A 57,671-nucleotide genomic window follows, 5' to 3' on the forward strand; every position below is an offset into this window, starting at 1 on the left:
TTAGCCAGATGCAAAATCGTTTTTCTTCTGCAAACCAACGCCTTATCACTCGAAATTCCTGCGTTCCCCGCTGGGCTTTTAGGTCAAGCACTTCTGAGCGATTGGTGCGACGCGTGATGTCTTTAAGCTTCACTCCGGCAAGCTTAGGCAGCACACGGCCCTTGCCATTTCTAGCTTCAACTATTCTTGGGTTGAGTGACTTTTTCCCCCGAAAAATATAGAAACCTTGATGCCGTTCCACATTGGCAAAATATTCGAAATCAGGATAGCCCGCATCAGCCAGAAGCAGTGTATTTTTCATTCTAAAGGCCATGGGGAGATAGGTTCTTTCTGAAGCGGTATCAGCACTTATCGCCATTGCTGTGGGATTAAATGTGCGCAATGACATGCTCATATGGCACTCTATCGCGGCGGGATTACGCTTAAAGCGGCTTGGGTACACGTCAGCTAACGCCTTGTGAACATGAAAAGAACTGCCGTCCTGAAGCAAAATATCATCAAAGCCTGACAACGTCTTCGGAAGCGAAGCGCATTGTTGGCGTGCAAACTGAGCGATAGCCAGCTGAACCAGTTGCTTCATAAAATCAGCAAAGGCGGCTTTTCGGAGCTGATTATGAAAAGGTTTGTAAGCCACATTATCATTTTCTGTCAGACACATACCATTAAACTGACGATGTAAGTCAGCAATGGCATGGCAGTTACCTTTGCTCAACGCAGAGACCAAACTCGGCACCAGTAGTTCAGGAAGAACAGCGCGATTTCGCTGTATAAACCCAGTGCGCTTAGCCATTTTTTGAAGGATGTCTGCATTGAAGAATTGCATAAACTGCTTTTTTAAGGTGATAATTGTCATCGGCTTTATTTATTGGTCATGTTGATTTGTTTGGCGACAATTATCAGATCATAAATAAGGCCTTTTTTCTATCTAAAATATAGGTTTATTGCTAAAGATCCTGTCTATGAATACGCTCTATGTGATACACCATGACTTATTAGTATCTGCCTTGTCGAACCGTTCAGTTGCTTTTGCTCAGCGATCTCGCTATTTGAAGGGGAACAACCATGGCTACTAGCGACACCTTAATCAAAAACCGCTGGACGCATTCTGAGTGTTCACTTATTAATGCGGATTGGTATAACTGCATCGATATTTGAAAATCGTGGGTTATTTGGCTCTATTAGCATTCTAATATGGGCATATATTGAAGTGTCATTATGGGTTTTACTATTAATAATCAGCCGCTTAAGCGTTATTACCCCCATCTAAACCTCTTGGCACCAATTTTGCTTTATTTGGGTTAAGTTCAAAAATCTGACACTGCGAGTAGGCTATGATGAAAATGAAAATCGGTTCGATGAATTTACTAAACGGCAAGCGTGTGTTCGTCAGTGTAATGGCATGGGGAGTCGTAACCTGTGCAGCTTTGCTTTTTGCCCCCAAAGATATTTTGGCGAGTCTCGCTTTAGCAAATATTGTGAGTGATTATGGTCAGTTTATTGGCTTAGGTTTAATCATAGGTGTTGCCTATTTTCTCAGTCAATTATTTGCTTTTGTGGTAGATGAGGCCATTGTTAATTTACGCCAGAAACGCACAGTTGAAACGATTGAAGCTAAGGTTAAATTATTAGACCCAGCTGAAAGAGCCTTATTGCGAGAGTTTTTCTTGCAAGGGCAGACTATTCTGACGCTGCCGCAAAATGAGCTAGCAGTGAGAAATTTAGTCAATACGAATATTCTGGAAACACTCGGTAATGAGCGTCATTACGCAATTCAGGGGCCGACAGCAGATTATAAAATTTCGATGCAGGCACGCGTTTATCTCAATCGTGATGTATTGCGTTTACCTGCTGGAGAACCCAGTGCAGAAGAGATGAGTTATCTTATTAAAACGAGGCCGCAATTTGTGAATGGTCTTGTGCAAGCAAGAAAGCATGCAGCATAAAGCACACAGCAATAAAAAAATGGGGGCTATAAAGCCCCCTAATTATATCATTCGCAAGGAAGTGTTGAACAATTAGCAGTAAAATATTAGCAGTAAAATAACTTAGCCGATTAAGCGACTTACTTAACTGGAGCAGACTTCACAACAAACATCCACATTAGATAAGACATGATTCCGAATGTGCAAAAAATGACAATCATAGAAAGTAATCCTATTGCGTTTCCAAACATTAAATCTAACCAAAATGCCATGACTCTTATCCTCTGAATGTGAAATCATGTTTATCATAAAGTTAAAAAGTGATAACAATAATGATCTCGATCAACCTTCGTCTCCTCAGTATTAGCATTTCGTTAATTTTGCTAAATAGCTCACAAAAACAACCATAGAATATAGAATAGGTGATGCGAATGACTTTTGAGCAATCAGTTGATTTTTACATAAAAGAATCATCAAAGGGCTTGCCATTGTCAAAAGCAAAGGTATAATCGCCAACACTCAATTGTGACAATAACAATTGAATTTTGATTAGTGATGTCGTAAGTTCTGCAAAGATATTTATTTAGATGATTTTGCACAGCTTATAAAGCTCACAAGACTTTGCCTGAGTGATGAAATTGGTATACATGGGGGATTCAAAATCCCCTGCTTCACGGCGTGTCGGTTCGAGTCCGACCTCAGGTACCATTATTTGAAAGCCCTGTTCTTAATTGAACGGGGCTTTTTTATGCTTATAAATCAATGGTAAATATAAAAGTTTGTTATTTTCAGTCGCGAGAAAATAAAATAATCCTGTACTGATAACCACAATAAAGAATTAATCACAGCCAGAAAGCTCACTTCAAAAGCTTACCGTTTAAATAAATATTATTTTCCATTTCAGTAGCATTCTGGATCCCTTCACCAGCAAAGCAGGTTCGTAGTGACTGCTTGGCGTATTTTATGGCTTCTTCAGTAGCAGATTCGCTTTGTACAACGATCCTGGTTATCACGCTATCAAGTGTTCCGTTCATTGTTGGTGTCATAAAGTTATTTTGTTGAAAATTAAACTGGTGCTCAACTCTGAAGTCCTCGATGTTCACTCCTTGTTTCTGGAAGTACATTTTGTTCGCTGTAAGTTGGCTCATTAGGCAGAAAGAAGTACCGATCGTAAAGTAGTCCCGTGATGTAGGTGCTTTATCTTTACCTTCGTAGCCACGGCTGTCATCGGAGTAAAGATCCCATGTTGCATAGTTTTCAGTTAAAGATTTTGCTCTAACCCTATGCATATATGGCCTGTCGGTATCATGGGCTGATTCTGCAATTGCAATCTCAGGGAACACCAACGGATTTGGAAGGTGGTGCATATCCAATGCAAGATCTTGTTCTACTTCCATTGTCTGAAATGTGAGATCTGCAGTGACATTTGTAATCGGAAAGCCATTATCCAGAGAAACCGGAGTTTCAACCTTACCATAACTAGGTTTGAGGCCCGCCCAATCATCAGCATTGACTATTATGTCAGAATCAATGACGGTTTTATTGGCTAAGCCTTCGCCCACTGCCCAGGCGTTCAGTGCCATTTGTTTTAGCTCTTTGATCTTTTCCGGAGACTCATCGCTTGTGATTAGAATGTTTGAAATCACTTTGTCTGTATGACCAGACCAAGTGCTTGTCATTGTATCCTGCCATCTGAAGAATATTTTTGACTCTACTTTTACATCTTCAACGTCGAGGTCTAGTACCTGAATTGCTCTTTCAAGTTGAGTTAGCAAGCTTGAGGCCGAACCAACCGCATAGTAAGTGAGTGGGTTTGGTGCCGTTTGATCATGATCAGCCCCACCTTCGTCGCTAACAAGTTGCCATGGACTAAACGCATTTTCACCTTCAACCTTTACCATGCCTTTTTTAAGAAAAGGCGCTTTAGGATTTAAGATATTTTGAGTCGAAGTAATGATGTTTTCTGAAATAGCACCATTTTCAGCCACCGCTTTAACTGGGGTAAAGGTTGTCGGACGCGTATAATTATCTAGTCTGGTTTCGACTTGATATATTTTTTCGGTTTGACTCTCGTTGTTTGGCGCAGAAACTGCGTAACCAGAAGTCAATATTGCGATTAAGGTTGCGAGTGTGCTTAATTGGGTTTTCATTGTTGATACCTCATATATAACGAATTTTAGAAACGAGTATTGATAACGTCTGAGGTATATATTCGGATGTTTAGCGGGATCGGTGAAGTGACTCTATTCGGTTATTCTGGCACTTTTTTCGGTTCTAGTGAGTGATGCTGAAGAAATGTTGAATTTCTCCCGTATTTGTTTACGAAAAGCCGTTGGGCTCATGTCCGTTTCGCGTTTAAAAAAACGGCCAAAGTAAGATGCGTCTTCAAAGTTTAAACGATAACCGACTTCTGCAGCCGATAGATCACTGTGGCTCAGTAGTCGTTTAGCTTCCAAAATGATTTTATTACGGATGATTTGCCCCGGAGCATATCCGGTAGCGGCTTTAATTGTATCAATCAGGTGATTGGGACTCACTCCAATTCTTTGAGCATAGTCCTTGACAGAATGTTCACTGATGTAGTGCTCCGATACTAGCTGTTCAAATTGTCGCAATAGTGATGATGTTTGCTCTAAGTGTTTACCCATATGTTCAGCACAGTACAATCGATGTAGCTTCATAAGTAGTATGTGAAGATAAGATCGGACGATTGACAGGCTAGGGTTAACCTCATCATAAAGTTCTTCCTCTATCCCTTCTAACATAGTTGTTAGTTTAATCTGGTTTTCTCCATTAACTGAAAGGCAGGGGTCACTTGCTACATTGTGGAAGAAAGCAAAGTCATGGGCACGGATAATATTTGAGTTCGGGAATGCTAAAAACTCTTCAGGGATCAGTAGTGCATATCCTTTTAATGGTTTGGAGAGTTGCCAAAAATGAACCTGTCCTTTGGAGAGGAAATAGAAAGATGAGTGATGAATAGGATAAGACTCAAAGTCTATAATGTGTTCCCCTTCTCCATCGATGATATAGAGTATCTCGTAGAAGTCGTGGTGGTGAGGATAAGTTGCATAACCGGACTCATTCATCAACTCAAACTTTGTTAAGGTAAAGGGCATCTGAGAGTCAAATATCAAAAGTGGTTTACCATTCTTATACTGAACACTTTCAAGTGCATCAGTATATAAATGAGATGATATTGGGGGCATGCTATTCATAAGTGACAAATCTCGTTAGTTGCCTCAAAATATTATAACTTTTATTACTTAATTATCCATTTTACAGTGTTAATTTAATATCTGTACTAGGGCCTGTTTGGTTGTGATTGTTGTGTTCTTCTAATACATTTTTTCGTGATGGTAAAAAGAGTAACTCATTGATACTCAATGCCCAGACTTTTAAAACGTTTTGTGGTCATCATTATAAGTACACAATGATTGTTATTTGCTAAATTACAGATGTTTAGGTAGATTTTTAGTTCGAAATCGTCCTCAAGTTGATTAATCTTCAAACCCTAATTATGCAGATGGTTTTTTGGTTGATAAAATATTGATTCTTCGAATTTGATGCATAAAAAAACCAGCTACAAATGCAGCTGGTTTTTAAGTTAATTTGGAAAATCCAAATTATGTATTACTGATGATTAGTGCTTACGACGACGTAATGCAGCTAATGGTAGTAATAGTGCTGTTAACCAGCCCATAGAACCACCAGAAGATTTCTCTTTTTCTTTTTCTGTTACCGTTACGATCATTGAGCCTTTTTCACTCTCTAAACGGGTATCAGAAGCAGTCACTGAGAACTTGATAATGTTGTATCCTGCAGGTGCTGTAAAGCTAATTTCAGAACCACCATTTTCAAAAGTAACAGCGGTGCCGCTAGTTTGAACCCAATTGTATGTTAGGGTATCTCCATCAGCGTCAGTACCGTTTGCTTTAACAGTAATGGTACTACCTTCCTCGCCAGATACGTTGGTCGGCGCGACTATTGGCATGGTGTTGTTTATCGTTACTGAAACAGTTGCTGGTTCTGAACGATTACCCATAGTATCTAGTACAACAACTTGAGCTTCCATGGTTTCACTGGTTTGATCAATGACAGCCATGTCACTTAGGCTAACTTCACCTTTGGCATTAATTGCTAACATGCTTGAATTAGAGCTAACCACGATAAACTCAGAGACTGGGCTTGTTAACATGTCTGGATCGGTTGCCACGATTTGACCTAGAACAGTTCCTGGTGCAGCGCTTTTATCGACAGTCAGCATCAAGTCTTCAACAGTTGGGGCGACGTTACCTTCATCTGTAGTGTTTGCTACTACTGACATAGAACCATTATCAGAAAGTAGCATGTAGCCTAGTGAATTGCTGCCCACTTCGGTAACTAGCATTGCGCTTTCGCCAGGTTTTAGTTCGGTAACAGCTTCGCCTTCAGCGTCGACAATACCCGCATAAGCATCAGGTGCATCTAAGGTTAGTGTCCCTTCTGCTTCATCACCTAAACCTGTAGGCGTTGGTGCATAATCAGCTTCTTCGACACGGAAACGAACTTTAACCTTGTTACCTAAATCTGCAGCAGTTAATCCAACATCTTCAAAACACACCATAGTGGTTAGGAAGTTATTGCCTGTAACATGATATGCAGGTTCTAACGTACCGTTACCCGAGCCGAAAGGTACAACGAATCCATATAGTGAGCGAGGGTATGCATCATTAAACCATTGAAGGTTTACTGTTGTTGCAGTGTAATCCCATGTACCATCGTTGTCTAAGTCGTAGTCAACGTTATAACTTGCTACAAGGCCATGCACCATAGGGTCGCGCATTTGGAAGGTGTTCCATATTGCGATCTCTTCATCACACGATGCACTACCAGAAAGCTCACTAGACGCATTAATTAAGTCATGGCGAATTGCCATATTCTTAGGGCTAGTTGCCGTTAACGGAGCACTGAATGGATCTGTTATAGAAGTAGCACCCACGTTAGTCAGTGTTCTTACAATACCGTCAGCTGTCACTTCAGTTGAAACTGACGCAGCGGCAGCTGCTTTAGGCAAAATGTGATAAACGACGTGTAACGCTTGCTCATCGCCATCCATAAACTTAATTGCACCATCGTACTCAGACAAGGTCAATGCAGTTGAAGCATCTTCTGCTTCGCCATCAAGTTCATATGATGATGTTAATGTCCATTCTGGTAACTTAGTTGGATCGATTGTTACTGTTACGTCAAATGTTTTGGTTTGGCCAGCAGGAATTTTGATGCTTGCAGGCATATCAAAAGATACAGCCTCTGAATCTATGTCATTCTGGAAGCGTTGCTCTGCCATTAACGTGTATGTTTTAGCTTCAGCCGAGAAGTTTTTCACAGAAATGGTTTTTGTCATTGATGTTGTTTCACTTAATGAAACAAGACCAAACGCTAAAGCTGCCTGCATTGTGTCTTTGTCGTATGCAACGACGGGTAAGTTGATTGATTTTTCAATGTCAACCAGACCAGCACCGATATAACTGATTGGGGCTAATTCAGCATCTGGGTTTAACCCTAAAGGCTCAACAGTCACATTCAAGTTTGCCGCGTTCATCATAGTAGCTTTAATTTCAAGCGCGCTACGATTTGGCAATGCCTCTTTAACAATACTCATAGCACCAGCCGTAATCGGGCTAGAGAATGATGTACCGCTGATTGGCGTTAACCCGTCACCTAAACCTGGGTGAGCGGTCATGATTGAGGTACCTGGCGCAGTAATTTCAGGCTTTAATGTGCCAGCAATTGAAGGACCACGTGATGTGAAGTCAGCTATAGCACCAGCAGTTGTCACTTCAACAGATGCAATAGAGAATGTAACAGCACCTTTTGCGATTTCAGCTTTTAGTGCAACACCTTCTTCTTGAGAAATCATCACAGATGGAATCGTCACAAGAGGATCAGAACCACCCATTACTGAAGCTGCACCAGCATTATTTGCAATGATGACAAATGCAGCGCCTTTAGTTTGAGCGTTAAGTACTTTTGTTGTGAAGTTACAAGCTCCACGGTCAATAATAGGGATTTGACCTGTAAAATCTATATCATCGGCAAAAGCCACACAACCATTTGTATTAGTCGTAGGCACAACCAATGTTGATGTAGAGCTATCAAACGAATAGGTGTTAGTGGTGTTAAAACCTGCGGCAACCGCAGTTAGTTCTAAACCTGCAGCTGAAGCTGTAATTTTGCCAACAGGTGTTGTTGGGTGAGTCATTGCTCCAACAGATAACGCATTCGCAGAGGTACTAGGTCCGCCAACTACAAATGGGGTCGCACCGTCGTTACCTGCTGAAATAACAAGGTTAACGCCAAGCTCAACCATTTCATCAATCAGTTCTTGAACCGCACCTTCTTTAGAATCACCAAAGTCGCCACCTAATGACATATTGACGGTATTAACACGGTCAGAAATGTCACCATCACCATTTGGATCCATGGCAGCTTCTAACGCGTAAAGCTGAGCAAGACCCGAGCAACCTGAATCACACACTGAGTAAACGTATAATTCTACATCTGGTGCAACTCCAACAACAGAGTGGCTTACATGAGTACCGTGGTTGGTACTGACATCAATTGGGTTTGGATCATTATTGACAAAGTCATAACCGCCAGCGACTTTACCTTGTGGCCAGTTTGGCATTTCAGCTTTTGCGGCTACAGCTGCTTCATAGTCGGCAATAACACCTGTGCCGCCCAATGCTGCATGAGTGTAATCTACGCCAGTATCTAAAACTGCAACTTTTTGACCTTTACCTGAAGCAATACCCGCTTCGATTACTGCGGTTGCGCCAATATAATCAGCACTATCAGCTACATGTAACTCGTAATCATAGATAGGCAGAATATCAGCGACGTCTGAATTTTTTAATAAGGATAATAATTGCTTTTTATCGGCTTTAACTAAAATGGAATTAACCAGTTTTGATGTTTGGCCAACCACTTCAATGTCAGCATCTAAACTGTTAATGACGCTTAGTACACGTGATTGAGACTCTTGAACAGATGCAAATGCTTGTGTTGATGAAACTTTTGATAAACGAGATTGCTCTGATACTGACTGAGTGTTCAGTTTGATCATCCAAGCCGATACGGTTGATTGCTTTTCTGATTTAGTGGCTTTTAAACCGGCATATTCATCGAGAGATTGGTTAGTAGTGTTGTATTTATTAGCAGGCTCTGCAAAGCAAGCGCCAGATATAAGTGCGGCCGAGATGGCTAGGGCTAGTTTAGTCTTCACAACTTCTTCCTTGTTATTAAACATCACTCAATGAGTGGGTATCGCGGTAACACGATGATTATTAAGTGATGTAATGGATAATGCTTAATGTTTATGTGCTGCACTCTTTGATGCATCAGCAGCATTTGTAGCACACTTAATTAACAAAAGTCACACTATAACTTAATAAAAAGGTAATTAAATGTTAACGGTAGGCATGTTGTAAAAGGTTGAGGTGGAGTGAGGGCTGGTTAAGGTTTAACCGCTCTAATGATAGGGTTTTGGAGGCTAATCAGTGTTTCGGTTGATTGGATCTCATCAATCGATTGGATGCGATTAATCAGTACATGCTGTAACCCGTCGATAGATTGGCACATGACCTTGACAAAAACCGAGTAATTTCCGGTGGTGTAATAGGCTTCTACTACTTCTTCTAATGCATTGAGTTTTGCTATGGCGGCAGGGTAGTCACCAGCACTTTTTAAATTAATGCCAATAAAACAGCACACATCATAGCCAAGTGCTTTTGGGTTAACGGTAATTTGTGCACCGGTAATAATGCCAGCTTGTTTCATTTTTTCAACACGGACATGGATAGTGCCTGCGCTCACACTAAAGCGTTTTGCCAGTTCAGCAAATGGCGTACGTGCATCTTCCATCAGTGCCGTAAGGATCTGGTTATCTAAATCGTCGCGTTGAAATGAGCTATCCACAGTATTGAGCCTGCCACACCATTAATTGGCCATAAATCTACGTCTTTCATTGCATAATAGCCAGTAAAATTAGTAGTGATATTAACAATGTTTAATTTTGATGTTGTTAGACTACTGAGCTGCTGTGGGATCGATAAATTCAGCTGGCGATTCGAAATGTATTTGCTGCTCGGTATACGGATGGGTAATGGTTAATGCCGCTGCATGAAGCAGTAATCTTGGTGACTGGCTTTTAGCGAGTGCGTCAGCATAAAAGCCATCTCCCAATATAGGGTGACCTAATGCCATCATATGAACCCGTAATTGGTGTGAACGGCCGGTAATAGGGGTCAATTTCACTAATGTAGATTTAGCGGCATAACTGACGACTTCAACGAGAGTGGTAGAGGGTTTACCAACCTTATGGTCCACTTTTTGTTTAGGACGATTTGGCCAATCACAAATCAACGGCAAATCAACTTGAGTGACACTTTTACTCACATGGCCTGCCACCCGTGCATAATAGGTTTTAGCGGTTTCACGATCCCGGAATTGTCTTTTAAGTTCGCGTTCTGCACTGCGACGCAGCGCAACAACAATGATTCCGGATGTAGCCATGTCGAGACGATGAACAATTTGTGCGTTAGGGTGCGCCGCTAACACGCGAGAATAAACACTGTCATGATAAATCGCTTCTCTACCCGGTACCGACAACAACCCAGACGGTTTATCGATGACGATAATGTCTTTATCTTCATGGAGTATGTTTAGCCAAGGCGTGGTGGGCGGGTTATAAATAAAGTCAGCCATGATGGGTCTCGTCAATGCGCAGTGGGTGGTGAGTCATAAATAAAGTCAGTTATTATGGCGCTCGCCAGTCAATTCGCGGCAACGATACCGTTTGACCTCAATATACGCAAGTATTGCTTAACCATAAAAAGTGCCTAAGAAAAGGCGTGGCCGTTAACGTGCATTATGGTGAATGTCCATACGACAAACGCCAGTGGGATATGCACTAATGCGTAAAAGCATTGGTCAAGACGTTGCATGCCTTTTGACAATAAAATGAGGTATAAATGTGCGCCGATGGCAACAGGGAAGAGTAAAAACAGTGGATATAAAGCAAAGGGGCTCGCATCGGTAAAAATCGCGTGGCTTAATATAGCCCAAATAACCATAAATCCTGTGGTCATAGGAGGAAGGGCGACGCGATATTGCTCTGGATATGGAAACATCCTGTGTCCTTAAGTTAGCCTTTAATTTCTTTACGACTTTGAATCACTTTGCGGTGCACAATTGAGTAATGACGTAACCCAGCAGGACCGTGAGATACAATAACAGATAATAGAATAATAAAGATGACTAATTCAGATTTGCACTGACTTATTTGAATAAAGAAACCTAACAAGATGATTTTTAATAAGGTTAATATGCCCTTTAGCTGGATAAGCCAACGCCAGTCGCGAATAATTTCCCAACTCATTAGCAACACCCCTGAACAAATAGCGGCGAGCCAATAGTTAAACCACAGTGATAAATCCAGATCAAACATGATGCCACCGCCACTGCCGACGACACCCACAATATGGATAGCTCTGAGCGTTGTTTTACTGATCCGTTCAATCCAAAATCGTCCTTCAGAGACGGGCGTATTGTTATTGTTTTTCATGGGTTATTTTCATGGTTTAAAATACTTCAATAATAACAAGCTGCGCTAATATAAACAGTGATACACGCGCCAGTTTTGCAGTTTACTTGTGATGATATCCTTGATTAATTAAGCGTTACTATTGGTTTAGCGCAGGCCAAATAGCCGCATAATGTTGAGCCAATACTCGATAACGTCTCAATGTCAGTTTGATCACAATTTGGTGTTTATCCAATGTGATATTGGCGACAACACTCCTGAATTCACATACAATTAACGTCTATCTTGATTAAGCTTCAGGCTTAATTATGCCATCGACGAACGGTAAATTTGGATACTTATGAGAATTGGATTTTTTAGCGCGAAGCCTTACGACATTGTTCATTTTAATCGTACTAATAAGCAGTTTAATGTTGATATCGAATACTTTGATTACCGACTTTGCATGCAAAACGTCAAGTTGGCCGAAGGTTACGAAGTAGTCTGTGCATTCGTTAATGACTCGCTATGTGAAGAAGTGTTAGTGGAATTAGCCAAAGGCGGAACAAAAATTATTGCCATGCGTTGCGCGGGGTTTAACAATGTCGATTTAATTGCCGCTGAGCGTTTAGGTATGCAAGTTGTTAATGTGCCAGCTTATTCCCCGGAGTCAGTTGCAGAGCATTCGGTCGCATTAATGTTGACCTTAAATCGCAAAATTCATAAAGCTTATCAACGTACGCGTGATGCTAATTTTGCCTTGTCGGGTTTAGTGGGCTTTAACATGTTTGGCAAAACGGTTGGCGTCATTGGCACCGGAAAAATTGGCGTGGCGACCATTAAAATCCTACTCGGTTTTGGCTGTAAGGTCATTGCATACGATCCTTATCCAAATCAAGCCGTCATTGACCTTGGGATTGAGTATGTCGATTTAGACACACTATACCCTCAATGCGACATCATTAGTTTGCATTGCCCACTGACAAAAGATAATCATCACTTACTGAATCAAACCACGTTTAATAAAATGAAACCTGGTGTTATGGTCATTAATACCAGTCGTGGTGGCTTACTCAATGCATTCGATGCGATGGAAGCGCTTAAACACGGTCATATAGGCTCGCTCGGGCTTGATGTTTATGAAAATGAAAAAGGGCTTTTCTTCGAAGATAAATCAAGTGAGATTATTCAGGATGATGTCTTCCGCCGTTTATCTGCCTGTCACAATGTTATTTTTACCGGCCACCAAGCTTTTTTAACCGACGAAGCACTGAATGCTATCGCTTCTACTACACTGACTAACGTGACCAAACTGATGTTAGGTCAGGTGTGTGGCAACGAGTTGTTTTAAAAAAACGAAGTCAGTAACGGCAAGCCGCTTTTTGATAAGTCACAATGGAAGAATATGATTACAAAAACTGAAGTACACGACATTGCAACGCCAACAGGCGTAATGCGTACCACCTTGTATCGTCCCGATATCAAAGGTCAATTCGCAACGATAATTTTTTACTCAGAAATATTCCAACAAACTGCGCCTATTGCACGCTCAGCAGCGATGCTTGCAGGTCATGGCTTTGTTGTTTTAGTACCAGAAGTGTTTCATGAGTTAAATCCGATTGGCACAGTATTGGCTTATGATGAAGCGGGTAAAGATAAAGGCAATGCAGACAAATGGGCCAAACCATTAGAGCATCATGACAGTGACACCTGTGCCTTAGTTGATTTTGCTCGGGCACAGTCATTTTGCAGTGATAAAGTAGGCGCGATGGGTGTGTGTATTGGTGGTCACTTAGCTTACCGCACCGCACTTAATCCTGATATTAGTGGTGCATTTTGTTTATACCCAACCGACATTCATTCAAACACATTACCTTGCCAAGAAGGTAATGACTCACTGAGTCGCACTGGTGATATAAAAGGCGAGTTAGTGATGGTGTTTGGTAAGCAAGACCCGCATGTGAGTAAAGAAGGGCGAAAGCTTATTTACCAAAAGCTTGAACAGGTAAATGCAAACTTTACCTGGCTAGAGGTGAATGCCCAGCATGCCTTTATGCGTGATGAAGGCGAGCGTTACGATGCCGCATTAGCGTTACAAATGTACTTGCAAGCCGTGGCATTTTTTCATCGCGTACTGAATTAATAGGCTTAACGGGTATCATTAAAAGGCGCATTAGCGCCTTTTATCATTTATGCCGGTCAACCTACTGCGATGGGTTATTTACGCTTTGGGATTACCCGTCTTGTTGGTGACGTTTTTTTCGCAGATTGTTCATTCGCGAGCTTAACCACGCCTTTTTGCAGCAATAGACTGTTTGGGTAAGTCATCACATCACCCGACTCGCGCTTAATCAGAATGTGAAACAGTGATATTTCAACGATCACACCCGACATATCTTCATCTTTTTCAACAATTCGAATGCGATCGCCAATACGATACGGAAAGGCAAAAAATATCAACACGCCGGCAGTGATGTTGCTAAGAATCGACCATTGTGCAAATAACGCCACACCTAATACCGCAAAAGCCGACGACACAAACAGTGATACGTCTTGATAGCCTAAACCTAGCGATACCGTCATGAATGACACTGTAACGAAAAACATAAAATAAGAAATTAACCGAGTCACTAAGCGACTTCGGACTTCATTGACTTGTTTTTTATCGGCTTGCAGCCTGATCCATTTACTGACCTGGCGTTGAGCAAAAAAGAATATTGCCAGATATAAAATACACATCAACAACTGGTTAAACATGGTGGTTTCCTGTTTGATTAATCCAACAATCTAAATCACGCCGTTTGGCATTAAAACCACAATGGGCTCGGACTAGCTACCCATAGTTGGGGTACAATACGGTTTTGTTGTTGGCTGAACATAAAGCCAAACCTCCCCCGCAGAGTGAAGTATGTCCGAGTATAAAGTATTGCATGTCGACAGTGATAGTTTTGGTGATTTTTGTGTGCTCGATGATGGTGATTATAGAGTGCTATCATTTGGCGATAATGACGAGCAAAGCAAAATGGACAAAGCGGAGCCTCATGTACCACAACACACTTATGTGCAAGCCATGTTGTCGGTATTGTTATTTACTCAGCCCAAAAGTGTGATTATTTTAGGTTTAGGCGGCGGAGCTCTCGTGCACTCGCTTCGGCATGTCGACGCGGCGATTAAAATTACCGCTGTCGAATTACGCGAGCGAGTCATTGATGTGGCAAAACGCTTTTTTCAGTTACCGTTGAGTAAAAAGCTTACGTTGATCCATCAAGACGCTAATCTCTTTTTAGCGCAAGCCGAACATAAAAAAGTCGATGTGATTTTTGCCGATATATACAGTAATAAAGGCGTAGATAAGCAGCAGTTAACAGATGTGTTTATTGGCCAAACTAAGCAGTTGTTAAAAGCCGATGGCTTTTTAGTGCTTAATTGTTGGAAAGAGCACAGCCGTGATACTCAATTACGCGACACGCTTTATCACCATTTTACTCACGTTTATGCCTGCTTAACCGGCGGTGGTAACTGGGTTGTTTATGCGACTAATGGCAGTAATCACTTTGGCATGGCTAACAATAAGCAAGCATTACAAAACTTATCGCAAAAGCTTGATACTAATATCAGTCGGGTATTAACCCGGTTTGGTGCCTGGGAATAGTCTTAACGAATTAATCTAATGCTTAGGTGCATCATCGTAAATGATAATTATGCATTCGTTTTTACCGATGAAGAAAAAGGTTCAATATAAAAAACCGATTAAGGCGATAGTTTTTATCCGTTATACTTAATTCATCTCCATCGCTATTATGATTCACATCAGATGACGAGCACATGTTCATCATCTCCGACACCATAAGGTATCGGGTTAACGTAAATCTTAATTCCAATGGAGCATGACATGACACAATCTATCATCAACAGCACAATCAAGCCATTCAAAGCAACTGCATTTCATAATGGTGCATTCGTTGAAGTGACCGAGCAAGACTTATTAGGTAAGTGGTCTGTAGTCTTTTTCTACCCAGCTGACTTCACGTTCGTATGTCCTACAGAGTTAGGCGACATGGCTGACCATTACGAAAAGTTACAAGCTATGGGAGTAGAAGTTTACTCAGTATCAACTGACACTCACTTTACTCACAAAGCGTGGCATTCAAGTTCAGACACTATCGGTAAAATTACCTACCCAATGATTGGTGACCCAACGGGCACAATTACTCGCAACTTTGGTGTGATGATTGAAGAAGACGGTTTAGCACTTCGTGGTACTTTTGTTATCAACCCAGAAGGCCAAGTAAAAGTAGCTGAAATTCATGACCTAGGTATTGGCCGTAGCGCTTCTGAACTCGTTCGTAAAATTCAAGCTGCACAATATGTAGCAACTCACGATGGCGAAGTATGTCCAGCTAAATGGCAGCCAGGTGAAGAAACATTAGCACCTTCAATTGACCTAGTCGGTAAAATCTAACCACTAAGTTCACCCTTAGGTTAGTAATATCATCTCCAGTTGGTCGGTGCTCCCCCGGCGCCGACTAACACTCTCCACTTTTTCGAACTTTCCCCATTTTTAGGAGTTGTTATGTTAGATGCGAATGTAAAAAATCAACTGAAAACCTATCTGCAAAACCTCAAGCGCCCAGTTGAACTTGTCGTATCTGCAGATGACTCAAAAAAAGCAAACGAACTAATCAGTTTAGCCAAAGATATTGTCGATTCATCTGATTTAGTCTCAGTGACGTATCAGCAAGGTAAGCGCACACCAAGCATGAGTGTGATTAACCCACAAAACGCAAGCAACATTAGCTTTGCTGGTTTACCAATGGGTCATGAATTTACTTCACTTGTGTTGGCGTTATTACACAGCGGCGGACATCCGATTAAGCTGGATGCCGATATCATTGAACAGATCCGCCAATTACCTGGTGAGTTCCACTTTGAAACCTATATTTCGTTAAGTTGCCAAACTTGTCCTGAAGTGATTCAGGCATTGAACATGATGGCAGCAATTAACCCCAATATTACCAACGTGATGATTGACGGTGCACTTTTCCAACAGGAAGTGAGCGATCGCAATATCATGTCAGTACCCTCAGTCTTTTTAAACGGCGAAGCTTTCTCTGTGGGCGCCATTAGCGTTGTTGAAGTACTGAATAAATTAGACAAAAATGCAGCAGGCAGACAAGCAGCGCAATTAAATCAAAAATCAGCATTCGATATGCTAATTGTCGGTGGTGGCCCAGCAGGCGCTGCAGCAGCTATATACTCTGCTCGTAAAGGCTTAATCACCGGCATTGTGGCCGATAAGTTTGGCGGCCAAGTGGCTGAAACGGTTGGTATTGAAAACTTTATTTCTGTGTCTAAAACAGAAGGCCCTAAATTGGTTGCCAATTTAGAAGCTCACGTTAAAGATTATGACGTCGATATTATGCAAAACCAGCGCGCATTGAGCCTAGCCAAAAACGGCCTGTTTGATGTCACGTTAGAAAGCGGCGCAACCTTAAGCAGCAAAACGATAATATTAGCCACAGGTGCACGTTGGAGAGAAATGAACGTCCCTGGTGAGCAAGAGTATCGCGGTAAAGGCGTAGCGTATTGCCCACATTGTGACGGCCCATTATTTAAAGGCAAACGTGTCGCGGTTATCGGCGGCGGTAACTCAGGCATTGAAGCCGCTATCGATTTAGCCAATATTGTTGAGCATGTTACCGTACTTGAGTTTGACAGTAAGTTACGTGCCGATGAAGTGCTGCAGCGTAAAGCTAAATCTATGGGCAATATCACCATTATTACTCAAGCTCAAACCACAGAAGTCAAAGGCGATGGTACCCGCGTAACCAGTTTGATCTACACAGATCGTGCAACAGGTGAGAGCAACACAGTTACATTAGCTGGTATCTTTGTGCAAATTGGCTTGGTGCCAAACACAGAGTGGTTAAAAGGTGTGGTTGATATGACACCTCGCGGCGAAATTATTGTTGATGAGCGTGGCCAAACTTCAATCCCGGGTGTATTTGCTGCAGGTGATGTAACCAATACCCCCTTTAAGCAAATCATTATTGCGATGGGCAGCGGCGCAACAGCATCTCTTGGCGCGTTTGATTACTTAATCAGACACTCAGAAGAAACAGAAGTAAAAGCAGCGTAATCAATACGTTTCCTTTACAGTATAAAAAAGAGTCAGCTTAGCTGGCTCTTTTTGTTTGTACCATTGATGATACTTATCGATATCACGGACACCATAGCCATTGTGTCGGATAAAAAACAAGCAAAAAAGATAACTGCATTAGATAAACTTCAAGTATATTCAAGCTAGGCCGATACTGAGTTACGAGTCTGATTTTGAAGTAATAATCAATTTCATTATTGGTAAATTAATAACCATAAAAAGTATTGCTATCGTTAAGCTTATAAATACCGTTGCGCATTGTCCGATGTGCACGATATCTCGTCAGGGATTAAACCCGGTGACACTCTTCGCAATAGTGCTATTGGCGTTGTTTAATTGGCAGCGTCAAGTCTAATTTCCGTATATTGAAGAACGCTTTGGGGGCGAAATATGAGTTGGTTTAGTAACATGTCAATTTTTAAAAAAGTAGGGCTGATATTTGTTTTGTCAGTGATTATTTTTGCTGTCAACCTGGCGATCAGTACGGTTGCGATTAACAAAAATCGTGACACCTTGTCGTTCATGGAAACTAAAGTCGCGCAGCGAGTGGAGCTGGCAAATCAAAACGTGATTTATGTGCAGCGTTTAGATGAGTTATACACGCAGGCGGTGTCTTTTGCTGATGAAGACCTACTCGAAAACGCCAATAAAACGTTTACATCTCTTAAAAATAATCTGACTAATTTGTCTACTTCCGACACGCAAGCGTCGGTGATGTTGGGACAATTATCTCAACAGTTAAATGAATACAACAACATGACGTTGTCTTTAGCCCAAGGCATGCTCGATGGCACCATCGATATGGCCGACGTCGGGCAAATCAGTCAGAAAAAAGCCAAAGTGTTTGAATCGTTAACTAAGGGTATCAATACTTACAAAGCCGACAAAGTTGATGAGTTTAGTTTGACCATAAAAGAAGCTAGCGATCGCTCAGAACAAAGTTTGTACCTTACCTTAAGCATTGGTCTTGCCTTACTGGTGTTAATGGCCTTAGCAACACATTCAATCGCTAAAGCCATTAGTGGCTCTGCTGGTGATGTGGCTAAATCATTAGGTGAACTCGCCGACGGGAAAGGTAATTTACGTCACCAATTAACCGTTGTGGGTACCGATGAACTGGGTCAAGTGTCGAGTAATTTTAATCGTTTTTTACGTTTATTGGCCGAATCGATTGAGCGCGTTGTTAATGTCACCAGTCCACTGTTAGACAGTGCCTCATCACTAAAAGAGCGCATGACGGTTGCGACTAAGGCGACTAAAAAACAAAGTCAGGATGCTAAAACGGTTCATATGTCGATGGAAGAGATGCGCCATTCGGTCAATGATATTTCCCACAGCGCCCAGCAAGCCGCAGAAGCCGCTCAAGTTGCAGAACAAGAAGCAACAGAAGGTTTGGCTGTTGTGCAGCGTACCGTGAGAATTTCTCAAGAGTTAAACTCAGGCATTGAGTTGGCATCTAATTCAATCAACGAGTTAGCAAAAGACACTGAAAGTGTCGGGTCTATCTTAAATGTGATTACTTCTATTGCAGAGCAAACTAACTTATTGGCTTTAAACGCTGCTATTGAAGCGGCACGTGCAGGTGAACACGGTCGTGGTTTTGCTGTTGTAGCCGATGAAGTGCGCGCATTGGCATCTAAAACCGCTGATGCAACCAAAGAAATTCGCGGAGTGTTAGATAAGCTCAAAGTCGCGGCGGAGTCGTCTGTGAGTACCATGAATGTGGCCATCACTAAGTCGTCTGAGAACGAACGTTTTGCTAAAGATACCGGTGAAGCGCTGAGTTCCATTCAGTCCAAAATTGTCAGCATCAACAGCATGAATACGCATATTGCCTCTGCAACAGAGCAGCAGTCCCTTGTGGCCGCGCAAGTGGCAAACAATGTGGTTGAAATGAATGCCTCATTTGAGCAAACCTTAGGGATTTTGGCAGAAGTGCAGGGGATTTCTCAAGGGCTAGACGGATTTGCTAACGAGCTTAATAACGCGACATCGCAATTTAAGTTATAAATGTAAGTTGTAAAGGTCAACTATTCATTAATCATCGCAAAGTAAGCCGCAACATCAACGCAGAGCAAACGCTCTGCGTTTTTATTTGTGTTATGCAAGCCTCTAATTGAGCACTATCACAGCAATTGTGTGTAATTGCGCTAATGTAAGCGTCACTTTTTTCTGAAATAGCGTATTATCACGGCAAAAATTGCCTCAAGACGATGTTTGATTTACTTTAATCGTCTTGAATGAATTGATGTTAGTTATTCAGCGTTATTTTGCTTATTTTTCACTGTAATGTGAGCTGTTTGGAAAAGGATTATCATGCCAAGCTTGATTAGAATCGTATTAATTAATACTCACCTGCCAGGTGTGGTCGAATTGCTATTAAAAGGCCATACCAACATTTGTGGTACCAACGCGTCTGGTAAAACAACCCTACAGCGCCTAGTGCCAGTGTTTTATGGTGAATACCCAAGTCGCGTAGTGCCGTCAACCCGTGACAGTTTTGAACGTTGGTATTTACCGCACGATTCTAGCTACATTATTTATGAATACCAAAAAGATGACGGCTTGCTGTATCAAGCAGTATTAGCGTCAGCTGGCGACGGTAAAGGGGTTAATTACCGCTTTATTGCACGTGCTTTTGAGCTTGAGGATTACATTAAATCCCGCAATGGCGACACTATCATTTGCCATTCGATGGCCGAACTTGGTCGTGAAGTTAAACGTGAAGGCATCGCGCACACTAACTTACTCAATACTCGCGAATTCCGCGCTATTATTCAAAACGATCGCAGTTTACTCAATACGGGCAGTAACCGAAACGAGTTACGTACTTATGCACGTCAGTTCTCGCTATGCGATGGCGAACACAGCCTACGCCATATTGAAAAACTGGCTAAAGCCGTGCATTCAAAAGAAGGTAAAATGGAAACGGTCAAATCAATGATCGCCGCCATTTTAGAAGAAGATGGGGTAAACCCACCCACTTCACGCCTAAATCCTCAGCGCGTTGAAACCTGGATCCGTGAGAGCCAGTTAGTGCAAGGCTTTGAGCAAATCCGCCCAGAATACGACAAACTTGAACAAGAGTTTAACCAATTACTGAGCGCTGAATTGCGTTTAGCCAGCTTATCTCGCGGCTACCGTGGTGATGAAACTCTAGAAGCCGAGCGTCAAGACCGTAATCAAACCTTAGGTAAAGAACTCAATCTTAAACTGCGTTTACTCGACGATGAGTGGAAAGATGTCCGTGATGAGCTCAACCAGGAGTTGTCGGCTGCAAAAGGCGATGTCGGCAAATTTGAATATGAGTTAGATGCGATTGAAGATCGGCATGCCGCTTTTTTAGATGCCGACATTGAGCAGGCTAAAGCCGATTTAGACAATCTGCCTAATTGGCGTAGCGACGTTGAAAATCTTAACGAGCGCCACAAATTACAAACTGAAAAACACCAAGACATTGAAGCGGCTTTTAATGCGCGTCGCAGTAAAATTGCCGAGCAGCTTCATCGTGAACTGGAGTCGTTACACACCGAACAAGACACTCAACGTGAAGCGCGTGATAAGCAACGTGAGCTGGCCAATGACGATTTAGGCAAACTTGAGCAACAATGGCGTGAGCAAACTGACGCCGGTAAAGCCAAATTTAGTGAGCACGAATATCAACTTAAATTGCAAGCTGCTGAGCTTAAGCATCAAGTAGATGGCGTGACGTACACCGAAGATGAAAAAATGCGTTTGGCTATATTTGATGAACGCATCAGCCTCGCCGACGAAGAGCAAGAAACCTGTAATGCCAAGGTTGAGCGTTTAACTACCGAGGAGCGTAAGCAGCGAGCCAAACGTGACCAAGCCAACGAAGCACTGCGCATTGCCAGCATTCGTGTGAGCGAGCGCGAAAATGCCAAAGAAGAATTGCATCACATGCTGTTCCCACAGTCGCATACGCTGTTGGAGTTTTTACGCAAAGAAGCCCAAGGTTGGGAGCAATCATTTGGTAAAGTGATCGCGCCAGAGTTATTGCATCGCAGTGATTTACACCCAAGTTTAACCAAAGACAATAGCGACAGTTTATTTGGCGTCCACCTAGATCTTAACGCCATTGACGTGCCTGAATACGCCGCAACAGAGCAAGATTTGCGTATCCGTTTTGCTAAAGCCGAAGAAGCACTGCAAAGCGCCCAAGAAATACATGCTGAAGCTGAAGATCAGCTAGTGGTGATGAACAGCGCACTGGATGCCATTACCCGTGAGCTAACATTTGCCCGTACCGCCTATAAAAATAGCCGTGAAGATTTACGCCGACTCTTTGATGAAAAGCGCAGCGAGCAACAAAAGATCAATCAAGCCGTCGCCGATCGCAAAACCGAATCAGGTAAGCGTTTGGTACAACTTGATAATGAGTTAAAGCAGTTGCATAACCAACATCTTGAATGGTTAGCCGAGCAAAAAGAACAGGCGCTTGAAGCGCGCATGGACAAAAATGCTTACTGGCAAGAAGTCGTAGGTGCTATCGACAATCAGTTAGGGCAAATTAAAGCCAATATTGAACAGCGTCGCGCAAATGCCAAAACAGAGCAAAAAGCCTGTGAAACCTGGTACAAAAATGAGCTGAAATCTCGCGGGGTCGACGAAGGCACTATTTTAGCGCTTAAAAAGCAAATTCGTGAGCTTGAAGCGCAAATAAGCCAGGCAGAACAACGTCGTAGCGACGTGTTACGTTATGACGATTGGTACCAACATACCTGGTTAGTACGTAAGCCAAAGCTGCAAGCACAGCTCGCTGATGTGAAACGTGCTGCGCTCGAGCTTGAGCAACAATTAACGGCTAAAACCGCGGAAATTAAACAACGCCGCAACAGCTTAGAAACCGAACGTAAAGCCTGTGATGCCGCCCAGGTTGAAGCATCTGAAAACCTCACTAAACTGCGCGCAGTAATGCGTAAGTTGGCAGAATTGAAGTTGCCGGCCAATAACGACGAAGCCATGGGTAGCATTGGTGAGCGTTTACGCCAAGGCGAAGATTTATTGCTAAAGCGTGATTATTTAATGGGCTCAGTAAAGCAATATGTTGAGCACTTTGACTCTGTGATTGCCAGCAAATCGGGCTCAAGTTTGGCCGAGTTCTGGGAGCGCGCGCGTGACGAGTCTAGCTTTGTTAATGACAAAGGTATTCGCCTACTCGATTACCGTAAATTAGTGCCACAGCTAGAGCAGTTACTCAATGTGATGGTGCCGCAATCGTTAATGGCGATTCGCGAGCAAGGGCGTATTTTTGGTATCGATTTAACCGCATTTTACGACGTATTAACCGACATCGACCGCCGCATTGCCAGCCAAAGTGCCCGCATTACCCGTGAAGTGGGTGAAGAGTTGTTCCTCGATGGTGTATCGGAATCGGCAGTACGGATTCGCTCACGCATCAGTGAACTCGAGTTCTGGCCTGAACTTGAAGTGTTTGTAAAAGCCTTTAAAGCCTGGAAAGCCGACGGTTTTAGCCAGCTACCAGACGAGCATTACACTAACTCAATGCGCCGCGCCCTAGACATTATTGGCCGCGCCGCACTAACCGGTGGCATTGCTAAGTTACTGGAGATTGAATTGCGCTTAAAAGAAGGCAATAGCGATCTGATAATCCGTACCGACCGCCAGTTAAATGAATCATCTAGCCACGGTATGGCATACCTGATTTTATGTAAATTCTTGCTGGCCTTTACCCGTTTATTACGCGGTAAAGCCAATGTGACCATTCATTGGCCTATTGATGAGCTAGGCACCTTGCATCACACCAACGTGAAGAAGATTTTTGATGCCTGTGAAAACAATAACATCAGTGTGTTAGGGGCATTCCCAAATCCAGAATCTGAAGTGCTTAACTTATTTGCTAACCGTTACATTATTAACAAGCAAACTAAAAAACTGCAGGTGGTTAAACCTAAAACTAACCCACTTGCTGAGCGACTTTCGCAACGAAATGCTGACACTGCTCATTCTGAAATCACTCACCCCACAACGGCTAAGGAGCACAGTTAATGTCTGACTCAAATGAAACAACCTTAGTGGGAACCAGTGCGTTAATCGAACAGTTATTGCGTGGCGAGTTTATTTGCCGAGTGACTAACGAAGACGGTTGGCGCGCGCTAAAAAACAACAGCACCCGCGAGCGGATAGAAACGTACTTAAATCAAATTAACCGCACCCTGGCCAGCGCAGGCGAAGGTGAAGTGTTCTTTTGTGGTTATTTACAGCTCGGCGATGCTGAGCGCAAAGTGATTTCATCGCAGTTTAAAGATATTTGCGCGGCGTTGATCCCACTGGTGGAATGGTTGGTGTTAGTGCAAGAGGCTAGCGGCCAGGATGCGCCATTAAGTGAAGGTGCGCCGATACGATTAACCGACTTACAAGCACGTATAGAAGACACGCCTGCCTTTAGAGAGCAGCTAACCAAACTTAGCCAGTATCGCTTATTTGGCTCTAGCAGCAGTAATGTCGACGGCCAAATTAAGTTAGTGTTTAAGCGCTTAGTCGAATTGGGTTACCTAGCAAAACCCAATAGCGAGAAACAGATTTATATTGCCACCGGTAAGCTTGATTACTTATACGAAGTGATCCGCTTTATTGACGAAACTGAGGGATTAAGCCTTGAGGCGCAAGCTGAAACCGCGACCCAAAGGGAGTTAATATGAGCAGCAACTTACACCAAGCTGGGGTAAAGCTGCTCAAACAACTCGGGCGGCATGCCGATGTGATCATGGATGCGTATTTAGCCGGCTCGGTTAACGACACAGCCCATGATGCTGGGGTGATTGAAAAACTCAAAAAAAGCGGCATTTTGTGGCGCCCAGAGCCAGACCAAGAGCTGCGCTTAAAGCGCTCAGTGCGGGCGTTGCTTGAAGAAGCCTTAAGCGATGAGCGTAACCGCCAAATTGACTCTAACGTCGGCTCATCTTTAGCGACCATTAAAACCCTGGCCGACCATTATAAAGAAGCGCGCCACAATGTTGATTACAGCGCTGCAGAAGCCTATTTAGCCGACTTAAACGAACACGTTTACAGTTTCACCGACAGCTTACGCTATTCGATTAGGGTGTTGTGGGGACGCATTAACAACGAGTTTGGTTATGTCGGGACAATTAGTGCCAAAATTCGTGAAAACGAACTGGCGCAAAGCCAGGTGTCTGACTTGCTTAATGGCCTTGAAATGTTCCAGTTTAGTGAGCTGGGTGAAATTGCCGGTGACATCCGTGAGTTGCGCCGTTTATTAATGACCAGCTTGCAAGAAACCCTAAGCCAGTGTACTCAAGAACTGAGTATTGTTCAGGGCAGATTGTATGAATTACTCGGTCGCTTTAGACAAATCCAAGGGCGTACTCGGTTGCTCAAAGGCTGGTTGCTGCACACCGACATGCACCCAGACTATCAAGTCGATAACCATGTTGGCCATAAAGCGATTCCGAATTTATTTAACTGTGCCCAGGCTCTATTAGCACCAGCCAGTGTCGATGTGAGTAATCCACATCATGAGCTGGAGTTAATGAGTTTAGTCGCGCAAGTTAAAGCCATTAGCCGTGATGCATTACCGCACATTGCACGTGAGCAAAATGTCACCTTTGAAATGGGCGACAGTGAAGATTTTGATATCCCAGAAAATCCACTCAAAATTGCCGTGGATGAATATTTCTGTGAGGTTATCGATTCAGGTTTACGTCAATCTGCATTGAGTTATTTAACCGAAAAGCAATTAACCTGGGATGCTGAAAGTTGGCTTTATCAAGTGATTGGTGGTTATGAAGGCTTGGCCGATGAACATAAAAATTACTTTGAGTTAGAACCGATAGGTAAACCCGATCCAGTGTATAACGGTAATTTTATCATTCATGATGTTGAGTTATGGCTAGCCTAAGCCAGAGTCAATTACAGTTAATGGCCCGCGCGGCAAAACAACTTTTACCGCGCGTAACATTTAATGCTGGTTGGAAAAAACTGTATCAGTTATGGCAAATTGGCGAGCCCGATGGTGCTGAAAAATACCTGTATTTAACCCATAAAGATTATGCTTTACTGCGTGAAATGGCGCAGAATAACTCAGGCCTAGATATTCTCGCACTCGATTTTGACGTGCCGCGACAGCAAATGTCGCAGCTCAGTGCGAATGAAAAATACGCTAATATCAGCCCAGATGCCGATTATGTGTTAATAAAACTCGCGCCTAACATCGTTCAATCTCTGTTCTCTACATCCGCAGTAGACTCTGTCGTCGAGGTGTTGACGGTATTAGGTAGCTCATTGCGATTAAAGGTCGACGCCGCAGTTGCACTGTGTCAGCAACTTAAGATTACGCAGCTCATTGTGGTCGAAAATCTCGACAGTTTTGATAATCTATTTGCTTATTCATTCACGCCAGAGTTACAGCCAATCATCGACAATTGCATGGTGTTGTACCGTGGCAGCCACGATTATTCTCCTGCTGGTCGTAAGCATTTTTTACATTTGATCGCCGCACTGAAGTTGGATGTCATTGCTTTTACCGACCTTGATCCCGCAGGGTTGATGATTGCCAATACCCTTGAACATTGCCACAGCATGATCGTGCCGCAATGGGTGCTTGAGGCACCCGATAAACTACTCGCTATCAGTCAAATTAACTCAGTCAGTGATTTTGATAAGCAGCATAAACAATCGGCTTATTTAAACAATATTTTGTCGCAAGGTACTGTAGCTTCAGTGGTATTCACACCTCAATGGGTATCATTAATCCAGTGGTTGAGCCGTAACCGAGTCAGCATTAAACAACAGCATATGTTGGCAAAGTCATTGTCGCTGAGCTTACTAAAAATCCATTCATAATATCTAATGTCTTAACCTGCTATCGGACAAAAATGCTCAATGATTTTTGTACAGAGTGCTCTTGTATTGTACGAAATATGTTCACAATGATTATTTGATACGGTTTTCTTTCTTGTATCCTCACTGGTTACACCATTAGCAACTCATTATTTATTATGTAATCGATTGTTATTGTTGTCTTTTATATTTATAAGCAGTTAAGCGCTCATTAAGTGGTCACTTTTGTTGATAAGGTGATTGAAATATATTGCGCGATGTCTCAGTATTTCAGCGCTCGAAAAGAATAAGCACCAGGATTGGTATAACAATAATCAGCAACAGAAGTTGCCATTTCGAATGGGAAATTAGTACATGACAAAATCACTTTCAGCACGGATCTTTATTGGTCTATTTTTTGGCGTGCTTCTCGGCAGTATTGTGCAATTTGCACTCGCCGACAACGCCTTTTTTGGTGGGACACTTGTTACATTTGCAAGTGGTATCGGCACCATGTTCGTTAATATGATCATGATGTTAGTTGTACCATTAGTGTTTGTGAGTATTGTTTGCGGCGTGTGTGAGTTACAAGATTTAAAAAGCTTTGGCCGTTTAGGTGGCAAAACCTTTGGTTTTTACATTATTAACACCGTAGTCGCTATTCTTGCGGCATTTACAGTGGCAATGATATTTGAGCCAGGCAAGGGCGTTGATATGTCTAGCAGCGGCTCGGTCGATATTACCGCAACAGAACTGCCTGATTTAATGTCACTTATTGTGAGCATTGTGCCTAACAATCCTTTTTCAGCGTTTACCTCTGGCAACATGTTGCAAGTAATTTTTATGGCGCTGCTAATGGGTGGTGTAATGAAATCAATGGGCACATCAGTCGCCGGCGCAGTAAAAGGTTTTCAAACCGCCAATAAAATAATGATGCGCTTAATTGGATTGGTGATGAGTCTTGCGCCATACGGTGTATTCGCCTTGATGTTTAAACTAGGCGCTACCTTAGAACCTGAAATTTTTGTCAGTGTGGTTGAATACCTAGTATTGATTTTAGCGCTATTACTGATTTGGATTTTCATCGTATACCCTATTGCTGTTAGCGTGTTTACGCCAGTGTCGGCGAAAACGTTCCGTGATAAAACCCAAGAGCAAATCCTGTTTTCGCTTTCAACAGCTAGCTCTAATGCCACCATTCCGGTAACGATGCGCACCTTAACCGACAAACTTGGCGTAAGTCAGGCTGTGGCGGGATTTGGTGTGCCGTTAGGGGCAACAATGAACATGGGTGGGGTATCAATTTATATTACTATCGCTATTTTCTTTGTCGCCAATGCGTTTGGTATGCCAATCAGTAACGACCAAATCCCTTCTCTATTATTTAGCGTATTTTTGCTTTCTGTTGGCGCTGGTGGCGTACCTGGCGGTGGCATGGTGATGATTGGTGTGTTGATTTATCAAATGGGCTTACCGGTTGAAGCGTTTGTGATTGTGGCCGCCCTTGACCGTATTATTGATATGGTACTGACATCATGTAACGTCGTGGGCGACACCGCTGTCCTCACCATTGTCGATCAGACAGAAAAGAAGTACCAAGTGAGTCAAGACAGCGTCGTCGTAGCGAAAGAATAAGTTTAGCGAGTGAGTCATACATAAACGGCCTGCATTGCAGGCCGTTTTTGTTATGACTATTAGAAGTATTATCTATGCTGCATTTTGTTTTCAATATTAGACATAATTTTGAATGTGGTATTTTCTAAATCATCTAAACCACGATGGGCGACTAATTCATATGATCGATTAATTAATCGGTAAGCCTGCGGGTAGTTAAATTCGACGACCTCAAGCTCAGCTAAATCGTTAAGAGTCTGGCTTTGACCTATTGGATAACCCATCATTTGATGATACTCAATGGCTTTTTTAAACTGCTCTCTGGCGTCGTTATTACGCCCAATTCGTTGATTGATAGTACCCGCTAAGTGATAAATATAACCTAATGTGAGCCAATCTTTAACTTTAGCAGCATTGGTTTTGGCGAGGTTGAGCACCCCTAAAGCTTGCTCAATTTTGTTCGTTTCGATGTAACTTTGGGCTAATAATAATCTTAGTTGGGCTAATTCTCGGTATTCGTTCTGATGCTCAGCAATACCCATTGCAGCTGTTAATGTGCTGTTGAGCTGTTCAAATTGTTGCTGTTGTAATTGGATATTGCCTAAGAGGCGGCTTGCAAGCAGGTTATTAGGTGCGTCTTGAATGACCTCAGATAAAAGCTGCTCGGCACCGAGTAAATCACCTTGTTGGCTCAATGTTATGGCCTGCACTAATTGTGTAGAATGCAATTGAGAGTGGTAGTCGTTAACTGACTGTTTGTGTTTAGGGTTTAGTTGATGAGTGATAGCTTTCGCTGCTGACGCCAATGCTTGATTTATGCTGTCAGCGCTAATACTGGTGCTGTCACTTTGGCTTTGGCTATGTAATGTGTAACTGAGCTGATACTGATTGTTGAGCATACTCACACTGGATTCGATGACTAATACCGCACCCGATATCGCCATGATTTTGTTAATGTCAGAAGGGCTAACGTTATCGGTTTGAGCGAGCCGCGAAGTGATATTAATGACATCTTCAGCTTGCAGTAAAGGGTAGCTCACACCCAGTGTTAGCTGGTGAATAAGTACATCCATAGCGGCATAGGCATTCCATTGAGTATCGCCATCTGTGGGTGGGGTAACAATCTTCACCGGAAGAACCAATACCGTACCAGATGCCAGTGGCTTGGGCTTTATGTTGGACAAGTAAACATAAGCACCAATACCAATCAGCAGCAAAATTATTACGGCACTAAAGTATTTATATGTATTTGAGGTCGGTGCCTGTGGCATTGCGATAGTCCTTTATCAATATCGAATGATTAACTTAGTGGTTAATTAAGTTATTGTAAAGAAAACCTGTTTTTATCGTTTGTGTTGTTATGGATTAGGAGGTTTTGTGTTGAAGGGCGTGTCGAATACTTTATTTAAATACAGCGTAAAAATAAAAAACCGCCTTTTGGCGGTTTTTTGAAGAGTGATTAGTTAGTCAATTGATGGCTCTTCACTGTAATCAATACCATGATAGCTCAAACAGGTATCGACTTCATTCGCGCTACCTAAAATCACCGCAACACGTTGATGAATTTCAGTTGGTTGAATATCCAAAATAGTCTCGTAACCTGTTGAGGCTTTACCGCCAGCTTGCTCAACAAGCAATGCCATTGGGTTGGCTTCGTACATTAGGCGTAATTTGAATGGTTTAGCTGGGTTTTTGTTGTCTGTTGGATAGGTAAAAATACCGCCGCGACACAAAACTCGATGCACGTCACCCACCATAGCGGCAATCCAACGCATGTTAAAAGATTGCTCACGCGGGCCAATTTTACCCAGTAGCAAGTCGGCAATGTAGGTTTGCATTGGTGCTTCCCAAAAACGCTGGTTTGACATATTAATGGCAAACTCGGCTGTATCTGGGGTTATTTGCACGTTATCGTCGGTCAGTAAAAACTCTTGGCTGTCTGGATCAAGAGTATAAAACTGCGTACCTTGGCCTGTGGTAAGCGCCATCATCGTTGATGGGCCGTAAAGCACGTAACCTGCTGCAACTTGTTTGCGCCCAGCTTGTAAAAAGCTTTGTTCGCTAAACTCACCAGCAGGTGCTGGTAACACAGAAAAAATAGTGCCAACAAGTGAATTAATGTCGATATTAGATGAGCCATCTAATGGATCAAAACTCACTAGGTATTTACCTTGAGCGTTAGCCTCTACAACATAATCTTCTTCTTCAGAGGCAATGCCGCGCACTGTCGTGTCAGCCTTTAAGGCATCTTTAAGCATGTCGTTAGTGATGACATCCAGTTTTTTCTGGGTTTCACCTTGAACATTTTCTTGTTCTGTTGCGCCTAGTACACCCGCTAACGCGCCGTGACGAACTGCACCGCTAATGGCGATTGAGGTTTCCGCTAAGGTAAATAGTAATTGCGTTAAAGATGCATTTACCGCTTGAGCGCTGAGGGTTTGGGCCAAAGTCTGCATTATTTTTCCTATGAGATTTTGCGAGGTTAAGGTCTATGTTTTAAATTTAATTCTTATGAGCAAATCATACCCCACAATGACGCTAATTTCAGCGATTGTTATCTGAGGTTTTGGTTTTACAGTAATTTCAGGCAGAATGTTGGCTGATTGATTGCCCCCAAGGATTAATAATAATGACAACCACATGGAAGCAGCATGCTTTAGTGGCAATGACTGCCGCACCATTACTCTTTACTAATCAAATTTCTCAAGCAGCGCAAGGCAGTACAATGATCCCATTAACTACCGCACCGTTAACCGCAATAAAAGGTAATAACACGCCACTGACTATAGAACGTATCCATGCCTCACCAGCTTTGGCTGGATCGAGTCCGCGCGGACTTGCTTTGTCACCTGATGGTAAGCGAGTGACCTATTTATCGAGTCGTGCCGATAACCAACATTTTTACGATTTATGGCAAATGAACATTGCGACAGGCCAGCGCAGCATATTGATCAATGCCGATCAATTAGCGGGTGGCGAACTGTCTGATGAAGAAAAAGCCCGCCGTGAACGTCAGCGTATTTACGGTGAAGGGATCATGGAATACTTTTGGTCTGAAAACAGCCAAAGTATTTTAATTCCAGCCGCTGGGCAATTGTATTTATATGATGTGGCTAGCAATAAAGTCATAGAGCTAAACACCGGTGATGGCTTTGCAACAGATGCGCGCTTGTCGCCTAAAGGCCGTTATGTGTCGTTTGTACGCGATCAAAACCTTTATGTGTTAGCGCTAGACACTCAAAAAGTTGTCGCATTAACCACCGATGGCAAAGGTGCGATCAAAAATGCCATGGCGGAGTTTGTCGCCCAGGAAGAAATGGACCGCATGACGGGCTATTGGTGGGCTCCCGATGAGTCCGCAATCGCGTTTACGCGCATTGATGAATCAGGTGTTGAGTTAGTCACCCGTAATGAAATATATGCCGACGGCATTAAATTAACTGAGCAACGCTATCCTTATGCAGGCAAAGCGAACGTTGAAATTGCCCTTGGTGTGGTGACTTTACAGGATAAGAGCATCAACTGGATTGATTTAGGCAAGCAAAAAGACATGTATTTACCGCGTGTTGATTGGCTACCTGATAGCAAGCATGTGTCTTTTCAGTGGCAAAGTCGTGATCAACAAACACTAGACTTACGCATTGCTGCATTAAGTCAGCCTGACCAGGCTAACACCGTGATTGAAGAGCGCAGTAAAGCCTGGGTAAATCTGAATAATGACCTGCACTTTTTAAAGCAGCAGTCGGCATTTATTTGGGGCTCAGAGCGAGACGGGTTTAATCATCTGTATTTGTTCGACTTACAAGGTAAGCTGCTTAAGCAATTAACCCAAGGTGACTGGGCCGTTGATGCACTTGAGTTTGTCGATGAAGCCAGTGGCTGGGTGTATTTTAGTGGTCGTAAAGACAGTGTCGTCGAGCGTCACTTATACCGGGTTAATTTGCAAAAGGGCGCTGATTCAATCGAGCGAATTAGCCAAACGGCTGGAATACATGCTGCGGTATTTGCCGATAAGAGTCCGGTTTATTTAGATTACTTTAATAGCCTCCAGCAACCGCCACAGATCAGCTTACACAATGACTCGGGTAAATTATTAGCCTGGGTTGAGCAAAACGAGATTAATCAAAATCATCCTTTATATGATTTGGCTGGCTTATGGCAAATGCCTGAGTTTGGCCAATTAAAGGCAGAAGATGGTCAGCCATTAATGTACCGTTTATTTAAACCTGTACCGTTTGATGCTAATAAAAAGTATCCAGTTGTAGTACGTGTTTATGGTGGACCGCACGCACAGTTGGTGGTGAACAGCTGGAGTGAGGCGGATTATTTTACCCAGTACTTATTACAACAAGGTTATGCGGTATTCCAATTAGATAACCGTGGCTCGGCCCATCGTGGTACTGAGTTTGAGTATGTAATTTATCAAAATATGGGGGATGCCGAGGTAAACGATCAAAAAGTGGGTGTGGATTACTTACGTAGCCTGCCATTTATTGATGGCGAAAATGTGGCAATTTATGGTCACAGTTACGGCGGCTATATGGCATTAATGAGCCAATTTAAGGCGCCAGATTATTTTAAAGCAGCCATTTCAGGGGCTCCTGTAACTGATTGGCGTTTATACGATACCCATTATACCGAGCGTTATATGGGGGATCCTGAAACCAATAAACAAGGTTATGATGCCAGCAGTATTTTGCCATACGTCAAAAATTATCAGTCAGGCCTGTTGATGTATCACGGCATGGCTGATGATAACGTATTGTTTGAAAACAGCACGCGAGTATACAAAACATTGCAAGATGAAGGTAAATTATTCCAGATGATGGATTACCCAGGGTCTAAGCATTCCATGCGCGGTGAGAAAGTGCGTAATCACTTATATAAATCGTTAGCTGCATTTTTAGACCAGCAATTGAAATAACATAAATTAATCGCTAAAAGCGGGCATAAAAAAACCAGGTTAATCACCTGGTTTTTTATTGGGTAACCTTAAAGGATTAGCCTTCTAAGTCACCACAAAAACGATAGCCTTCACCGTGAATAGTCGCGATGATTTCTGGCGTATCGGCTAAGCTTTCAAAGTGCTTACGGATACGACGGATTGTCACGTCAACAGTGCGGTCATGCGGCTTTAATTCGCGGCCAGTCATTTTTAATAATAAATCAGCACGCGTTAAAATCTTACCTGGGTTTTCAACAAAGTGAAGCATCGCACGGAATTCGCTGCGTGGTAGCTTATAAGACTCACCTTGTGGATTCACTAAAGAACGGCTGTTAATTTCTAAGCTCCAGCCGTTGAAACGGTAATATTCAACAGAACCTTTTTCTTCAGTTTCTGCAGCAGCACTATTAACGCGAGTTAATAGGTTACGAGCACGAATCGTTAATTCACGTGGGTTGAAAGGCTTGGTGATGTAGTCATCGGCACCAATTTCAAGACCAAGGATTTTATCTACTTCGTTATCACGGCCGGTTAAGAAAATAAGACCAATGTTATTTATTTCACGTAATTCGCGAGCAAGTAATAACCCGTTTTTGCCTGGCAAGTTAATATCCATAACCACTAGGTTAATTTTATTGTCTTGCATGGCTTTGTGCATTTCTGCGCCGTCGTTAGCTTCGGTAACGACATAGCCTTCAGCTTCAAAAATACTGCGTAATGTATTACGGGTTACTGCTTCGTCTTCAACAATCAGAATGTGTGGGTTTTGCATGATATTTACCTAATTTTATAAAATTCGATTCTAGCGATAGGCTAGTAAGTTGTAATCGCGCATTAATTAACGCTGATACTCCAGTATTTTTTTGGTGTTTATCTATGTCTGCCCTGAATAAAACACTCTTATAAACTCGTAAGATGTAACGCTATGTATGGTTACTGAGTTGTCTTGCGTATATTAACGCTCATTACGCAATGCAATATGCAGCTGCATAATAAGTAAAAAATTTGCCAGAAGGCTTACTACTATGAATACGATTTATAGAGATAGTTCCATATGTTGCAAACTTATTTATACGTATTACTGTTTATCCCTTTGCTTTATCAAATGTAGAACATAAAACGTTCGGGTGTAAACTAAGCACACAAAATTGTGATTAATTACCAATAAATGCGTTTTAAACGCCATCCCTCGATACATTTAGCAAGCGATGTTATTGGTTTCACTACAGTGCTTTACTAGTAGGTGACGTTATTGTACTCGTTTTAGGCATTTGTTAACAAATTAAATGTTAAAAAATTAATATAACAGTCAAGTATATGAAAGATTAATGTTGTTAATGCCATAATATTTAAGGATAAATAAATATTATACTTGTGACTGATATCACAAACCTTTAAGAATTCATAAGGCTTTGCTAAACTGATTTTGGTTTAATTGACGAATTAATATTATGGAAAATGTTATAGATACACTGTGGCATCACTATCAAAGTACACATTTTTTGTTCACTCAACGCCTTTCTCATGATTTCCCGTTTGCTATTATTACCGCCCACAACCCCAGTGGCTTATTACTCTCCCCGAGCCAAAATCGTTTACTAGATCGTCAGCTCCAATCCAAAATTCAACAATACAACAGTCCATACCGAGCACTCATTGGTGCAGCACCTGATTTGTCGCATATGGAAAAAAGTTGGGCTATTTTTATTGATAAAGAACAGGCGCTTGAATTGGGTAGAGAATTTAATCAACATGCCATTTATTATGTTAATCAAGGATTATTATCACTTATTGCTTGCATTGATCCGCTGATGCCTGAAGTCGATATGGGAGCTTTTAATCAGCGTTTACGCTTAGTAAATGAGTTGCCTGATATTAGTTCGCACCTGTAGTGTTTAGCTGTTAAGAGTATAAAACTGTGGATCACTTGATTTTTTAGATCTTTATTTAAGACAATAAAGTTTAATTGTCTCTTTATTTTGCCTTTAAAGGTTGTTTGGTCCATGAAAATGGCTATTTTTCATCATTATGAACAATCTAAAATGATGTTTTTGAGATTGCGAAAATAAGTATCCTTGAGCGTCATCTTTGCCACAAAGATGAATAAAATAAAAATAGCGTATTTTTACAACGATTGTTGATTGACTTGTTAGTGGGTTTGTTGCTATTTTTCAAGTCCCTCCTTCGGGAGGCACAGAAGAGGAGCGTTAACTAGGTAGTAAGTTTGAGGATGCCAATCCGATGACAACTTATGATGGAGATTAGCGCCGAGGTATCAAATTGTGTGGCACACATTGATATCGGTCGTATAGGCTGAATCCTAACGATTGTCACCTGTTTTTTGGTGGAGAGCTTCTGGTGATGATTGCTGTTTCCCTTCTTTAAGGGTGCGTTATCTTAGCACCAGGCTCTTCGAACGTAGTGTGTTCGGAGTGTATATCATGTTAGTCAATTACTTCTTATTTTGTCGTCTTTCGCCAACCGCGGAGGCATTCGTATGAGCACTGTTTCTCAAGATATTCGTCCAGAATTAGTCGTCGCCAAATTTGGCGGTACCTCTGTTGCTGATTATGCATCGATGAGTCGTTGTGCTGACATTGTGTTAGCCAATCCTGCCACCCGTTTAGTGGTGGTCAGTGCGTCAAGTGGCGTAACCAATTTACTGGTCGAGTTAACTCAAGCAAATGTGAATGACGAGCGCCGCTTAGCGTTGTTAAAGCAAATTGCACAAATTCAATATGCCATTTTAGATGAGTTAGGGCGCCCGCAAGATGTGGCCGCGAGCATCGATAAAATTCTGAGCCGCATGTCGGTATTAAGTGAGTCGTTAGAACTTGATCGCAGCAAGGCGATTATGGACGAATTGCTCTCTACTGGTGAGCAATGTTCATCGATTTTGTTTTCTGCGGTAATTCGTGAAAAGGGCACCGCATCGGATCATTTTGATGTGCGCCAGGTGCTTCGCACCGATAGTCATTTTGGCCGTGCAGAACCTCATATTGAAGCCATAGCCTCGTTGTCTGGTGACTTGTTAAAGCCGTTGCTGGCGAATTATGTGATAGTCACTCAAGGGTTTATTGGTGCAGATCAAGATGGGCGCACAACCACTTTAGGCCGTGGCGGTAGTGACTATTCTGCAGCACTACTTGCTGAAGCATTAAGTGCCACAGCGGTAGAGATTTGGACTGACGTTGCCGGTATTTACACTACCGACCCAAGATTGGCGCCTAATGCACGCCCCATTCCAGAGATCAGCTTTAATGAAGCGGCTGAAATGGCAACTTTTGGCGCTAAAGTATTGCACCCAGCGACCATTTTACCCGCGGTAAGACAAAAGATTCAGGTGTTTGTAGGTTCCAGCAAAGCGCCTGAAATGGGCGGGACATGGATCCGTCATCAAGTTGAAGACACGCCCGTTTTTCGCGCGGTGGCATTACGTCGCGACCAAACGCTATTAAACCTTCATAGCCTGCAAATGCTCCACGCACAGGGGTTTTTAGCGGAAACCTTTGCAACACTTGCACGTCATAAAATCTCGGTAGATTTAATTACAACCTCAGAAGTGAACGTGTCGTTAACGCTGGATAAAACCGGTTCAGACTCGAGTGGCCAAGGCTTATTGAGCGAGCCATTACTGCAAGAGCTATCGCAGCATTGTCGTGTCCGTGTTGAGGATAATTTAGCGCTTATTGCCATTATTGGTAATCGCATTGCCTCTACAGCAGGTATTTGCAGTCGCGTCTTTAAAGTGCTTGAAAACCACAATGTGCGGATGATTTGCCAAGGTGCGAGCCCACATAATTTATGTGTATTGGTATCTGAATCTGAAGCGGCGCAAGTGGTTAATGCTTTACATCAAAATCTGTTTGAGTCGTAATTGATGAGTAAGGTAATACAGTCGAATATACAAGTTGGGGAGCTTGCCACAGGGCAAGCGCTCACCATACCGCTTTATGATTTTATAGGTGCTAAAGCGTCTGCGCCGAGAGTTTACATTCAGGCCAATGTTCACGGCGCTGAAGTACAAGGTAATGCAGTGATTTATCAGCTGATGACCTTACTTGAAGACTATGACGTACTAGGGGATATCAAGCTGGCACCTCTGGCTAATCCGCTGGGCATAAATCAAAAAAGTGGTGAGTTTACTTTAGGCCGGTTCGACCCCATTACTGGGGTGAATTGGAATCGTGAATATTTTGACCATAAAGTCGATTTAACTACCTGGTATGCAAAGCATCAACACTTGAGTAATGCCGCATTATTCGATGCCTATCGAGTGATGTTAGTTGAGTCGTGTCAAGCAAGGCTTAACCAGCCTTTTGGGATAACGACAGGCCATAGGCTAGCCGTAAGCTTACAATCTATGGCACATCAGGCTGACATTGTGCTGGACTTACATACTGGGCCTAAGTCTTGTAAGCATTTATATTGTCCTGAATATGACATTGATGCTGCACGTTTTTTCTCTATTCCCTACACCTTAGTTATTCCCAATAGTTTTGGTGGTGCGATGGATGAATCGGCATTTTGTCCTTGGTGGCAGTTAACCGATTTTGCCGCTCAGCAAGGGCGTGACTTTACGGTACCCGTGTCAGCGTTTACGCTAGAATTGGCTAGCCAGGAGCGTATTGATTTATCTGATGCATTGGAAGACGCTAAAGGTATTTTGGCGTATTTAAGTCATCGAGGAGTGATCCGTGAAAAAGTCGAGCCAGCTCAAATGGCGCGCTTTGGCTGCTACTTAAAAGACTATAAAAAGTTTCATGCACCTAAAGCGGGATTAATTGAATATTGCGCAGTGGTTGGCCAGCCACTTAATGCCGGACAACCATTAGTGAATATATTGCGTATGGATTTGTATGGCACCGATGACGCGCATCAAGTGATTAGTTTGCCAATGGATTGTGTGCCCATTTTGCATTTTGCTTCTGCATCTGTGCATCAAGGCACTGAGTTGTATAAAGTGATGACTAATGTGTTTAGGTTATAAACGAAAATAATAAAAACGCCTGCATTTTGCAGGCGTTTTTGTCTGTGACGGAATGAAGATGCACGAGAGGCCTTGAGCTTAACTGCCAAGGATTTGCAGTGGAATAGACAGCATGTCGTCACCAGAACTTGCAAAATACCAAATGATACCCACCAAGCTTGCTACCGTTAACAGATACCACACTGTTGAGAATATTTGTCCGTAACGGTCGAGCGGCAGCAGATGGCTTTGATGCCTGCCACGCCATTCAAATACAATTTCAACGCTACCAATCAGCAGTAAAAAGCCTAATAGAGCAAGGCCTAGGCTATAGCTGATAAATACCCCTACAGCGGCGCCTAAAATACAGGCTATTAGGCCGACCAGGCTGTTCATTGAAAAGCTAATACTCTTTAAAATATGACCGCCATCGAGTGGTAAAATTGGCAATAAGTTAAATAAGTTCAGCAATGCGTTAAAACTGGCGAGTCCGGCAAAAAATACATTACCGGTGATCCAGTACAGGCCTAAACTAATGACGGATAAAATCAGTCCAAAAGTCGGCCCCATAATCGAGATATACACATCTTGCCAACGAGTATTAATACGCTCATCGCTTAAGGCCAATCCGCCGACAAACGGAATAAGGTAAATGCCTTTTGTTTTCATACCAAAGTGTTTCATGGCCCTAATATGGCCATATTCATGAAACACTAAACAGCCGATAAGTGCCAATGCAAATTCTAGTGAGAATAACCAAGAGTAAGCTGCCACACTGGCACCAGCAAACAACACTTTAATCACTTTAGCACTTTTGAGGAGTTTGAATCCCAAAGATGCTAAGCCGACTACACTGAGCTTTTGCGTTTTAGCGACCGGAACTTCGGGCGTTTGTTTTTCAATGTCACTGACGCTGCGCTTGCCTTGAGTGATTTGTTCTTCATCAACCAGTAAGCAATAGTCGAGCTGAAAGGGTTGCCAGTTAACATCAATCTCTAATCGAACCTGAATTGCTTTTGTTTGCGATGTGACGCTTGTTGGCGCATCAATAATATCGTCTTCATTAAGCGGTACAGTATGTTGTTGAGCAAGTTCAAACGAGTGAATGTGAAAAGCTTGATCGCTCGCGCTCGCTGACTTTTGTGATACCAGTTGATTATCCCAATATAACTGCTGCCAGCCTGCAATAGAGCCTTCTAGGCGTAAGCGTTTACCAAGACATTCAATATTAAGTAATTCCATTAAGGATTCTCAGAGCTTATAGACGGTGAGTATGCGGGCATTTTGCCAGAGCGCTGTTTGATGCTCAATGGGCAAGGTGATTTTATTGGCTAATAAAGCTGTTCTAATTCAGCAACAGTGGCAATACCTTGTTCAATTGTGGTGAAAACGATTTTTGCACTGCAACAGTGTCCTTGAAACTGACCGAATTGGCGCACCAAAGGCAGCATTTGTAACACGCTAATGGGGAGAGGTTGTTTTACGAGGTGTGGCAGTTGTGCCACACTCGTGTCGACTGAGGTGTGTTCAGGTTGTGGCTTTGCGATAAGATAAACGTCACCGCTACTGTCAATTAATGTGTCTTGTACGCAAACAGTATATTGATTGGCGCAAATAAAACTTAACCAATCTTGATGATTTGCTAGATACATTAGCTCATCATCTTGATCAAACTTTAAAAATGCTGGCCAATGTATTTGTTGCATAATGTGGCGGTCTCATTATTGAGTGTTGTTCAGGTTAGCGGTTACTGTAATCGTAGGACACTTCTTGATTCACGTTTTTGACAATACATGGGCCATGCTCGCGTTGAGTGCGATTAAATGCATTACCGATGTGGATTTCGACGTTAGTAAAAATGTGCTTTTCAGCTTTGATAAAGTAATGATCAAAATAGCCCTCAACTTCGTTCTGATGTTGAGTGAACTCCACTTCTTCTTTAATTCGCTCAGCTGCCATCTGATTTTTTTGATCGAGCATCATTTTAACTTGTTCAATCATGCCAGCATCGCTTTGCCATTCAGTTTTAGGAGGCAATTTACGCAATCGAGCTTCGAGTTCTAATCCCGCGACTACCATGCCTTTAATGCTATCATCTAAATCTTTAAGTTGTTGTTTTAATTCACCTTGATTCATAGCGCAATAGATTTCTGTTTTGGTGCCAGCCGTTGCGCCAAAAGCAATGGCTCTAATGCCTTTTGCTGCAGTTGCGATACCTCCAATGAGGTCACCTCGTCTTGACTGGGCATCGCTCACCGTAATGCTATCGCCAGAGGTAGTATTGCTATGAAGTAATTGTTTGGTAATTAAAATATTGCCTTGGGCTTCAAGTCGCGAGTATTGCACAAATTGAGCGCAAATTTGTCCGCTTGCTTTTATGCTAGTGCTGAGCTCTTGGTCTTTAATTAAACGACCTATGACACCTTTGCTGATAATCACATCGCCGTGAGCTTCAATACTGGCTGAATCAACAAACCCCATAACAGTCACATCGCCACTGGCTTTGACTTCCATGCCTTCATGTACATCGCCGGTAATGAGAATACTGCCTTTAAAATTGACGTGCCCATAGCGTACGTCTACATCTTTAATTTGCAGCATGTCGTCTACTTGCATGCCTTTGCGGTTTTCAACGGGTTGGCCTGACAAGGTTGCAATGAGCTTATTAGGATCTTTCGGGTGCAAGCTGGTGCCGGTACCAGGTTCCATGGGTTTATCTTTACCAGGAATTTGCTGCAGTATATCTCCGTGAACGTTAAAACCCGGCGTGCCAATTGTTGCAGGAACTTTTACCATTAACAGGTCATTGGGTTTCACGGTGATTAATGCACCTAAATTGCGCATATCGACTGAGCCGTCTTCACGCTCTTGTGGTTGCAACAAGCGCTCACGCGCTAACGCCACCTTTCTGGTGATAACCGCATTTTCACCATTTATGGCTGCTTTTCCACAAGCAATGACTCCTTCACAACTTTCGCCAGGAGGCAAAATCGATAAGCGCTGCATTAATGCCATGATTTTTGGCTTACTTAAGCCCATTTTGATTTTTTGGCTTTTGAGCATATTGAGGATATCTGGCAGGGTCATGTCTTTACCGCCCCATGCCGAGGTGATTTTCATGCTGGCATGCATTTTATCGTCACTAACGGTGATGTTGACGGACCCGTCTTTACGCTCGGCAATCGCAAAAAATAATTCATGATCACCCGGTTTTTGACCACATAACGCGTTGACTTCGGTTATGGCTTTAATAATTGCAGGTTCAATAGGAAACAACATGGCAAAGCTGGGCTGGGTGAGTAAAGTATGAATGTCTTCTGCCGACAACGGGCCATGAGTATTGGGAACTACACGGAGTTCTGCTTTTGATTTATCTGCGCTTAGCGCTATGACTGAGGGCTCTAACATAACATCCTTTGTTTTGTTTTTATTTTTATTATGGTTTAAAACGAAGGCAATAGATTAACAGTGAAAATGACCTAAAAGTGTGCGCCATTTTGCCTTTGAATCAATTTAGCTGATATTGAAGTCCATTTCCAGCAGTAAACCTGCATTAACGCTGATGAAAATACAGTTTGTACTTATTATTTTCTGCTAATACATTCACACTGCCAAAATAGGTAGCGATAGTGTCTGAATATGGCAAGTGTCGATTAGCCACTATTTGCCAAACACCTTTAGGCGCTAAGCTGCTTGCGCTATGTTTAACAAATTGCGTGGCGATGTCAGTCGTGCTGGTTAACCCATCATGAAATGGTGGGTTAGAGATGATGCCATTAAACTGGCCATTGATTTGATTAAATCCATCAGACGGATACACATTCGCCTGCATATTGTTTGCCGCAAGAGTGAGCCGGCAAGACTCGAGTGCCATGGCATTGATATCAATACATTCAATGTTTAACAGTGGATTTGCTTTGAGTAATGCCGCGCTTATCACCCCGGCACCACAGCCAAAGTCTAATACTCTACCTTGTAGAGCGTCGGGCAAATGCGACAGTAATAACTCGGTGCCTTGATCAAGTCGTTTTTCACTAAATACCCCCACAAGATTGCAAATTTGCAGTTGCCCTTGCGGCGTATCAAGGGCGTATTGGCTAACCCAATCAGTCATTGAGAGTGGCGGTGACATTTGGGTTAAATAACAGGTGTAGAGCAAGCAATGACGCGCATTATCTTGCTTTATTGGGGTGGAGAAGTATTCAGGGGTTAATTTAGCGATAGATTTAATTCCCCCTTTGTTTTCGCCCACAATCACCAATAAACCGTCTATGGCTAAGTGTTGAGCTGCGAGTTGCAACAAGTAACCCATTAATGGCTTGGCTTTAGGAAAATAGATAATAACGCTATCGTACTTTTCTGTTGTTAGGGCATCAGGGAGTTGATGGCCAAAATAACATTCTAGTGTACTGTTGGCGTAAGGTAACAGTGTTTGGTGGTGGTTAAAATCGAATGCTAATGCGGTGACATGGCTTGCAGACTCTAGGCATTGGCTCGCAAAAGTATCAGCTTCATAATTGAGTATTAATACTTTATGTTGCTGAAATAGTTCACTGTTGCGGATTAATGCTTGAGACGGATTTGTTAGCACTTGAATTACTCATGGTAAAGATTAAATGATTAACAGCCCTTTGCTTGTGTAGCAAAAGGCCGTTTCGAACGATTATGGTTTCGCTGCTGACTCGGGTAGCAAACTAAACACTTTATTGGCAATGTCGATATTGTCTTGGTGGCCACCAAAAAGTCTTGCGCCAGGGCCTGCCGAAAATACTTGTACGTCAACGGCGGTATGCCCGCCGCTTGTCCAGCCTGTGTTTGAACGCACATCGATTAACTTACGCAATGCAATTGTCAGAGGTTCGTTGCCTTGCATGCGTGCATTTTCTAGGGCGGTGTATTCAGTGTCCGAAGGTGTAAAACCAATCAAGGTGGCAATAACGGCTTGCCATTGTTCATCGGCGATAGCACGAGTCGCAATATCATCTGGGCTAGCTTGAACGTTATGCAGCACAGCTGGATTCCATTCGTATTTGTCATTTGCCCCGACAGATAGGCCACCGGTATTATGGTCGGCTGTAATAACCACTAGTGTGTCTTTATTTTCACGCACAAACTGCTCAACCACTTCGATTGCCGCGGCAAACTCGTCCATTTCACCCATTGCGGTTGCAATGTCGTTACTGTGGCCAGCCCAATCAATTAAGCTGCCTTCAACTAATAACACAAACCCTTGTTGGTTTTGTGATAACAAGTCGATGGCTTTTTGGGTCATTTTACTGAGTTTATGGCCCTGTTTGTCGTTAATCGCCCAAGGTAATTGCACATCTGCAAATAATCCTAACACTTTGGGTGATGTTACAGCGTCGAGTTGTGAAAACTCGTTCAGATGTTGGTAACCTTTGGCAGTGAATTGCGCTAATAATGAGGGTGGAAAATACTGTTGGCCACCGCCTAAAATCACGTCAGCGTCTGTGTCCAGGTAGGCTTGTGCTATGTCGATGTAGTTACTGCGACTTTCGTTATGAGCCAAAAATGCAGCCGGCGTTGCGTGGTTAACTTGTGAGGTCACCGCCACGCCAGTAGCTAAGCCAAGGGTTTTGGCTTTTTCCATTAACGTCGTAAGTGGACGTTTTTCAACATCGACGCTAATCGCCCCATTGTAGCTTTTAAAACCGGTTGCCAATGCAGTTGCCGAGGCAGCTGAGTCGGTAACGTAACCACTGACAGAGGCAGGGTAGGTGCTCGACATGCCCACGAGCAGGCGATCAAACACGGTCTGTTCGATCTCTTCTGTTTCTGGGTTATCGTTATAATAACGATAAGCTGTGGTGTAAGCAGGGCCCATACCATCACCAATCATGATGATGATGTTTTTAGGTCTAGAGGGTCCTGCTGTTGGTACGTTGCTATTTGCTGATCCCGAAACCGCCACAGGACTTATCATTTCATCGTTAGCCATTACGTTTGGCGCACAAAGGTAAGGTATTAACAATAAGCAGCTTATTGAGCGTTTACATGTCGCTAAAAAATCCATGATGAGTCCTAATGGGTTAAGAGTTAATACGCGCTTCAATGGCATCCATTAACATGCCAGTAATATCGACATCAAAGGCGGCTTCAATTTCTTTTATGCACGTTGGGCTGGTCACGTTAATTTCTGTGAGTTTGTCGCCAATGACGTCTAAACCAACAAAAATTAGGCCGCGTTTTTTCAGTTCAGGCCCAATTGCGCGGGCAATTTTCCAGTCGCTTTCAGATAACGGTTGTGCAACACCACTGCCGCCTGCCGCTAAGTTACCACGGGTTTCGCCTTTCATCGGAATGCGGGCTAACGCGAATGGTACTGGCTCGCCGTCAACCACTAAAATGCGTTTGTCGCCTTGAGTGATTTCTGGAATAAAGGCTTGCGCCATGGCGTATTGCTGACCATAACTGGTTAAGGTTTCAATAATAACCCCAACGTTAGGATCGTCTTTTTTCACGCGGAAAATAGACGTGCCACCCATGCCGTCTAATGGCTTAAGGATAATGTCTTGCTTGAGCTGATGAAACGCACGGATACGTTTAGCATCGCGGGTGACGATGGTTTCTGGGGTGAATTCAGAAAACCATGCCGTGAACAGTTTTTCGTTTGCGTCGCGTAAACTTTGTGGCTTGTTAACGATTAATACGCCTTCTTCTTCTGCGCGCTCTAGCATATAAGTAGCGTAGATAAATTCGGTATCAAACGGTGGGTCTTTACGCATTAACACCACATCAAGGTCAGCGAGTGGTGTGTCTACCGCGTCACCTAAAGTAAACCAGTCATTTGCATCTTGCTTAACCGATAATGGACGCATGTTTGCCATGGCTTTGCCATTGACCATCGCCAAATCGTGCATTTCCATATAAAACAATTGATAACCACGTGACTGTGCGGCTAACAACATCGCAAAACTTGAGTCTTTTTTGATGTTAATGTCGCTGATTGGGTCCATTACAATGCCGAGCTTAATCATGGATATTTCCTTACTATATGGGGGAGATAATATCGACTGAGTACTAGCCAATATCGCCAAATTTAACTTGTAGTGCGGTAATTGCAGTTAGTGATGCCGTTTCGGTGCGAAGCACTCTCGGGCCAAGCAAAATATCAGTAAAATGATGAGTTTCTGTCATGGCGATTTCTTCATCTGACAATCCACCTTCAGGACCAATTAAGAGTCTGACTTTGTGATTATCAGCATTTAATTGCAAGCCATTTATACCGTGAGATGCTCTAGGATGTAAATTGAGTTTTACCGCACTGGTTTGTTCTTCACACCATTGAGCTAATGTCATCGCCGGGCGCACAATAGGTACCACACTTCGGCCAGACTGTTCACAGGCACTGATGACAATTTTTTGCCACTGTTGCAGCTTTTTATCTAAACGCTCACCGTTGAGTTTGACCCCACAGCGATCTGAAAATAGCGGTGTAATCGTGGTCACGCCAAGCTCTACCGATTTTTGCACGGTAAATTCCATGCGATCGCCGCGAGAAATCACTTGGCCTAAATGCAAATCAAGTGGTGACTCACTATTATTTGCCTCACTACTTAAGACCGTAACAGTAATCGATTTCTTACTGACATCAGTAATTTCAGCTAAATAGTCATTACCGTCGCCGTTAAATAAACTGATGTTATCACCATTTTCCATGCGTAATACACGACCAATATGAGCGACACCGTCATCATCTAATTGAACGGTTTGCCCTTGTTGTAGATTGTCTATGGACTGGTAAATGCGTGGAACTCTCATCAGTGGCGACCTTATATAATTAGTGACTCAAATAATAGCTGGGTATTCAATTAACGGATCAAGCCGTTATTTTGGCATTGTTTGAATACAAAATCATTATGATTACCTTGGCGATCAGCGATTAAGCTATCACGTTGGCATTCTGTTGCCGAAACTGGCTGCATTTTGTCCCATGCGTTAAACAGTTTTTTCTGACTGCTACTGATTTGCAAACCATAGGTTTGCTGCATGTAAAGATAAGTGCGTGCAATTGGGCCGCGTGCACGTGCTGGTGGTTGTACTTTACGACCTTTAAAGTCGACAATCATGGCACATTGGCCATATTGATCGGGTTTTCCATTCCAATCACTGAAACGATAATTACTGCGATCGCCGTTTACTTCACCGATGGCTGGCACAAGGTTGTGTAAATCGGCTTCCATTTTTTTAAATTGTTCATTGTTTTTGCCGCAATTTTTACGACCACCATCTTGCCAGCATTGTAGCTGGTGGCCAAACTCCCATGCAGGGACCACATGTTCCCATTCAATTCGGTTTGCGCGGATGATTTGTTTGCGAACTTGATAGCCACAGCTAGGGTGGTCGGCTTGCCAAAGCTTGCCACTAATGGCGATGTCGCAGCCGCAATAAAAGGTACTGAGAGGCAGTTGTTGATAGATTTTTTTGGCAATTGTTTTAGCTTGTCTAAAGCTACTAGGATGTTCAGCGGCATTGACAGTTGTTGAAAAAATGCCGCATAAAAGCGACACCCCGAAAAACCAAGAGTGATAATAAGATAAGCGCAAAATAAACCCTAAAAAGTAAACTAAAAATACAATGTTTGCGGAGTTAATCCGTCATTTTGCGCAGATGGTAAGGCATAGGCTGCCATGACGCAATTGATAATATTTTATGGGGTTATGACGCTAAGTTGTGTCAGATAGGTTGAAGGGTTTGCTTGCAGCGACGACAGCGATACTGTGTTTGACCACGGACCACTCGATTATGGCGTCTTATAGATAATGTGGTGTTGCCACAACCACAAAAATAGTCAAACTGCTGCCCATTCACAGATTGGACATTCAATTGATGGGTGGTTTTTGGTGCCACTCTAAAGGTGGCCGTCATTATGCTTTGCCATTCTTTGCCATGGGGTTTTACTCGGCCAAAAAGTTGATAACACAATAAGTGGCTTATTTCGTGCGGCACGACTTCGCTTAAAAAAATCTGTGGGTTTTCTGCTAATAACACAGGGTTAAAGCGCAATCGGTTTGTTTGTAAGTGGGCGGTACCCGCACTTTTTCCGCGTAAGGTAAATTGCACGATAGGGCGTGGAAATACTCGATTAAAGTGATGTTCAGCATGTTGATAATCGCTTTCAACCTTGGCTAATATTTGCAACTGTAAAGCAGACTTAGCATGGCTAGCTGTTAAGTCTGCGTTACGCTGATTTGAGGCCATATTGGCGCTCGCCGATGCGCTTGCTTTATCCAGAGTGGTTCGAGCTAGTAATGCAAGATTAAATATATTTTTAAGCATGTTCTCATTTCTAAGCTTGAGCTGTTTTTGATTCCAGCGACCAAGCTGTCATTCATTAGCCATTAGCCATTAGCGGTTATTGTTATAAAGACGTTGCCGCTGCAGCGATCATTGCTTTGATTTGCTCAACAATGTCTGCTTCAACTTGAGCATCATAGCCCTTAACTCGTGGAGTATGAATGTGACCCACAGGCAAGTTCAAGTTAAATTGATCACGCAATAAAATACTGCGGTACGAGATTTCATTCGACAAATATCCACCGCCAGAACCTTCTACCGAAATTTCATTTTGTAATTCTGTTAATGATTTTGCTGAAAATTGACCTCGAGACATCGTTCTAATTTGGTGATTATCGTTCACTGACCAGTGGCCTTTAACTGCCTGCATTAGTTCAACCGGCAATGAAAATTGCACAAATTCTGGGCCATTTAATTTACCATCGTTTGAAGTGCCGCCATTAAAAAGTGGCGCTTTAGGATTACGATGACTGGCGCCAGTTAACACGTTTAGATTATCGGGGGCATCAGCACTACGGTTACGCCCAGGAAAACGTTCAATGTCAAAATTGTCGCGGCCCATACTAATGGTAAATAACATATCTAAACTATTGTTACGATAAAACGGGGTCAGTAATGATTCAATGATCCCGTTGTCAAAATCGCCGAATCTAACGGGGATCATCACTGTTTCAATTTGTGCCATTTTGCCATTAACGTTAAAACGATAACCGTCTAAGGCCAGTGCCGCTAACCCTGATGGATTACTTTGACCAATATTGCGGTCTAGAAAAAACGGATCGAACCCCGTAACCAAAATATTAATGTGAGTATTAGGATCGAATTCTATATCACTAAATCCACGCGATGACTTTTCAACCGCGTTCACTAGTATTTCGCGCTGCCAATCAGCAATATTAAACCCAGCCCTATCTTGCTTAAGCGTGTTGCGCATACCTAAGCGGCTCCAGTATAAAGAGCGATCGTCATTATTGCCTGATTGCACGTCGCGCACAGCTTGCTGCCATAATCGATGGCCTTGTTGAGCGGCCATTTCTGTGACAGATAGCTCGTCGTTTGCTTGCTGTAATTTGACCTCAAGGGTCTCGTTAATGGCTTGGTAGCGGTTGACCACTTGCGGCAAAGTTTGACCGGCTTTTGATACCCGCATCTCTTCAATGTTTTTTGGCAGTTGGCCAGCAATGGCGCTATGAGATAAAGTGAGAAATGCCACTGAACTTAACATGAGCAAAGCGTTGCGATTAATCATCACGGTTCCTTAAGGACGAGCGTGCCCTTATTTGGGTTGTGTTTAACGATATAAAGTCAAAAACGATGTCTAATTGACAGTTATAGCACAGATATAATGTTGATTTAATAGTGCAGAAGAGACAAACGCTGATTATATGAACCTTTTAAGTTGCTGACTTAAATTGCATAAGTTTTTTGGCCGTTAAACGTTATAGCCACTCTATTGTTAAGGCTTGTCGATGCTATATAGACGAATGAATAAAACTTATCCCATCATCATTATCCCATCATCGAGTGCAACGATTCTTGGCTGGTATAACGTTTAGTGAAAAAGTCTAAAAAGGCACTAATGTTACTGGCGAGCTGGCGTCGACTTGAATATACCCCGTAGACTTTAAATGATTCCATTGGCCAGTCTTGCAAAATAGGCACTAGGCTGCCAGAGGCTAACTCTTGCTTGCAGCTGGTGTTCGATAACATCGCAATGCCATAATCATCGAGTGCTAATCGCTTTACCATACTGGCGCTGTTTACCCGCACTTTTCGTTTAAATGTGGCCATCATTTTTCGGTTGCCTTTGCCAAGTGGCCAAATGGGAGCTGATAATGTCGTGCCAAGTAATATGCCATTATGTTGGGCAAGTTCTTGCGGCGTAGCCGGGCTGTTATGTTTTTTAATATAGCCAGGACTGGCAACAAGAATGGGTTGGCGTTCAAACAATAATCTGGCAACTAAATCGGATGACTGTAATGGACCATATTTAATCGCAATGTCATAACCTTCACCCACTAAACCGACATCGCTATCGGTAAACTGAATATCGAGTTTAATGTTGGGATAAAGTCGCATAAAGCTTGAGCATAAATGACCAATAACATCTTGTGAAAATGACACCGGAATAGCAATGCGTAATGACCCTGAAATATCATTATGAGTATTCTCAATAATCGCTTTGGCAGCTTCAATCTCGTGACTAATGGAATCACAATGCTGAAAAAACAGTGCGCCAACTTGAGTCAGGCTTAAATTTCGGGTGTCACGTTGTAATAAACGCACCCCAAGTTGCTCCTCTAATTGGGCAACTTTACGACTTATTGTTGATTTAGGTTGTCCGATGTCTCGTGCTGCTTGGGAGAAACCTTTGGCTCTTACCACCGCTGCAAACAGCATCATACCGTTCAAATCGGGCATTTTAGTCTCACTGTCTCATTTATGGAACAAAGCGTCCAAGGTAGTTTATATGGTAATTTACCTACTAACAAAGTTATATTTACGAGCTATAAAAAATTTCAGAGGCTATATAAGCAGAGGATCTAAGGATGACCAGCAAAAAGCAGCCCGCTAACAAGACTCAAGCACTATCGGCTGACCCACTTTTCTTACAAGCTGAACACTTGGCTAAAGATTTTTCATTATTTCCTGCTCATAACAAGCAGAGTTTATCTGAAGAAGTGAAAGGACTATTAAATGAAGACGCGATTCAAGCTAATTTAAAAAGCTTAGCGTCTTTAGATGTTGACGGTTATGTGACGAAAGTCATCCAACCAACACTGGATAAAAACCGCCCTGGGGCAAAGCGGATGATCGCTGACTTAAAAGGCAAAATTATTGCTGAAAGTCATGCAGGTCCGTTTTACCGTGCAGAAGTGGAACTTAATTTTGGTACTCGTACTCGCCGAATCGGTTTTATCGCTCAAGAGCGTACAACTGCCAATGGCGCGTGGATGCCTGAACATCACCTAGCAGCGTGTAAAGCGATTCGTCACTTTGCCCAGTTGTCGATGCCTATCGTGTACTTAATTGATACACCGGGTGCGGATGCGGGTGAAGTCGCTAACAGTCAAAACCAGGCGCATTCGATTTCTAAAGCGATTGCCGAAAGTACTAATGTCGATGTCCCTACTGTCGGTATTGTGATTGGTGCGGGTTATTCTGGTGGTGCGATTCCATTAGCCGCCGCTAACATCTTATTGTCGGTTCGCGATGGTATTTTCAACACTATTCAGCCGCAAGGCTTACAAAGCATTGCGCGTAAATACAACTTGTCGTGGCAAGAGTGTGCTAAGTCTGTGGGTGTATCGCCAGAAGAGTTATATACCTCTGGTTGTATTGACGGCATTGTTGACTTTTCTCCGTCTGATAAAGACGAGCGCCAGCATAATTTACGCCGCGCCATTATTAGCTCAATTGAAGCGGTTGAACGTGCAGCAATCAATTTTGTGCGCGACTCTAGCGATTTAAAAGAGCATTACGACCGTAGCTTACAGCGTTTCTTGACGCCGTCTAAAAATCTACTGACGTTAGAAAATAATACCGGTTTGTCGGTTGCAAGTGACCCGACCATGTACCACAACATTTTTGGTAGTGCATATCGTTATTTGCGTTACCTGACGTTGCGCAGTCGTATTCAATCGATTTCTCAAGATCAGTATGGTCGTTTATCGAAAGTAAGCGTGCCAGAAGGCGACTTGTTAGCGCGTATTAAGCAAGAGCAAGAGCGCGTATTCCAAGCCTGGTTAACCAACCCTGATAAACTGGTTTACGACGAAGAGCTTAATAAGCTTTGGTCTACTTTTAGTACCAAACGTGGTGAGATCTCAACTGAACGTAACATGATTACGCGCTTTATTTTGGGTGAACCAAAAGAGAACTACAAAAAAGCACGTAAAGCATTGTTATTTAACATCGGTTGGTCTTTATATCACCGCTGGAAGAGCAATGCCGCCAATAACTTTAATGGTTTAATTAAGCATTTAGAGTCTTTACCAAAGTCGGCTACTCAAGCGCCATGGCCTGAGCTAAATCAACTGACGGTACTGGACATCGTGGTTAATGATGAGCTGCGTGAAGACTTTATTTGGCAATGTCATAACGTGCTTATTTTTAACGCGTTATATGACAACGTAGTGGGTAGCTTAGCGTCGATTTCTAAAGAAGCGATGATGTCTAAAAGTTTGTCACGCGAATCTGTAGATAAGCTGTTACATAAGTCTATCGACAATGCGCTATCAACTAACGACAAGGCCAATGATAAGAACAAGTTCTATAAGTGGCTTAAATACTTTATGGACCAATCTAACCGTGCAGAATTATTAACACGGGTAGAGCAGTGGAAGAGCGTCGGTTTCCCACAGTTAAACGATTCATTATTCGTTATTTTGACTTACTTTTTTGAACGCTTATTGCCTGAGTATTTCGACAGTGAAGAAGATCACGACAAATACACCGGCACAATTAACCCTGTGCGTATTGGTCGTCGTAAGGATTTCTGGAACCGCTTAACCATGGGTTACCAAGACTTACTGATCCAAAAAGTGCTTCGCGAAGAGAAAAAACAAGGCAAGATGGCCTGGGAAAATGTCATCAAACAGTTCTTTACTAAGTTTGATGAAGTTGATGCCGACAAAATGTCAGCTAACTTGCTTAACTTCCCTGGTTTCCGTTTATCGATTGAAGATGCGATTGATAAAAATATCCGCCCTTGCGGTCTGATTACCGGTTTAGCTGACTTTAATAACAACGGCACTAAATTACGTGTAGGTGTTGCTGTATCAAATACGGCATTCCAAGCGGGTGCATTTGATATGGCCAGTGCTGAGAAGTTCAGCGCGCTATTAATCGAATGTGCTAAGCGTAAATTACCGGTAATTTGTTTTATCAGTTCTGGCGGTATGCAGACTAAAGAAGGTGCTGCGGCGCTATTCTCAATGGCTGTGGTTAACGACCGTATTACGCGTTTTATTCGTGATAATGAGTTGCCAGTATTAATGTTTGGTTTTGGCGACTGTACCGGTGGCGCACAGGCGAGTTTTGTGACTCACCCATTAGTGCAAACCTATTACTTGTCTGGTACGAACATGCCGTTTGCAGGTCAAATGGTTGTGCCGGCTTATTTACCGTCAACAGCAACGCTATCTAACTACTTGTCTAAAGTACCCGGTGCGATGACTGGATTGGTACATAACCCATTCTGCGAAACATTAGATGCACAGTTATCAGGTATTGATCCGTTAATGCCTTTGCCAACGGCTAAAATTGAAGAAGTGATCAGTAAAGCCTTATCTTCACTTGTGCCAGAAGTGGCTGAAGTAGAAGAAGAGATTGTGCAAGACGATCCGCGTGCCTTGATGAAGCCTATCACTAAAGTCTTGGTGCATGCGCGTGGTTGTACTGCGGTGAAACTAATCCGAAAAGCACACGATAACAATATTAATGTGGTGTTAGTTGCGTCAGATCCTGACATGACTTCTGTGCCAGCAGATATGCTGAAAGAAAACGATAAACTGGTTTGTATTGGTGGTAACACATCAGACGAAAGTTACCTTAATGCTTATTCAGTATTAAAAGTCGCTGAGTATGAAGATGTAGACGCATTGCATCCAGGTATTGGTTTCTTATCAGAAAGCCCGCAGTTTGCTGCTTTATGTGTGAATAACGGCGTAAACTTTGTTGGCCCTAGCGTGCATTCAATGACGACAATGGGTAACAAGTCTAATGCTATTCATACATCGCAAGCACACAATGTACCGGTTGTTCCTGGTAGTCACGGTATTTTGAGCAATGCAGAGCAAGCGGTAAACGTGGCGTCTGAAATTGGTTATCCTGTGCTGCTTAAAGCGGTACAAGGTGGTGGCGGTAAAGGTATTCAGGTTGTTAAACGCTCTGAAGACATGATTGGCTTATTCCAAAAAACCGCAACCGAAGCCGCAGCAGCATTTGGTAATGGCGACTTGTATTTAGAGAAATACGTTACCTCATTGCGCCACATTGAAGTGCAGTTATTGCGTGACAAGTTTGGTAACACCAAAGTGTTGGGTATTCGTGATTGTTCAGTACAGCGTAACAACCAGAAAGTGATTGAAGAATCAGGTTCTACAATGTTACCTGAAGAGCTGAAACAACGCGTGATGGAATACACTCGTGCGTTAGGTGATGCGACTGATTACATGGGCGCAGGTACTGTTGAGTTTATTTATAACCTTGACGCAAATGAAGTGTACTTCATGGAAATGAACACACGTCTGCAGGTTGAGCATCCAGTAACAGAAGCCACCTCTGGTATCGATATTGTGAGTGCACAGTTTGATATCGCAGCCGGTCGTTCAATTGAGAAGCTAGAGCCTGTTGATCAAGGTTATGCTATGGAAGTGCGTGTCACAGCAGAAAAAGCGGCGTTAGATAGCCACGGTATTCTGCAGTTGATCCCTAACCCAGGTAAAATCACTGAGTGCGTTATTCCACAACGTGACGACGTAGAAATTATCTCGATTGCTGAAGCTGGTAAAGAGGTGTCGCCATATTACGACAGCTTAATTGCCCAAATCATTATTCGTGGTAAAGATCGCGCCGATGTCGTGACTAAAATGTACGCTTACTTAGACAGTGTAGTCATTAAAGGTATTGCGACTAACATACCGTTGTTGAAGTTGATCCTTAAAGATCCTACTTTCAACGAAGGCGTATATGACACTAACTACTTGCCACGTTTAATGGCTGAGTTAGACATTCCAGCATTGATTGCTGAAATGGAAGCCGCCGCTGAAGCCATGCCAGTTGATACTGAGTCTTTACGTGTTGGCGAAAGTAATGAGCTTAAAGTCTTGGCACAAGGTGCTGGTATTTTCTATACCTCTCCAGCGCCAGGTGAAGCTGATTTTGTTAAAGAAGGTGACATTGTCACGGTTGAGCAAAATTTAGCGCTAATGGAAGCGATGAAGATGTTCTCTCAGGTCACGTTAGCCGGCTTTAACCGTCAAACAGGTGTGCTGTATCCTGAAGATCAAAAATACCGTATTGAGCGTATTCTCAATAGCAACGGTCAACAAGTCTCGCAAGGGGACTTATTGTTTGTGATATCGCCTGTAGAGGCATAAATCAAACGTTTGAACGTTGAATAACTAACATACCCGCCACTTGGCGGGTATTTTTTTGTCATGCTTTTATTTGTTTATACTACACTTCTAGCAATATAAATTAATTGTTGAAATGTCATTGGATGTGAGTAGTGTTAAATCATAAGGGGCTGGTATTACTTGGTGCGTTTTTAACAAGCGTGTTTGTTGCTCTTGGTGTGGCATCACCCGCCTTGGCGTATGCAGAAGCGGCTAATTCGGCTACCGCGACAGATGACTATGTGGTTCGTTATTGTGTTGACCCTGATTGGTTACCTTACGAGGCCATTATCGATGGGCGTCATACCGGAATATCATCCGATTACCTTAAATTATTGACAGACTATACCGAACTCAGTTTTGTGCTAGTGCCGACATCATCATGGCGACAGAGCTTGGAGTTACTTCAGCAAGGGCAATGTGAACTCACCCCTATGTTGAATCAAACTCCCAAACGCGACCAATACCTGCTATTCAGCGACATCTTTTTTAAATCCCCTAATGTACTCGTGTCACTCAAAACTCAGCCATTTCTGCAAGGTTTTGAACATATCGGTCAACGTACCCTCGCTATCCCAAAAGATTACCGCCTTGTTGAATACATCCAACAGTTTTATCCCAAAATTAATACTGTGTTAACCAGCAATGAACGTGAAGGCTTAGATAAAGTGGCTCAAGGTGAAGTGGATGTGTTTGTTGGCTCGATGTTTTCAGTTAATGCCTATATCCAGCAACAAGGGCTTTCCTCATTAAAAATAGCCGGTTGGGGCGGCCCAGAAGATGAATTGCGTTTAGGCGTGATTCATTCTAAACGTGCTTTACTTGATAAAATCAACACTGGCTTAGCCAAGATTACTCATGCTGACCACATTTCAATTTATAAGAAATGGCATAACATTACCGTGGTGGAAGACATCGACTACAGCTTGGTTTTTCAAGTGTTGGGTGTCTTGGGGCTGTTTATCCTCTTTTTACTTTATCGCACTATTTGTGTCACTAAGTACAACTTGCATCTCACAGCAAACAACAACGAGTTACAAAAACTACAGCATGAATTAGAAAGAAAAAACAGCGATTTAGATTTCTTAGCGCAACACGATCCATTAACTAAATTGTACAACCGCCATTATTTCAACCAAACCTTTTTGAATGATGATCGTGAATATGGCAATGATGGTGTGAGTCTTATTATAATTGATATCGATTTTTTTAAAGCGATTAATGACATGCATGGCCATGCAATGGGCGATAAGGTATTAGTACAGGTTGCTCAAGTGTTGCAAGTATCGGTACGCGACGGTGATGTCGTTGCACGCTGGGGAGGCGAAGAGTTTGTGATTGTATGCAAGCATATCGATTTGCAAGGTGCGGCTGAACTTTGTCAACGGATAACCAAAGAGTTAAGTGAATTTTCATTTCATCAAAAAATCAAAGTGACTTGTAGTTTTGGTGTGGCGCAATTAAATGAACATGAGGCGATTCAAGCCTGTTTCGAACGTGCCGATATGGCCCTGTACAAAGCTAAGCAATCTGGGCGCAATCAATATTGTTGTGCATAAGATATTGCTGTGTATAAAAAATTGTTGCACATAAAATAGTGACTTAAAATGCAATGTTATCTATTGAGTAAGGCAAACAATGAATACGAGATTCTTCAGCATAAAATAACAGCGCCGAACGTTGTCACATCGTTAATATCATTTCGCGACCATGACACGATATTGAGTCCCGTTGTGTTGGTTGAGACTTGGTGAAGGGGGGATTTTGGTTTTATGTTAATTATTACTGGGTTATTCGGTACCAAGCCGATTGAGTCAAATAGCGATATCATCGCATTTTGACATTGATGAATGCAGGTTAATTCTCGCAATAAAAGTTAGACATTACATGGCCAATTATTTAAGCCGGTAAATTCTCAATATCAGCAAGTCATTCATTAGCATCGAGCATATGAATCACTGTTCTTTGTAAACCATATCTGAGTGCTCATTTACGCAAAATGAGCTTATTGAAGTCATTTTTCACTGATAATGGTTTATTTCGGTTTTTTTAGGTTAAATCTTCAATAGATTAAAAAATAATCTATTATTTTTTAATCTATTGTTTTATAGAAAATAACTTGTATTTTTTAGGGTTTTTTTAACTAAAAACAAATAAATATTGCACCAGCCATTTGCGCCCAGCAAGGTTCCAATTTACAATATGCGCCTTAATAACCTGATGTGCGGTGTGTCGGTTCTTTTTCGCATGCTCCGTCTACTTCTTAAACTAATCATTAAAGTTGAATCATGACCGAATTATCCAAATACAGAAACATTGGTATCTTCGCTCACGTTGACGCGGGTAAAACCACGACCACCGAGCGTATCCTTAAGCTAACCGGTAAGATCCACAAGATCGGTGAAGTACATGATGGTGAATCAACCACAGACTTCATGGAACAGGAAGCTGAGCGCGGTATTACCATTCAGTCTGCAGCAGTAAGCTGTTTCTGGAATGATCACCGTTTTAACGTTATCGACACCCCAGGCCACGTTGACTTCACAGTAGAAGTATATCGTTCGCTTAAAGTGCTTGACGGCGGTATCGGCGTATTCTGTGGTTCAGGCGGCGTTGAGCCACAATCTGAAACCAACTGGCGTTATGCTAACGATTCAGAAGTTTCGCGTATCATCTTCGTAAACAAGTTAGACCGTATGGGTGCTGACTTCTTACGTGTTGTTAAGCAAACTAAAGACGTTTTAGCGGCTAACCCATTGGTTATGGTTCTACCAATCGGTATCGAAGACGAGTTCTGTGGTGTTGTTGACCTACTAACTCGTAAAGCGCACATTTGGGATGATTCTGGTTTACCAGAAAACTTCGAAATTAAAGACGTGCCAGCTGACATGGTTGACATCGTTGAAGAATACCGTGAAATGCTAATCGAAACTGCTCTTGAGCAAGACGATGACCTATTAGAAGCTTACATGGAAGGCGTTCAACCATCTATTGAAGATGTTAAGCGTTGTATCCGTGCTGGTACTCGTACAATGGCTGTGTTCCCAACATATTGTGGTAGCGCATTCAAAAACAAAGGTATGCAGTTATTGCTTGATGCCGTTGTTGATTACTTACCTGATCCAGTTGAAGTTGATCCACAACCGCTAACTGACGAAGAAGGTAACGAAAATGGCGAGTTCGCAATCGTTGATGTAGATGCTCCGTTTAAAGCATTAGCATTCAAGATTATGGATG

The 57,671-nt window shown here is 42.6% G+C and carries 43 protein-coding genes, 1 tRNA gene and 1 riboswitch (1 of these 45 running past the window's edge); of the genes, 20 read left to right on the plus strand and 24 right to left on the minus strand.

The annotated features are described in order from the left end of the window. The coding region (locus ACROAE_RS14195) for an IS4 family transposase (protein ID WP_432402844.1) at positions 1 to 853 on the minus strand (853 nt) is incomplete at its 3' end. A 478-nt stretch (positions 854 to 1,331) separates the two neighbouring features. Between ACROAE_RS14195 and ACROAE_RS14200 the strand changes: the two genes are divergently transcribed. Continuing rightward, complete coding sequence (locus ACROAE_RS14200; RefSeq protein WP_432402846.1) at positions 1,332 to 1,943, plus strand: superinfection exclusion B family protein; 612 nt, start codon at positions 1,332 to 1,334, stop codon at positions 1,941 to 1,943. A 119-nt stretch (positions 1,944 to 2,062) separates the two neighbouring features. Here the strand turns inward: ACROAE_RS14200 and ACROAE_RS14205 are convergent, their stop codons facing one another. Continuing rightward, entirely contained in the window at positions 2,063 to 2,194 is a 132-nt protein-coding gene (locus ACROAE_RS14205) for a DUF3149 domain-containing protein (protein ID WP_188957269.1), read from the minus strand. A gap of 351 nt (positions 2,195 to 2,545) precedes the next feature. Here ACROAE_RS14205 and ACROAE_RS14210 point away from each other — a divergent pair. After that, positions 2,546 to 2,630, plus strand: a tRNA-Leu gene (locus tag ACROAE_RS14210). Between the two features lie 149 nt (positions 2,631 to 2,779). Here ACROAE_RS14210 and ACROAE_RS14215 read toward each other — a convergent pair. From ACROAE_RS14215 to ACROAE_RS14245, 7 genes are all read right to left on the minus strand, one after another. Continuing rightward, the gene (locus ACROAE_RS14215) at positions 2,780 to 4,072 is read right to left on the minus strand and encodes a hypothetical protein (protein ID WP_432402848.1); all 1,293 of its coding nucleotides are present in this window, start codon (positions 4,070 to 4,072) and stop codon (positions 2,780 to 2,782) included. Between the two features lie 93 nt (positions 4,073 to 4,165). Beyond that, on the minus strand, positions 4,166 to 5,140 hold the full coding sequence (locus ACROAE_RS14220) for a helix-turn-helix domain-containing protein (protein ID WP_432402850.1): 975 nt from the start codon (positions 5,138 to 5,140) through the stop codon (positions 4,166 to 4,168). A gap of 425 nt (positions 5,141 to 5,565) precedes the next feature. Continuing rightward, positions 5,566 to 9,189 carry a S8 family serine peptidase gene (locus ACROAE_RS14225; RefSeq protein ID WP_432402852.1) on the minus strand — a complete coding sequence of 1,208 codons (3,624 nt, stop codon included), beginning with the start codon at positions 9,187 to 9,189 and terminating at the stop codon, positions 5,566 to 5,568. 230 nt (positions 9,190 to 9,419) lie between these two features. Continuing rightward, positions 9,420 to 9,881, minus strand: coding sequence for a transcriptional regulator AsnC (gene asnC / locus ACROAE_RS14230; protein WP_160056051.1), 462 nt, complete (start codon positions 9,879 to 9,881; stop codon positions 9,420 to 9,422). 111 nt (positions 9,882 to 9,992) lie between these two features. Continuing rightward, on the minus strand, positions 9,993 to 10,670 hold the full coding sequence (rluA, locus tag ACROAE_RS14235) for a bifunctional tRNA pseudouridine(32) synthase/23S rRNA pseudouridine(746) synthase RluA (RefSeq protein ID WP_432402854.1): 678 nt from the start codon (positions 10,668 to 10,670) through the stop codon (positions 9,993 to 9,995). Positions 10,671 to 10,804: 134 nt separating this feature from the next. Then, a complete protein-coding gene (locus tag ACROAE_RS14240) occupies positions 10,805 to 11,095 on the minus strand; it encodes a hypothetical protein (protein WP_432402856.1) in 291 nt (96 codons plus the stop codon). Positions 11,096 to 11,109: 14 nt separating this feature from the next. Continuing rightward, positions 11,110 to 11,529 carry a hypothetical protein gene (locus ACROAE_RS14245; protein WP_432402858.1) on the minus strand — a complete coding sequence of 140 codons (420 nt, stop codon included), beginning with the start codon at positions 11,527 to 11,529 and terminating at the stop codon, positions 11,110 to 11,112. A 319-nt stretch (positions 11,530 to 11,848) separates the two neighbouring features. On the opposite strand from ACROAE_RS14245, the gene ACROAE_RS14250 reads away from it, so the two are divergent. After that, complete coding sequence (locus ACROAE_RS14250) at positions 11,849 to 12,838, plus strand: 2-hydroxyacid dehydrogenase (RefSeq protein WP_432402860.1); 990 nt, start codon at positions 11,849 to 11,851, stop codon at positions 12,836 to 12,838. A 54-nt stretch (positions 12,839 to 12,892) separates the two neighbouring features. Next, positions 12,893 to 13,630, plus strand: coding sequence for a dienelactone hydrolase family protein (locus ACROAE_RS14255; RefSeq protein ID WP_432402862.1), 738 nt, complete (start codon positions 12,893 to 12,895; stop codon positions 13,628 to 13,630). A 74-nt stretch (positions 13,631 to 13,704) separates the two neighbouring features. Here ACROAE_RS14255 and ACROAE_RS14260 read toward each other — a convergent pair whose 3' ends face one another. Beyond that, positions 13,705 to 14,244: a mechanosensitive ion channel domain-containing protein gene (locus tag ACROAE_RS14260; RefSeq protein ID WP_432402864.1), complete on the minus strand. Its 540-nt coding sequence runs from the start codon at positions 14,242 to 14,244 to the stop codon at positions 13,705 to 13,707. Between the two features lie 151 nt (positions 14,245 to 14,395). Here ACROAE_RS14260 and ACROAE_RS14265 point away from each other — a divergent pair, with 151 nt between their 5' ends. From ACROAE_RS14265 to ACROAE_RS14305, 9 genes are all read left to right on the plus strand, one after another. Beyond that, entirely contained in the window at positions 14,396 to 15,139 is a 744-nt protein-coding gene (locus ACROAE_RS14265) for a spermidine synthase (RefSeq protein ID WP_432402866.1), read from the plus strand. Positions 15,140 to 15,379: 240 nt separating this feature from the next. Then, on the plus strand, positions 15,380 to 15,949 hold the full coding sequence (gene ahpC, locus ACROAE_RS14270) for an alkyl hydroperoxide reductase subunit C (protein WP_432402868.1): 570 nt from the start codon (positions 15,380 to 15,382) through the stop codon (positions 15,947 to 15,949). Positions 15,950 to 16,060: 111 nt separating this feature from the next. Continuing rightward, the gene (gene ahpF / locus ACROAE_RS14275) at positions 16,061 to 17,626 is read left to right on the plus strand and encodes an alkyl hydroperoxide reductase subunit F (protein ID WP_432402870.1); all 1,566 of its coding nucleotides are present in this window, start codon (positions 16,061 to 16,063) and stop codon (positions 17,624 to 17,626) included. 429 nt (positions 17,627 to 18,055) lie between these two features. Continuing rightward, positions 18,056 to 19,657, plus strand: coding sequence for a methyl-accepting chemotaxis protein (locus ACROAE_RS14280; protein WP_432402872.1), 1,602 nt, complete (start codon positions 18,056 to 18,058; stop codon positions 19,655 to 19,657). Positions 19,658 to 19,963: 306 nt separating this feature from the next. Beyond that, entirely contained in the window at positions 19,964 to 23,677 is a 3,714-nt protein-coding gene (locus ACROAE_RS14285) for an ATP-binding protein (RefSeq protein ID WP_432402875.1), read from the plus strand. Further along, positions 23,677 to 24,330: a condensin complex protein MksE gene (locus ACROAE_RS14290; protein WP_432402877.1), complete on the plus strand. Its 654-nt coding sequence runs from the start codon at positions 23,677 to 23,679 to the stop codon at positions 24,328 to 24,330. The genes ACROAE_RS14285 and ACROAE_RS14290 overlap by 1 nt, the downstream gene beginning before the upstream one ends. Then, entirely contained in the window at positions 24,327 to 25,547 is a 1,221-nt protein-coding gene (locus tag ACROAE_RS14295) for a phosphoenolpyruvate carboxylase (protein ID WP_432402879.1), read from the plus strand. The genes ACROAE_RS14290 and ACROAE_RS14295 overlap by 4 nt, the downstream gene beginning before the upstream one ends. Next, positions 25,535 to 26,491: a DUF7281 domain-containing protein gene (locus ACROAE_RS14300; protein ID WP_432402881.1), complete on the plus strand. Its 957-nt coding sequence runs from the start codon at positions 25,535 to 25,537 to the stop codon at positions 26,489 to 26,491. Before ACROAE_RS14295 ends, ACROAE_RS14300 begins: the two co-directional genes overlap by 13 nt. Before the next feature lie 351 nt (positions 26,492 to 26,842). Next, positions 26,843 to 28,102 (plus strand): dicarboxylate/amino acid:cation symporter, encoded by a 1,260-nt coding sequence (locus ACROAE_RS14305; RefSeq protein ID WP_432402883.1) that lies wholly within the window; start codon positions 26,843 to 26,845, stop codon positions 28,100 to 28,102. Between the two features lie 68 nt (positions 28,103 to 28,170). On the opposite strand, the gene ACROAE_RS14310 is transcribed toward ACROAE_RS14305, so the two are convergent. Then, positions 28,171 to 29,352, minus strand: a complete 1,182-nt coding sequence (locus ACROAE_RS14310; RefSeq protein ID WP_432402885.1) for a tetratricopeptide repeat protein — start codon at positions 29,350 to 29,352, stop codon at positions 28,171 to 28,173. A gap of 192 nt (positions 29,353 to 29,544) precedes the next feature. After that, positions 29,545 to 30,537 (minus strand): class 1 fructose-bisphosphatase, encoded by a 993-nt coding sequence (locus tag ACROAE_RS14315; RefSeq protein WP_432402887.1) that lies wholly within the window; start codon positions 30,535 to 30,537, stop codon positions 29,545 to 29,547. Positions 30,538 to 30,710: 173 nt separating this feature from the next. Here ACROAE_RS14315 and ACROAE_RS14320 point away from each other — a divergent pair, with 173 nt between their 5' ends. Next, entirely contained in the window at positions 30,711 to 33,005 is a 2,295-nt protein-coding gene (locus ACROAE_RS14320; RefSeq protein WP_432402889.1) for a DPP IV N-terminal domain-containing protein, read from the plus strand. A gap of 76 nt (positions 33,006 to 33,081) precedes the next feature. Here the strand turns inward: ACROAE_RS14320 and arcA are convergent, their stop codons facing one another. Continuing rightward, positions 33,082 to 33,798, minus strand: coding sequence for a two-component system response regulator ArcA (gene arcA, locus ACROAE_RS14325; protein WP_432402891.1), 717 nt, complete (start codon positions 33,796 to 33,798; stop codon positions 33,082 to 33,084). 679 nt (positions 33,799 to 34,477) lie between these two features. Here arcA and ACROAE_RS14330 point away from each other — a divergent pair. The 3 genes from ACROAE_RS14330 (at position 34,478) to ACROAE_RS14340 (ending at position 38,016) form a co-directional block, all read left to right on the plus strand. Next, positions 34,478 to 34,918, plus strand: coding sequence for a DUF3293 domain-containing protein (locus ACROAE_RS14330; protein WP_432402893.1), 441 nt, complete (start codon positions 34,478 to 34,480; stop codon positions 34,916 to 34,918). 297 nt (positions 34,919 to 35,215) lie between these two features. Beyond that, positions 35,216 to 35,389: riboswitch (Lysine riboswitch) on the plus strand. 134 nt (positions 35,390 to 35,523) lie between these two features. Then, the gene (gene lysC / locus ACROAE_RS14335; RefSeq protein WP_432402895.1) at positions 35,524 to 36,903 is read left to right on the plus strand and encodes a lysine-sensitive aspartokinase 3; all 1,380 of its coding nucleotides are present in this window, start codon (positions 35,524 to 35,526) and stop codon (positions 36,901 to 36,903) included. A gap of 3 nt (positions 36,904 to 36,906) precedes the next feature. Further along, complete coding sequence (locus ACROAE_RS14340) at positions 36,907 to 38,016, plus strand: succinylglutamate desuccinylase/aspartoacylase family protein (protein ID WP_432402897.1); 1,110 nt, start codon at positions 36,907 to 36,909, stop codon at positions 38,014 to 38,016. Positions 38,017 to 38,094: 78 nt separating this feature from the next. Here ACROAE_RS14340 and ACROAE_RS14345 read toward each other — a convergent pair whose 3' ends face one another. The 11 genes from ACROAE_RS14345 to ACROAE_RS14395 form a co-directional block, all read right to left on the minus strand. Beyond that, on the minus strand, positions 38,095 to 39,237 hold the full coding sequence (locus ACROAE_RS14345; protein ID WP_432402899.1) for a site-2 protease family protein: 1,143 nt from the start codon (positions 39,235 to 39,237) through the stop codon (positions 38,095 to 38,097). Positions 39,238 to 39,326: 89 nt separating this feature from the next. Continuing rightward, entirely contained in the window at positions 39,327 to 39,701 is a 375-nt protein-coding gene (locus ACROAE_RS14350; protein ID WP_432402901.1) for a DUF4144 family protein, read from the minus strand. Positions 39,702 to 39,735: 34 nt separating this feature from the next. Continuing rightward, positions 39,736 to 41,403 (minus strand): DUF342 domain-containing protein, encoded by a 1,668-nt coding sequence (locus ACROAE_RS14355; RefSeq protein WP_432402903.1) that lies wholly within the window; start codon positions 41,401 to 41,403, stop codon positions 39,736 to 39,738. 145 nt (positions 41,404 to 41,548) lie between these two features. Next, complete coding sequence (locus ACROAE_RS14360) at positions 41,549 to 42,586, minus strand: methyltransferase (RefSeq protein ID WP_432402905.1); 1,038 nt, start codon at positions 42,584 to 42,586, stop codon at positions 41,549 to 41,551. Positions 42,587 to 42,658: 72 nt separating this feature from the next. Continuing rightward, entirely contained in the window at positions 42,659 to 43,939 is a 1,281-nt protein-coding gene (locus tag ACROAE_RS14365; RefSeq protein WP_432403039.1) for an alkaline phosphatase, read from the minus strand. A 106-nt stretch (positions 43,940 to 44,045) separates the two neighbouring features. Beyond that, a complete protein-coding gene (gene gshB, locus ACROAE_RS14370) occupies positions 44,046 to 44,993 on the minus strand; it encodes a glutathione synthase (RefSeq protein ID WP_432402907.1) in 948 nt (315 codons plus the stop codon). Between the two features lie 43 nt (positions 44,994 to 45,036). Then, positions 45,037 to 45,777 (minus strand): 16S rRNA (uracil(1498)-N(3))-methyltransferase, encoded by a 741-nt coding sequence (gene rsmE / locus ACROAE_RS14375; protein ID WP_432402909.1) that lies wholly within the window; start codon positions 45,775 to 45,777, stop codon positions 45,037 to 45,039. A gap of 50 nt (positions 45,778 to 45,827) precedes the next feature. Then, positions 45,828 to 46,526 carry an endonuclease gene (locus ACROAE_RS14380; RefSeq protein WP_432402911.1) on the minus strand — a complete coding sequence of 233 codons (699 nt, stop codon included), beginning with the start codon at positions 46,524 to 46,526 and terminating at the stop codon, positions 45,828 to 45,830. A gap of 166 nt (positions 46,527 to 46,692) precedes the next feature. Further along, positions 46,693 to 47,217 carry a SprT family zinc-dependent metalloprotease gene (locus ACROAE_RS14385; RefSeq protein WP_432403041.1) on the minus strand — a complete coding sequence of 175 codons (525 nt, stop codon included), beginning with the start codon at positions 47,215 to 47,217 and terminating at the stop codon, positions 46,693 to 46,695. 160 nt (positions 47,218 to 47,377) lie between these two features. Further along, on the minus strand, positions 47,378 to 48,562 hold the full coding sequence (locus ACROAE_RS14390; protein WP_432402913.1) for a hypothetical protein: 1,185 nt from the start codon (positions 48,560 to 48,562) through the stop codon (positions 47,378 to 47,380). Positions 48,563 to 48,822: 260 nt separating this feature from the next. Further along, a complete protein-coding gene (locus ACROAE_RS14395; protein ID WP_432402915.1) occupies positions 48,823 to 49,734 on the minus strand; it encodes a LysR family transcriptional regulator in 912 nt (303 codons plus the stop codon). Positions 49,735 to 49,862: 128 nt separating this feature from the next. Between ACROAE_RS14395 and ACROAE_RS14400 the strand changes: the two genes are divergently transcribed. From ACROAE_RS14400 to fusA, 3 genes are all read left to right on the plus strand, one after another. Further along, entirely contained in the window at positions 49,863 to 54,416 is a 4,554-nt protein-coding gene (locus tag ACROAE_RS14400) for a biotin carboxylase N-terminal domain-containing protein (RefSeq protein WP_432402917.1), read from the plus strand. 131 nt (positions 54,417 to 54,547) lie between these two features. Further along, on the plus strand, positions 54,548 to 55,993 hold the full coding sequence (locus ACROAE_RS14405; protein WP_432402919.1) for a diguanylate cyclase: 1,446 nt from the start codon (positions 54,548 to 54,550) through the stop codon (positions 55,991 to 55,993). A 729-nt stretch (positions 55,994 to 56,722) separates the two neighbouring features. Then, positions 56,723 to 57,671 carry the 5' portion of an elongation factor G gene (gene fusA, locus ACROAE_RS14410; protein ID WP_432402921.1) on the plus strand. 1,145 nt of this gene lie beyond the right edge of the window, so only the first 949 of its 2,094 coding nucleotides appear in the window; the start codon lies at positions 56,723 to 56,725; its stop codon lies off the right edge, out of view.

Origin of the sequence: Shewanella sp. MF05960 (assembly GCF_050849305.1) — a bacterium.
Classification (GTDB): Bacteria; Pseudomonadota; Gammaproteobacteria; order Enterobacterales; family Shewanellaceae; genus Shewanella.

Excerpts from the sequence above, each read along its gene's own strand:
- ACROAE_RS14200 (WP_432402846.1), top strand. The coding sequence starts at position 1,332 with ATGATGAAAATGAAAATCGGTTCGATGAATTTACTAAACGGCAAGCGT.
- ACROAE_RS14205 (WP_188957269.1), bottom strand. The coding sequence starts at position 2,194 with ATGGCATTTTGGTTAGATTTAATGTTTGGAAACGCAATAGGATTACTT.
- ACROAE_RS14215 (WP_432402848.1), bottom strand. The coding sequence starts at position 4,072 with ATGAAAACCCAATTAAGCACACTCGCAACCTTAATCGCAATATTGACT.
- ACROAE_RS14220 (WP_432402850.1), bottom strand. The coding sequence starts at position 5,140 with ATGAATAGCATGCCCCCAATATCATCTCATTTATATACTGATGCACTT.
- rluA (WP_432402854.1), bottom strand. The coding sequence starts at position 10,670 with ATGGCTGACTTTATTTATAACCCGCCCACCACGCCTTGGCTAAACATA.
- ACROAE_RS14240 (WP_432402856.1), bottom strand. The coding sequence starts at position 11,095 with ATGTTTCCATATCCAGAGCAATATCGCGTCGCCCTTCCTCCTATGACC.
- ACROAE_RS14245 (WP_432402858.1), bottom strand. The coding sequence starts at position 11,529 with ATGAAAAACAATAACAATACGCCCGTCTCTGAAGGACGATTTTGGATT.
- ACROAE_RS14250 (WP_432402860.1), top strand. The coding sequence starts at position 11,849 with ATGAGAATTGGATTTTTTAGCGCGAAGCCTTACGACATTGTTCATTTT.
- ACROAE_RS14255 (WP_432402862.1), top strand. The coding sequence starts at position 12,893 with ATGATTACAAAAACTGAAGTACACGACATTGCAACGCCAACAGGCGTA.
- ACROAE_RS14260 (WP_432402864.1), bottom strand. The coding sequence starts at position 14,244 with ATGTTTAACCAGTTGTTGATGTGTATTTTATATCTGGCAATATTCTTT.
- ACROAE_RS14265 (WP_432402866.1), top strand. The coding sequence starts at position 14,396 with ATGTCCGAGTATAAAGTATTGCATGTCGACAGTGATAGTTTTGGTGAT.
- ahpC (WP_432402868.1), top strand. The coding sequence starts at position 15,380 with ATGACACAATCTATCATCAACAGCACAATCAAGCCATTCAAAGCAACT.
- ahpF (WP_432402870.1), top strand. The coding sequence starts at position 16,061 with ATGTTAGATGCGAATGTAAAAAATCAACTGAAAACCTATCTGCAAAAC.
- ACROAE_RS14280 (WP_432402872.1), top strand. The coding sequence starts at position 18,056 with ATGTCAATTTTTAAAAAAGTAGGGCTGATATTTGTTTTGTCAGTGATT.
- ACROAE_RS14285 (WP_432402875.1), top strand. The coding sequence starts at position 19,964 with ATGCCAAGCTTGATTAGAATCGTATTAATTAATACTCACCTGCCAGGT.
- ACROAE_RS14290 (WP_432402877.1), top strand. The coding sequence starts at position 23,677 with ATGTCTGACTCAAATGAAACAACCTTAGTGGGAACCAGTGCGTTAATC.
- ACROAE_RS14295 (WP_432402879.1), top strand. The coding sequence starts at position 24,327 with ATGAGCAGCAACTTACACCAAGCTGGGGTAAAGCTGCTCAAACAACTC.
- ACROAE_RS14300 (WP_432402881.1), top strand. The coding sequence starts at position 25,535 with ATGGCTAGCCTAAGCCAGAGTCAATTACAGTTAATGGCCCGCGCGGCA.
- ACROAE_RS14305 (WP_432402883.1), top strand. The coding sequence starts at position 26,843 with ATGACAAAATCACTTTCAGCACGGATCTTTATTGGTCTATTTTTTGGC.
- ACROAE_RS14310 (WP_432402885.1), bottom strand. The coding sequence starts at position 29,352 with ATGCCACAGGCACCGACCTCAAATACATATAAATACTTTAGTGCCGTA.
- ACROAE_RS14315 (WP_432402887.1), bottom strand. The coding sequence starts at position 30,537 with ATGCAGACTTTGGCCCAAACCCTCAGCGCTCAAGCGGTAAATGCATCT.
- ACROAE_RS14320 (WP_432402889.1), top strand. The coding sequence starts at position 30,711 with ATGACAACCACATGGAAGCAGCATGCTTTAGTGGCAATGACTGCCGCA.
- arcA (WP_432402891.1), bottom strand. The coding sequence starts at position 33,798 with ATGCAAAACCCACACATTCTGATTGTTGAAGACGAAGCAGTAACCCGT.
- ACROAE_RS14330 (WP_432402893.1), top strand. The coding sequence starts at position 34,478 with ATGGAAAATGTTATAGATACACTGTGGCATCACTATCAAAGTACACAT.
- lysC (WP_432402895.1), top strand. The coding sequence starts at position 35,524 with ATGAGCACTGTTTCTCAAGATATTCGTCCAGAATTAGTCGTCGCCAAA.
- ACROAE_RS14340 (WP_432402897.1), top strand. The coding sequence starts at position 36,907 with ATGAGTAAGGTAATACAGTCGAATATACAAGTTGGGGAGCTTGCCACA.
- ACROAE_RS14345 (WP_432402899.1), bottom strand. The coding sequence starts at position 39,237 with ATGGAATTACTTAATATTGAATGTCTTGGTAAACGCTTACGCCTAGAA.
- ACROAE_RS14350 (WP_432402901.1), bottom strand. The coding sequence starts at position 39,701 with ATGCAACAAATACATTGGCCAGCATTTTTAAAGTTTGATCAAGATGAT.
- ACROAE_RS14355 (WP_432402903.1), bottom strand. The coding sequence starts at position 41,403 with ATGTTAGAGCCCTCAGTCATAGCGCTAAGCGCAGATAAATCAAAAGCA.
- ACROAE_RS14365 (WP_432403039.1), bottom strand. The coding sequence starts at position 43,939 with ATGATAAGTCCTGTGGCGGTTTCGGGATCAGCAAATAGCAACGTACCA.
- gshB (WP_432402907.1), bottom strand. The coding sequence starts at position 44,993 with ATGATTAAGCTCGGCATTGTAATGGACCCAATCAGCGACATTAACATC.
- rsmE (WP_432402909.1), bottom strand. The coding sequence starts at position 45,777 with ATGAGAGTTCCACGCATTTACCAGTCCATAGACAATCTACAACAAGGG.
- ACROAE_RS14385 (WP_432403041.1), bottom strand. The coding sequence starts at position 47,217 with ATGGCCTCAAATCAGCGTAACGCAGACTTAACAGCTAGCCATGCTAAG.
- ACROAE_RS14390 (WP_432402913.1), bottom strand. The coding sequence starts at position 48,562 with ATGATTAATCGCAACGCTTTGCTCATGTTAAGTTCAGTGGCATTTCTC.
- ACROAE_RS14395 (WP_432402915.1), bottom strand. The coding sequence starts at position 49,734 with ATGCCCGATTTGAACGGTATGATGCTGTTTGCAGCGGTGGTAAGAGCC.
- ACROAE_RS14400 (WP_432402917.1), top strand. The coding sequence starts at position 49,863 with ATGACCAGCAAAAAGCAGCCCGCTAACAAGACTCAAGCACTATCGGCT.